We start from the raw sequence: 57,671 nt of genomic DNA, 5'->3' as shown, positions 1-57,671 counted from the left end.
GCTTCGGCTTTCAATCCCAGCAGGTCTGCGCCGACGCGTAGGTTCTCGCGAACGGACATTCGCATGAACAGTTGCCTGCCTTGGGGAACGTAGGCAAATCCGCTGCGGACACGATCCAGTGCCGATAATTTCTGGATCTCTCGACCATCGAATTTGATTGTCCCGGTGGCGGGAACCGAGCCGTAGATGGATCCCGCCAAGCTGGTCTTGCCCGCACCGTTCGGCCCGACGATCGCTGTCACTTCACCGGCGGGGGCGACAAGGGAGACTTCCCGGACGGCGACAGCGGATCCGTATCGAACTGTGACTTTGTCGAGTTCGAGCATGTCAGGCGCCTTCCTCGTATTCGGAACCGAAATAGACTTCTCGCATCGCGTCGCTGGCCAAGCACTCCTGCGGTGGTCCGTAGAACGCCACTGATCCGAAATTGAGCAGCACGATCTTGGTGGCGAGCGCCGCGATGAGATCGACGTTGTGATCGACCAGGACTACTCCCTTGCCCTGCGCGGCAATCGATCGCACGGCACCGGAGATGGCAGCGATGCCGTCGTGATCCGCACCGGCAAACGGTTCGTCCAACAGGAGGACTTCGGGTTCGGTCGCCATCGCCCGCGCCACCTCGACCAGACGCTGCGCGCCCAAACTGAGATCCCCGCAAGCACTCTCGACGTCGGTGACCGAGTATCGCGCAGCAATCTCTCGGGCCCGCTGTGCTGTCCGGTCCCAGTTCTCGAAAGGTCCTTTGATCGCCCACCACAGCGAGTGCAGCGGTGAGGTGATCTTGTGCCCGTACAGTCCCGGGATGATGTTGTCGACGGCATCGAGTTCCGCCGCGAGCTGCGGATGTTGAAACGTGCGCGAGAGCCCTTGCCGTGCACGGCGCTCCGACGGCCCCGTCAAGGCAGCACCCGCGAGCGCGACGGTTCCGGAATCTGCTTGCTGTGTGCCGAAGATGCAGTCCACCAGGGTGGTCTTGCCTGCCCCGTTCGGGCCGACCAGTCCGATCACCTCTCCCGGTCCGACGCTGAACGAGACATCGTCGACAGCGCGGACGCCGCCGTAGGACTTGTGGAGCCCGCTCACTTCGAGTAGCCGAGTCATCGATTGCCACGCTCCTTGTACAGACGGTTCATTCGACCCAGAACGTTCTGACTCCACCCGATCACCCCACCAGGCGCGACGATGAGGATCACCAGGACGGCTCCGGCAAGCAGGAGTTCGCCGCTTCCCTGGTACCCAGGCATGTTCAGCGTCACGATCACCACGATCAATGCACCGAGCGGAGCACCCCACGCCGAACCGCGACCGCCGATGATCGGCATGAAGATCGCAAGGAAAACAATACTGAGAGTGAAGGTTTCAGGAGTGACAGCCTGCACCGACACGGTGAAAAGCGATCCGCCGGTCGACGCGATCGCGGCACCGATCGCCAGCGCCACAACGGTCAGGTGCGCAGGATTGACGCCGGAAGACCGTGCGACATTACGATTGTCGCGGGCAGCTTGCAACATCAGCCCCCACACCGATTTCCGAAGTCGATCGACAGTGACCGCGATCAGACACACGAACAAGATCGCGAACACGACCAATGCGTAGCGCGGTGGCTCCCAGCCGAACATCGTCACAGTCTCGACGCCCGAGATCCCGGCCGACCCGCCGGTGAAACTCGGCCCGTCGATCAACCAGTGCTCGAAAGCGATACCGAACAACAAGGTCACCGCGGCAAGGTAGAAGCCGGAGAGTTTCTGCGTTGCCAAGCTGAGGAGTACTGCAACCGCTGCAGCGGCGAGGGCGCCGAGAATCCATCCCCACCACATCGACAACCCGGTCCGAACCGAGATCAGCGCAACGGCATACGCGCCGATCGCCGCATAAGCGCTGTACGCCATCGACAGTGATCCCGCGAGCACGAATGGCACGTACATGCCGAGTGCGATCAGCGAATACGTCGCAGCGAGGAACACCAGATCCTGCCGGTACAGACTCGGCCCCATCCACAGCAGCACGGCAGCAACCACGACCACGGTGATCAGCGCTTCTCGTGACAGGGCGAGCATCCTCGTCCGGGAACGGCCGGATGTAGTGGGCGGATTTGACGTCAGCGGACTGGTAGAAAGCGAGGCCATCAGACGCGAACCTTCCTCGAGAGCAAGCCTTCCGGACGGAAAGCGAAGAACACCAGGGCAATCAACAGAATCGCGGTTTGAGCAGCACTCGCACCGAAGTAGTACGGGGCGAATACCTGGACGACGCCCAACACCATTCCGCCGATCAGCGGAGCCCAACTTCGGCCGGTACCACCGATGACGAGTGCGATGAATGCCGTCAGCGTCCATGACAGACCGCTCGTGAACTGAACACCGGCCTTTGGAGCGAACAGAAGTCCGGCGACGGCGGCGATCACACCCGCGAGGGTGAACGCGATGAGGCGTACCCGATCCACCGGCAAGCCCAGGACGCGGGCGGCATCCGGACTGTCGCCGACGGCGCGTAGCAGACGGCCCGAGGTGGACCGGTTCAGCCACAGTCCGATACCGACGAAGATCACGGCAGTTCCGACGACGAGTACAACGGTCGAACTGTCGACGGTGGCACCGAGCACCGATATCGGATCGAAGTCGAAGATCTTCTGTCCGGGAAGTGGTGTTCGGCCGAAGACCGTGCCGGCGAGCTGCTGGATCCCGAACAGTACTGCGGTCACCGCCACCAACGCCGGTAGTTCCCCACGACCCGAACGCTTCTGAACCTGTTTGACCACAAGCTTTTCCGTCAGGATCGACAGCGCCACCGCTACCGCGATCCCCAGCGGCATGGCAATCCAGAGAGCGAGCCCGTAATTGATCGCGACCCAACTCGACGCCATGGCCGCAGCCATCGCGTACGGGCCCATCGCAAAGTTGAAGAAATCGGCGCCGACCACCACGAGATACATTCCGAGGGCTATCAGTGAGAAGAATGCACCGATCTCGATGGCTGCGAGCCACAGTTGTGCGTCTGTCATGTCAAGGCTCCTCGGTTATCCGCACGGGGGTTGGTAGGAATCCCACGGATGGGCCGGCTTGTTGTCCTCACCGAATTCGACGAGTACCAGGCCGCAGAGGCTGTCCGGAGCCAGGTGATCCTGCGAGGAGAACGACAGTGTCAATCCGTCCTGGCCGAAGCTGGCGGGAAGTGCCGAAACCTGTTGAAGAGCATCACGAACGGCCGTCCGATCTCGGTGGTCGCCGGCAATTTCGATTGCCTCGGCCAACATCATGACGGCGTCGTACGCCTGTGCGTCGTAGGCGGTCAGTTGATAATCAGGCCCCTTCACCGCCTGCACCTTGCGACGCAGTTCGGCGGTTCTCGGGTTGTTCTCACTGAGCGAGCCCATGTACACCATGCCGCTCAACGCCTTCGAGTCCGCCAAAGCCCAAGATGCGGGCTGGTTTCCGATGGAAGCGAGTGAGAAGCGTTGCGTCTGCGGGGTGATCTTCGACAAGGTGTTGTGCGCGAGGATTTCGAAGTGCCCGCCGATACTGGCGACCAGAATCGCGTCCGGTTCGGTTTCCGCGAGACGTGAGACCTGTGCGGTGATGTCCGCGGCATCGACCGGCGCCTTTTCGACGCCCGTCACTCTCGCGCACTTCTCGAGCGCCGGCCGCAGGGTCTTGATGATTCCGTCGATGGACGCACTCGCGTCACCGAGAATTCCCAGGGACTTGTACCCCATCTTCTCGAAAGCCCCGCAGTACACCTGGGCGTACTGCTTCAACGAGTTCGGAATCATGAACGAGAAGTCGTTGTCGGGCGCCGAGGCAAAGGCGTCGCTGAGAACGACCGGAGCTATCGCAGGAATCTTCGACTGCTGGAGAATCGACTTGGCCTGCAGCACCGACCCGCTGCCCGTGGCGAGGATGACCGCACTGGACCCGTGATCGACCAACTTCCGAATGATCGACGGGGTCTTGGTGGGACTGCTCTCGTCGTTCTCGACAACCAATTCGACTTGCTTACCGTTGATTCCGCCCGCCTGGTTGATCAGGTCGACGGTCATCCGCACCGTCTTGCCGGCGATCGTGCTGTACGACGCACCGGGCCCGGTGGAGTCCTCGTCCAAACCGATGACGATGGTGTCTTCGGGAATGACACCGGCAGATGCGCACGCGCTCGCCCCGAGGACCACTGCCGCGCAGACGGCGATCGCCTTTCCGAGTCTCACATCGAACTCCCGTCCAAACTGTGCTTGGTAAATCAAACAAGCGCTTGATTTACGAGTGTGGACAGAAGTATGCACTGGGTCACACTGATAGTCAAAATCCGAACTACACGCGCAGGAACTGCGGTGTTACGGCTTCTGCAGCTGCCGGATCGACGAGCTGAGTTCGCGAATGACGGACTTCAATTCGTCGACATCAGAGCGGAGTTCGGCAAGGTCCGAGTCGGGAGATTCGGTCTGCGCTTCCTTCTTCGCCGTGCGCCGCGCAATGCGTGCCACCGGCTCGCCGTCGACGGAACGTGCGGCAAAGCCGTCCAGGAAAACCGAAATCAGATTGCGCTGCAGATCTTCGGCCAATTCGGAAAGCTGCGGGCGATACTGCGCGACGGTGGACCAGACGGATTCACGCAGGAGACGGTGAAACTGTTCGGGATCGATGTCTTCCCGAAACTCCGCGTCGGCAATTCCGCGAGCGATAGCCGATCGCCAGTAGCTGTGTGCCTTCTGAACCAGGATGGTGATGGGCGCGTCCGCCGGTTGCGACGAAAGTATGGCTTCTCCCTGATAGACCTCCGTGGCATACGGGTGATCCACCGCCGAGGCAAAAGAGACCGACACCATCGTGGCCAGGCGATTTCGAGCCGAACCTTCCGGTTCGATCGAGTCCTCGTACCGGACGTTGAGATCTTCGAGGAACCGGACGACGATCTCGTTGGCTATCGCATCCTTGGAGTCGAAGTAGTGATAGAGGCTGCCGGAGAGGATCCCGACTTCGTCGGCGATGTCTCGCACCGTCGTCGCGGCGATCCCCCGCTCACTGAACAGCTTGGCCGCATGAGCGAGTATTTCGTCCCGTCGGGTCGAGCGCACGAGAAGATCCTTCCGACGTTCCGATCGTCAAGCGAGTGCTTGATCAATTTCTCGTCGATGCTAACACCGCACCCTCGCTGACCTGCGGTGTGAGGTCCTGGACACCCAATCGAAACACCGGACACACACTTGTCACCGACAGTCATTCCACCGCAACAACTTCCACCTACTCTGTGCACTCGACGAATACAGCGTTGTATACGCACTCCGGATACAGATCTGTCAGAGCCATTGTCTGCCAGAGCCATCGACACGAAAGGCCCGTACATGCGAACCTTCTCGAAGCGCACCCTTGCCGCGCCGGCCGCTCTCGCCGCGCTGGGCTTGGTTCTCACCGGCTGCGGAAGCAAGGCAACAGACACCGCATCGGGAGATTCGACGGCTACGTCGTGCGTCGACACCTCGGGGGACACGATCAAGGTCGGTTCCCTGAATTCACTCTCGGGCACCATGGCCATCAGTGAAGTGACGGTCCGCGACTCCATCTCGTTGGCGGTGCAGGAGATCAACGATTCCGGCGGTGTACTGGGTAAGAAGATCCAGATCGTCGCAGAGGACGGCGCGTCGGAGCCGACAGTGTTCGCCGAGAAGGCCGAGAAACTGATCAGCAGCGATTGCGTCGCAGCAGTTTTCGGTGGCTGGACCTCCTCGAGCCGCAAGGCCATGCTGCCCGTGTTCGAGGACAACAACTCTTTGCTCTACTACCCGGTCCAGTACGAGGGACTGGAAGATTCGAAGAACATCTTCTATACGGGCGCAACGACCAACCAGCAGATCATCCCGGCTCTGGATTACCTGAAGGAGAAGGGCGTCAAGTCGCTGTATCTGGTCGGCAGCGACTACGTGTTCCCTCAGACCGCCAACCGCATCATCAAGGCGTACGCGGCAGCGAACGGCATCGAGATCAAGGGCGAGGATTACACGCCTCTGGGTTCGACCGACTTCTCCACCATCGTGAACAAGGTCCGCACAGCCGACGCCGATGCCGTGTTCAACACACTCAACGGCGATTCCAACGTTGCGTTCTTCCGTGAATACTCAAATGTCGGCCTGAAGCCCGCCGACATGCCCGTCGTCTCCGTCTCCATTGCGGAGGAAGAGGTCGGTGGTATCGGAGTCCAGAACGTCGAAGGCCAGCTGACGGCGTGGAACTACTACCAGACCATCGACTCCCCCGAGAACAAGAAGTTCGTCGCGGCGTACAAGGCAAAGTTCGGCCAGGACAAGCCCACGTCCGATCCGATGGAAGCGGCATACACCTCCGTCTATCTCTGGAAGAACACCGTCGAGAAGGCCAACTCGTTTGCGGTCAAGGATATTCAGGACAACGCCGACGGTGTGACCTTCCAGGCGCCCGAAGGACTCGTCACCATCGACGGCGACAACCACCACATCACCAAGACTGCCCGGATCGGCGAAATCCGTTCCGACGGACTGATCTACACGGTCTGGGATTCGGGACAGCCGATCGAGCCGGATCCGTACCTGAAGAACTACCCCTGGGCTGAGGGGCTCGGTAGCTGATCGACAAAAGGCGGAATTGACGGAATCGACGAGTAGAGAGGTGGAGCGTCTGTCATGGATGTTGTGATCGGGCAGTTGTTCACGGGTTTGAGTATCGGATCGATTCTCCTGTTGGCAGCGTTGGGGTTGTCTCTCACGTTCGGGCAGATGGGTGTCATCAACATGGCACACGGCGAGTTCATCATGGCCGGCTCGTACACCGCATACGTAGTGCAGCAGGTGATCTCGAATGCAACGGGATCGTTGATCATTTCTCTGCTCGTCGGTTTCGTCGTCGGCGGACTGATGGGTGTTGTGCTCGAAGTGGTCCTGGTATCGCGGATGTACCACCGACCCCTCGACACCCTGTTGGTGACATTCGGCGTCGGATTGATCCTTCAGCAGTTGGCGCGCGACATCTTCGGCGCGCCGGCAGTCAATGTTTCGGCGCCGAGCTGGCTTTCGGGCGGGGTCGATATTTTCGGCGCCGTGGTGCCGAAAACCCGCATCTTCATTCTGGTGTTGGCGATCGCAGCAGTGATCGCACTTTCGGTCGCACTGAAGCAGTCGTCGATGGGTAGACGCATCCGGGCCGTCGTCCAAAATCGCGATCTGGCCGAGACGAGCGGAATCTCCTCTCGTCGTACGGACATCACGACCTTCTTCCTCGGTTCCGGGCTCGCCGGCGTCGCGGGTGTCGCGTTGACGCTCATCGGTTCCACCAGCCCGACCATCGGCCAGTCCTATCTGATCGACGCCTTCCTGGTTGTTGTCGTCGGCGGTCTCGGTCAGATGAAGGGAGCCGTGATCGCAGCCTTCGCCCTCGGCATCTTGAACTCGTTCATCGAGTACTCGACGACAGCGTCGATCGCGAAGGTGATCGTGTTCGTCATCATCGTCGTCTTCCTTCAAGTTCGGCCGCAGGGCCTGTTCGCAGTCAAGACGAGGAGCCTCGTATGAGCATCCTGAACAATTCCCGAATTCGGGTGTGGGGCGGTTTTGCACTCGCCGCCATCGTGCTGTTCGCCGTCGCTCCGGCTGTGCTCTCGGACTTCAGGCTGTCACTGTTGGCCAAGTTCCTGTGCTTCGCCATAGTCGCTGTCGGTATCGGTTTGGCTTGGGGCAGAGGCGGAATGCTCACGCTCGGCCAGGGGGTGTTCTTCGGGATCGGCGCATACGTGATGGCGATGCACCTCAAGATCGCCGATGCCGAACTCAAGGGTGACGCGGTCCCGGACTTCATGTCCATCGCCGGCAAGACCGAACTGCCGGGATACTGGCAACCGTTCGCCTCGCCATTCGTGGCGATCTTCGCCATCCTTTTCCTGCCGGCCGCTGTTGCCTTTCTCCTCGGACTCGGTGTGTTCAAGCGGAGAGTCAAGGGCGCGTACTTCGCGATCCTCTCGCAAGCACTCGCCGCGGCTTTCGCGATCCTCTTGATCGGCCAGCAGTCGATCGGTGGCAGCAACGGCCTCAACCGCTTTCGCACGTTCTTCGGTTTCAACCTCAACGATCCGGCGAACAAGCAGATGTTGTTCTTCATCGCCGCCGGAGTTCTTCTCGCATCGGTCGCTCTGATTCGCCAGCTGATGAACTCCCGATACGGCGAACTCCTCGTCGCCGTCCGTGATCAAGAGGAGCGAGTACGTTTCCTCGGATACGATCCGGCGAACATCAAACTGGTCGCCTACGTGACCGCGGCGTTCCTCGCCGGTATCGCCGGTGCGCTGTTCGTTCCGATCGTGGGCATCATCTCCCCCGCCGACGTCGGGATCGTTCCGTCAATCGCCTTTCTCATCGGGGTCGCGATCGGTGGCCGCGCAACGCTTCTGGGTCCGGTACTCGGTGCGATCGGCGTCGCGTGGGCGCAGTCGACATTCTCGGAGAAACTCCCTTCGGGATGGATCTACGCACAAGGGTTGATGTTCATCGTCGTGGTCGGGTTCTTCCCGGCAGGTGTGGCCGGATTGTTCGCCCTGATGCGCCACCGCAAGAAGCGTGAGACCCCGGCCGACCCGCCGGTCAAGGTCTCCCAACCCGAACCAGTGGAGGTGTCGTCATGACCAACACAACCGCCACCAGCGAACCCACACCGGCACTTGGTGGCAACGCCGGAATGTCGTCCGAGTACCTCGAAGTACGAAATCTTTCGGTCAGCTTCGACGGTTTCAAGGCCGTCGACGGCGTCGACTTGACCCTCATGCAGGGCGACCTGAGGTTTCTCATCGGCCCGAACGGGGCTGGAAAGACAACGTTGGTCGACGCCATCACCGGACTCGTTCCCGCGACGGGTTCCATCACGAAGTCCGGCGAGCAACTGCTCGGCAAGAAGGTTCACAAGATCGCCCGCCTCGGCGTCGGGCGAACCTTCCAGACGGCAAGCGTCTTCGAAGAGCTCTCGGTGCTGCAGAATCTCGACATCGCGGCCGGAGCCGGCCGATCACCGTGGAACCTGCTCAGAAAACGCAAAGGTGTGCTTCCCGAGATCGAAGAGGCGCTGGAGACAACCGGGTTGGAGCACCTCAGGGACACCGCCGCAGGCATTCTGGCGCACGGACAGAAGCAGTGGCTCGAAATCGGAATGTTGTTGGTACAGAACTGTTCCGTGCTCCTGCTCGACGAGCCCGTCGCAGGCATGAGCCTCGAGGAGCGCGAGGAGACCGGGAACCTTCTGCGGCGCATCGGCGGTGCGCGAACCGTCGTCGTAGTCGAGCACGACATGGACTTCATGCGATCCTTCGCCACGTCCGTCACAGTGCTCGCCGCTGGGAAAGTGCTTGCCGAAGGAACTGTGGCGGAGGTCCAAGCCGACCCCAAGGTGCAAGAGGTCTACCTCGGCACAGCCGCTGCCGGAACCGATCTCGGCGCCGACACCGAACCGACCCCGGAGGACTGAATCATGCTCGAGCTCGTCGACATCCGCGCCGGCTACGGACGCACCGAAGTGATCCACGGCGTATCCCTGCTGGTTCCCAGCGACGGAGTTGCGGCAGTCATGGGTCACAACGGTGCGGGTAAAACCACCTTGCTGCGCGCCGCCGTCGGTCTGATCAAACCTACACGGGGAAAGGTACTTCTGAACGGTGAGGACATCACCGGTCTACGGCCGAGCGCCCGCGTCGCTCGCGGACTTGCCTACGTACCCCAGGGCCAGCAGTCGTTCGGACAACTGACAACTGCCGAGAATCTTCGGGTGGTCGCCGACGGGCGCAAACGCGGAAAGGCACTCATCGCAGAGGCATTGGATCTGTTTCCCGCACTCACCACGCTCCTCGACCGTCGCGCGGGACTTCTCTCCGGTGGGCAGCGACAACAGCTTGCCATCGCTCGCGCCCTGATCACCGAGCCCAAGATCCTCATTCTGGACGAACCAACCGAGGGCATTCAGCCCAACGTGGTCGCCGAAATCGAAAGAACCGTCATGGAACTCACCGAGCGCGGCGATCTCGGTGTCCTCCTCGTAGAGCAGCACATCGGTTTCGCGCTCCAATCTGCTCAGCATTACAGCATTCTCGCGGCCGGACACGTGACCTCGACCGGTGAGGGCGGCACCACGTCCACCGAGGCGGTTCGTCGAGCGATGGCAATCTGACATGAGTGTGCGGCCGCCGCTGCGCGAACAGGTTTACCGGTCGATCCGAAACGATCTGATGTCCGGTCAGATCGCGCCCTCGGAACGACTGGGCGAGGAACGCCTGGCCCATCTCTACGGTGTCTCGCGAACACCGGTGCGCGAAGCGCTCGCGAAGTTGGAATCCGACGGGCTGGTCGAGCGCGACGAACACGGCCTCTTTCCGTACCGACCGCACCTCGACGAGTTGGGTGGCCTCTACGAGCTGCGCATACTCCTCGAGGTACACGGACTTCGGCGGGTACTCGACGGTGAGGCCCCCGCTCATGATCGAGACGCGCTCGGTTCCGAACTCGACAAGTGGTACGCATTTCTCAAACAGATGCCGGTACCGGACGCCGGTTTCGTGACGCTCGACGAGGAGTTCCACATCGCGCTCCTCGCCTCGTCCGGAAACCATGCGTTGGTCGACGCCTTGCAGGCCGTCAACTCGAAGCTGCGCCCCGTGCGGATGTTCGACTACCTGACTCCCGACCGTATGAAGGCCACCGTGGAGGAACATATCGCCGTCGTCGAGCTGGTTCTGGACGGCAAGATTCCGCAAGCGCACGAGGCACTGGTGTCGCACATCGACATCTCTCGTGCGGTTGTCCTCGACCGTGCTCGTCAGGCCCTCTCGTTGGCCGCCATGGCCAATGCCGTGCGTAACTGATCAGCGTCGTGTCGCTGACTTCAGGGTGAAGACTTCGGTGACGTGGTCTCTCGTCAGGGGGATCCTGAGGTACTCCCCCGGTGCGGTTGGCTTCGGGCCGAGTTCAGAACCGGGGACCGTACCCGTTGTGCCGTCCGAGCATTCGACTGCAACTTCGCTCGTGTAGTCCGCATCAGGCGCAACGTCGCAGGAGAGTCCGGTATCCGTGGTGAAGGCGGAGATGCTCGAATCGGCAGGGCCGTGGATCGCTGTCCCGATTGGATCTGCCGGAGCCGGTGTGCTCGTAATTGGTGTGGCTGTCGTTGTCGGGGTGATTGCAGCCACACTGGTAGTTACAGCCGCGCTGGTCGTTGTGGCCTCAGGGGCAGATGTTTTGGTGGGTTCACCCGTCGTAGGTTCAGGAGTCGTAGGTTCAGGAGTCGTAGGTTCAGGAGTCGTCGTTGCCGTAGTCGGCGTGGTCGTCACGGGAACAGCTGTCGGTGTTGCCGGTGCTGTCTGTGTCGGCCCCGCGGCTCGAGCCAACTGTCCGCCGGCGGCAAGACTCAGCGGCGTCGCCGGGGGTGAAGAATCAAGTCCGCACTGAGCGGCCGACAGATTGACGGATATGTTCGTCGATCCCAGGATCACTGTGACCAGCCCTTCGCCCAAGACCGACAACGCGATGGTTACGGCCTCAACTGTGAAGCTCACTGAAACAGTGGAGGACGCGACAAAAGGCGCAGAACTGGACGCCACTCGGGTACTGGTGACCTTGATGTTCGAGAAGCGCGCTTCTACCCGCGCGAGCAGTGGGACATTCGCCATCACGAATGTTGCACTAGTCGGCGACGTCGACGTGGCCGAACCGTTTGCGCCCACTGCCGGGATGGCAACTGTGGCGCCGCCGACTTTCACGGTTCCCGTCGGCTGATCTGTAGCAGCAGAAGTACTCGCACAGCGGGCGTTTGTCTTGACGCTCGTGCTCGTGATGGCGTCCGCCGGTATCAACGTGATCCCCAGTACCGAAACCAGATTCAATTGCAAACCCAATGTAGATGTAGTTTCCGCGTCCGCATCCGACCCAGCCGCCCCACATGGGGACGATGCCGATGCTCCTACGAGATACGCGGCGCACTGAACGGCACTACCCGTGCGGCTGAGCGCGGGCAGCCCCAGCAGCACACCGGAATTGTCCGCCAACGAAACCGTCCCCGTGGCCTTGCCCGGTGCCAGCTGAGTTTGCACGGTCGGATGTTCAACCAGCGAACCGCCGAGATTTCCTCCGAGAGTTATCAATCCGCCGGTCGCTGTTCCTATGCCCGACGTCGATCTGCCGTACCCACTCGTCGTCCATGAACCGGTGGAAATCGGGCCGGTAACGTACTCGGAGTCTGTCCACGCCGCTTCTGTCTCTCCGAGGAGTGGGTGAGACGAGAAACCAGAGCCCAAAACAACCGCAACTGCCAATACGATGACTGAAAACAGGTGGCGACGCTTCATTGTCTACCGCCGTCTGGCGGTAGAAGAACCTGAATGGGTTCGGTTTTCGGGTCGGCCGAGTCGGCATCATCGTCGTCATCGGTATTGCGCGGCCAGAATACCGCGACCACCAAAGCGGCCATGGTCAGCGTGATCGCCCCCAGAACAAGAGGATTCGAGAAGTAGACGATCACCCGCGCCAATCCCGGAACGTGCCAGAGCACCTTTCGGACCGTGGTGACCTCGTATACCGCGGGATCAGCCGAAGCGTTGGCATCACCCTTGAGATCGAGAATCGTGATGCCGTTGTCCTGGGTACGAGCGGAGACGACCCGGTGGGTCACCGGCAGTTCGGACACTCCCCGATCGACGGTGACGACGTCGCCCACCTCGACGGAATCTGCCGGTACTTCCCGCACAACTGCCAGAGATCCGGTTGGAATGGTCGGCGACATCGATCCGGTCTTGAACATGATCAGTGTGATGTCGAAAACGAAGGCACAGATCACCAAAGCGATACAGATGACCCCACCGACTGCAAGAACCTGAAGGATGCAGTCCCCGATGATCGTGGGGACCGAACGCTTCTTCGTCCGGGCATGTGTTGCCCGGGCATGTGTTGGCATTGCAGCTCCTTCAGGGTGTTGCACTGAACTGCCAAGTGGGAGTTGCCGTTTTACCGGTCAGCGCCGAGTTGCTCCAATTAGCCGAGGTTGCGGGCAGCGAAATCTCGAAGCACAGCGCCACCGCGGCGCCCGGGGACGCTCCACCGGTGGGTAGCGCGATGGCCCCGACTGCGGAACCAGTTGAGAGCGACGGAAACACCGTCGCACTTCCCACCACGAATTGTGGTGTTCCCGTGGAGAAGGCCGACGCATCACAGGTCGTCGACTTGACCACCCGATACCGCAGCGCCGACGCCAGAGTGGAGTCGCCGGCCACCGTGGCCGCCTGCAGAGTGACGGATGCTGCCGGCGAGACCGGCACTGTTCGAAGAGATATCGGGCCGTACGAGAACGCACCGGGGCGAATCAGGAGCGCCGAGGGCGTGTACGTGAAAACGCCAGGGGCACTGGATGAATGCGACGACCATCCGCCGCCGACGTTCGACTCGATTCCGAATGTTCCGGTGCGAAACGATGCATCGCCCATCGTGCTGTCCACCCAACTGGCCGCCACGGTGGTTGCACCGATACCCAGGACGAGTCCCGAGGCCGCCAGTGCGTACACCTGACGCATTCGCCGTGTGACCACGCAGGCGTCAGGGGGTGGACTGGCCGGTGAACTGCCAGAGCAAGCGCCCGGTGTTCTTGCCCGACACGATCGAAGGGTCGACTCCGGCAGGCAGCGTGACCGCGAAGCACAGTTCCACCGGCACGCCCGTGCCTAGCAAGGTGACATCCGAACCCGAACCTGCCGTCAAGGCCACCGGACTGGCTGTCGTGCCTACCCATGCTGTTCCTGCTCCAATTCCCGCTGCCGTGCAGGTCGTGGAGGGGACACCTCGATACACCGAGTACCGCAGGGCGGGTTTGAGGTCGGTATCACCGCCCGTTGCACCGAGTAGTTGTACCGTCGCGCCGGAAGTGCTGGCCGTGGGACCGATCCGAAGCGCTACCGGCGCGTATACCGTCGTTCCGGGTGAGAGTGCGTCGAATCCCGTGCTGAATTGGAAGTGGCCGGCGGAAGCGTCCACTTGATACTCACCCCAGGTCGTCAGTCCGTCGAAGCTGCCCTGGAGATTCCAACTTCCCGTCTTGAACTGCGCGTCGCCGAAAACGTTGTCTGTCCACGCCGCCAAGGTGACAGCGGCGCCGATACCGAGGACAAGTCCTCCGGCAAGTAATGCACGTACTTTGCGCTTGTTTACAGCCTTCCGATCAGTGGCCATGCTGGTCTCGATTCACTTGGAATGCGAAAGAACCTCCGATTCGGGAAATCTAGCCCCCAATTTCATCCGAAATATCCGAAATGACCGAAATCGAGACAAGGACTTCACGCCTTGTCCGCCTCGCCACCATCCGTGGGCGCTGACCAGGCGGAAATAGGAAAGCCGGCCAGATGGTTGCACCTTCCAACGACGTTTGCGTTCTATTCGCTGAGAAAGGCACCACATTCATGACCGTCCCACTTTCCATCCTCGATCTCGCCCACATCGGCGACAACGAAACCGCCAAAGACAGCTTCGACGCCAGCGTGACCTTGGCGCAGCGTGCCGAGGAGTGGGGTTACAAGCGAATCTGGTATGCCGAGCACCACAACATGGGTTCCATCGCGTCTTCGGCCACCAGCGTTCTGATCAGCCACGTCGCCGCGCACACCAGCAAAATCCGCCTCGGCGCCGGTGGAATCATGCTGCCCAACCACGCGCCGCTGACGATCGCCGAGCAGTTCGGCACCCTCGAGACTCTGCACCCGGGTCGCATCGATCTCGGTCTCGGTCGCGCGCCCGGTAGTGATCAGAAGACGATGCAGGCTTTGCGACGCGACCCGAGTTCTTCGGACAGCTTCCCGCAGGACGTACTCGAGCTTCAGGGCTACCTCGGCGACACTTCGCGCGTCCCCGGAATCAATGCCGTTCCCGGTAAGGGCACTCACGTTCCGCTCTACATTCTCGGATCGTCATTGTTCGGAGCCAAGCTCGCCGCGATGCTCGGCCTGCCGTATGCATTTGCCTCGCACTTCGCCCCCAACGCCCTGCGCGACGCCGTCGCGATCTATCGACGCGAGTTCAAGCCGTCGGAGCAGTTGGCGGAGCCGTACGTCATCGCGGGCGTCAACGTCATCGCCGCCGACACCCATGAGCAGGCTCAGCAGGACTTCCTCGCGGCCAAGCGTTCGCGCGTCAGCCTTCTTCTCGGACGCGGACGCAAGTTCACGGACGACGAAGCGGACATGCTGCTCGACTCCCCCGCGGGTCAGCAGGTTCTGCAGATGACCAAGTACAGCGCCATCGGCACGCCCACGGAGGTCCGCGCCTACCTCGACGAGTTCACCGAGCATGCACAGGCCGACGAGCTGATCACGGTGTCGACCGGCACCAACCGCGAGGCTTGGTTGCGCACGTTCGAACTCCTCGCCGACGTGAGCGATCTGGTACCCGCCTAAGCTGCCGGTATGGGCGATCCATCCCGTCGCGGGTTCATCTCGGCACTGGCAGTTCTACTTTCGACGGGTTGGGCCGCCAACCACTTTGCTTCGCTCATCCCGGTTCTCCGGGTGGACGAGGGCCTTTCGCATACCGTGCTCGACGGTGTTTTCGGTATCTACGCGCTCGGACTTCTACCCGGCCTGTTGACCGGTGGAGCACTGTCGGATCGCGTCGGCCGAGCTGTAGTCGTCCTGCCCGGAGCGCTCATAGCCTCGCTCGGAACCTTGATTCTTCTTCTCTGGCACGACGCGCCCGGGCTCATGGTCGGGCGCCTCGTTGTCGGTATCGGTGCCGGTCTGGCAATCGGCGCCGGTACCGCGTGGGCGGCTGACCTTCGCGGCAAGTCCGGAACCGTGATGGCTGGCGTAGTACTCACCTCGGGTTTTGCACTGGGACCACTGTTTTCGGGTCTGTTGGCACAATTTGCCGCCTTCCCACTCGCTACGCCCTTTGTCGTCTCGGCCGTCTTGTCGGTGGGTTCGGTTACCGCGGCAGCTGTGTGGAGTCGTACACCTGCTCCCACCAAAGCTGCAATGTTCACACAGATTCCCGACCGCGCAGAGCGGTCGGGAACCGGTGTGAAGGTCACACTGCTCTGGGCACTTCCGTTGGCGCCATGGGTGTTCGCCAGCGCAACAGTGTCTTTCGTGACCATGACGGCCAGGCTCGGGGACCGCTACTCAGGTCCTCTCCTTCCGGGTTTCGCGGCGGCGCTGACTCTGGGTGCTGGAATCCTGGTTCAAACCGCTGCGCGCCATCGCAATTGGGGTCCTCAGGCCGGCACGACAGGCGCCGCACTGGCGGCGCTCGGATACTGCCTGGTCGCCGTCGGCGGCGCACACCCCGCGTTCGGGTTGTTCATCGTCTGCGCGCTCATCCTCGGTACGGCCTACGGACTGTGTCTGCGTGAGGGACTGCTCGACCTCGAGTCGCTGGCTCCCCCGGCCTCGCGGGGCGCCCTGACCGGGATCTTCTACGTCGGCACCTATCTCGGATTCGGACTGCCGGTGCTACTGGTTGTCATCGAACCCACGATGGGTCCGTCGCTGCCGTTGGTGATCCTCGCCGCTGTTGCCGCCATCGTTGCCGTGGTCCGATTCCGTCGATTGCGGTCGACCCAGGCTTCCACGTCACATCCGCGTCTCGAAGCCGCATCGGTCTGAACACCCGTTCGGACGGAGTTGGCGGTACTTGCAGTCGCAGCTACCCGGCGGTGTTAGCGTCGGAGGACCAGAAGGTCACTGCGTAGGGACACAGCAATGGGCAAGAGCGAGGCGGGCAAGGCCGAATCGGCCAAGAGTAGTGCGGACGACCTGACGGGTCGGCGCATCCTGATCACCGGCGCTGCCCGCAATATCGGTTCTTCGCTGGCCAGACGCCTGTACGACCGTGGTGCGTCCGTGGGACTGCTCGGCCTCGAGCCTGAACTTCTCGAACAAGTCGCCACTTCCTGCGGCCGCGCGCCGTGGCAGTTGTGCGACGTCGCCGACCTCGAGCAGGTATCTCGCGGCGTCGACTACATCGCTCAGAAGCTGGGAGGCATCGACGTCGTCGTCGCCAATGCCGGGGTCGAGGCGAACTCGTCGATCCTCGGCGGCGACCCTGCGGACATGCGCCGCGCCGTCGAAGTCAACCTCATGGGCACGTACTACACCCTGCGCGCAGCCGGTCCGCACATCAGTCACGAAAACGGTTACGCCCTGGTGGTCGCCTCGGCTCACGGCGCCGCCAAGCATCCGTTTCGCGGACCGTTCGGTGCTTCGCGCGCCGGCGTCGAAGCCTTGGGTGACGCGTTGCGCTTGGAAATGAAACACCTCGGCACCAAGGTGGGCGTCGCGTATATCGGCGACATCGACACCGATACCACCGCACTGTCGTTCGACGGAGCACGCGGAACCCTCGCCAGCGCCGGCACCACGACCGTCGCTGACGCCGTCGACGCGTTCGAGCGCGGTATCGTCGGCCGGAGGTCACGCGTACACGCGCCCCGCCGCAGCGCCGCGGTTCGCCACATCGCGCAACGAGCTATAGACCTCCGTCCCTCTCACATCCGTGGAGTCGCATGAACCCCCGCATCCCGCCCGGCCGATTCAAGGACCTCGGTCCGATCAACTGGGGAATCTGGCGTGTCCTGTCGAAGGCTGCCGGAGCACCCGATGCGCATCTGTTCAGCACCTTGGGGCGCACGGGTGGACTCTTCCGCGGTTGGCTGCACTACTCCGGCTCACTCATGCCCGGCGGCAAGATCTCTCGCCACGACACCGAACTGATCATCCTGCGGGTCGCGCACCTGCGGGACTGCGGTTACGAGATGGATCACCACATCAGGCTCGGCCGCAAAGCCGGAATCGACGCAGAAGAACTGGCCCGAATCATCGAGGGCCCTGGCGCTTCCGAGTTGAGTCCGCGTCACCGTGCGATCTTGACTGCGGTCGACGAGTTGGTCACCACCAAGGACGTCACCGACGACACGTGGGGAACGCTCTCGCAGCATCTCGACGATCGTCGGTTGATCGAATTCACCTTGTTGGTCACTCAGTACGACGGCCTGGCCACCACGATCGGAACCTTGCGGGTTCAGCGCGACTTCTCCTGAAGTTCCGCGGCGGCCGTAACTCAGCTCTAACCCGAAGACATCTGGACGAAACACCTGATCAATAGCGTATACAGGTATGTCGACAGGGATGAATACGGCGCCGGAGCCACTGCGTGAGGTGGTCTACCGGGAACTACGCACCGAACTGGTCAACGGGACTATCGGGTTCGATCAGCGCCTGACGGAACCGAAACTCTCCACGCGTTTCGGCATTTCTCGCACACCAGTACGGGAAGCGTTGACGATGCTGTGCGCCGATGGACTCCTGCGCCGGGAAGAGTACGGGTTCTCCGCCGTGCGCCCGAGTATCCCGCGGATCCGAGATCTGTATGAACTCCGAATCACTCTGGAACTACAGGGAATTACCCGGGCGATCGCAGATCCGACGATCCGGCACGACCGAACAATCCTCGACGACGAATTGGTGCGGTGGCGTGCCCTGGCTCTCGATCCGCCCGCTCAGGAACCGGGGTTCGTCGAACTGGACGAGGAATTCCACGTCGCCGTACTGAGGGCGTCGGGAAACAATGAACTGGTCGCGTCGCTGCTGTCGGTGAATTCCCGTATCCGGCACGTTCGGATGTATGACTTCATGGTCAACGGCCGCATCGACACCTCGATCGCGGAGCACATTCGAATCCTCGAAGAACTACGTGCCGGCAATCTGCCCGAGGCCCGCACGCTTTTGCACCAGCACATCGGCGAGTCTCTCGACGTCGTCCTCGACCGGGTGACCCGCGCGATCACCGCGCTCTCACTCGCCAACATCACGGACTGATCGGAGCAGTACACACCATGACCATCGCAGCAGAAGTTTTCACCCCGACAGCCCGGGTCGAGCAGGCATTCCAGCGGATCGAGGAAGTAGATCGCCCCGAAGTCTGGATCACGTTGCGCCGCAAGGAAGATGTGCTTGCCGATGCCGCTTCGGTCGAAGCCAGAATCGCCGCGGGCGAGCATCTTCCTCTGGCTGGGCGTCTGGTCGCCGTCAAGGACAACGTCGACGTCGCCGGTCTGCCGACCACAGCGGCGTGCCCCGAATTCGCGTATTCGCCGGACGAAACCGCCAGTGCCGTTGCGCGGTTGATCGAGCACGGGGCTGTTGTTCTGGGGAAGACCAATCTGGACCAGTTCGCCACCGGACTGGTCGGAACGCGCAGTCCGTACGGAGCCGTTCGCTGCGCCTGGGACGAAGAGTTGATCTCGGGCGGTAGTAGCTCCGGATCCGCCGTCGCTGTCGCGCTGGGAATTGCAGACATCGGAATCGGCACCGACACTGCCGGTTCGGGCCGGGTGCCGGCAGCGTTCCACGGGATCTACGGACTCAAGCTCTCGCTCGGCGTCATCCCCGCCCACGGAGTAGTGCCCGCCTGCGTCGACTACGACGCTCTGACGGTATTTGCCGACGACCTCGAATCGGCAACCGCGGCAGCGGCAATCATGATCGGCCACGAACCTCGGGATCCCCGCAGCCGCGTCTGGCCTTCCGACGTTCGTCTCGCGGCGGCGCCGAATCCCCGCGTCGCCGTCCCCCGAATCGAGGATCTCGCTCAACTGAGCCCGTCGTATACAGCAGCATTTCAGGACACTGTGACAGCTCTGGTAGCCGGCGGCGCCGAGACCGAGACCGTCGACATATCCGGACTGCTCGACGCGGCCCGATTGCTCTACGACGGCGCCGTGGTGGCGCAGCGGTACGCCGCTGCCGGCGAGTTCCTCGAAACTCGTCCTGCCGGAGCAGATCCCGCGGTGTCCGACATCGTGCTCGGTGCGAAGCACCCCACCGGATACCAGCTAGTCGACGATCTCGATGCTCTCACCCGCGCCAAGGCTGCCGCCCGGGAACTCCTCGCCGGGTTCGACGCCCTACTGCTTCCCACCACCACCGAACACCCGACGATTGCCGCCGTGACCGAGGATCCGTTCGGAATCAACCGCCGGATGGGAACTTTCACCAACTTCTGCAACCTGCTCGACATGGCGGCCGTCGCGGCGCCCGGACACCGCACTGCCGAAGATCACCCGTTCGGCGTCATGTTCGTCGTACCCGCTTTCGACGACCAGATCGCCATCGACCTCGCTGCGCGACTCGGCGGTGCGCCTTCACCCACCCTCGTCGATACCGGAATCGACCTCGCAGTATTCGGCGCTCACCTGCGCGGGCAACCCCTCAACACACAGTTGGTCGACCTCGGCGCGCGGTACGTCGAAACCGTCACGACCTCGGATGCCTACCGGCTCTTCGCTCTCGACACGACGCCACCGAAGCCCGGCCTGGTACGCCGTGGCCCTGGACTCGGCGCACCGGTCGTCGGCGAGATCTTCCGAATCTCACCGGCCGGGCTGGGAACGTTCCTCGCCGCCTTGCCTGCACCGATGGCGCTCACGAGCGTCGAGTTATCCGACGGCAGAACGACAGTCGGTTTCAGCTGCACTCATGACGCCGTAAACGGCGCAGCTGACATCACCGACTACGGCGGTTGGGCCGCGTACCTCTCTCGCTGACAGTCACGGCTTGCAGATTCGAGTGACGGCCTCGCGCACCACTTCACGGCGGCGCGCGATCTCGTCGGCGTCGACGTTCTGGTTGTCGGCCACACCGGGGGCCACCACCCAGCCGAACACGAGGCCGAACAGCATCGTGATCAGGTCCTGGGGGTCCCAGTGCTTCGAGATGAGGCCGTCTTCTTGAGCCTTGCGGATCGTGGCCATTCGCGGAACCCAGCTGGAATGTTCCTCGGCCAGCTTCTTCATCCGTGGTGCCTCACCCTGCAATTGACCCCAGATCATCATCCGTTGAATCTGTGGTTTGCCGAGCATTGCGTCGAACAGTTCGACGGCATGCGCGGGCATGTCTTCACCGGTGAACTCGACGGATTCCATCGCCTGCTCGAAGTCGACGTCGAGCACCGCGTGGAACAACGCGACCTTGTCACCGAAATAGGCGTAGAGGCGCTCCTTACTGGCGTTTCCGTTCTTCGCAATCCGATCGATGCGCGCACCGGCAAGCCCGTAGGTGCCGAATTCTTCTTGCGCAGCGTCGAGGATTCGCTGTTTCGTCGCGGTCACGTCAGTGGGAGCCATAGTGATGATGGTAACCGAACGAACTATTTCGTTTGACTCACCCGAGAAGGCTGGAATACCTTTTTCCAATGACCACCACGTCCCACGTCGACGGCGGCACTCTGCCACCGATCCCGGCTGTCTCCGAGAATCCGAATCATCAACGTCGCTGGCTGGTGCTCTGCATCGTCGCGTTCGCTCAACTCATGGTGGTGCTCGACGGCACCATCGTCTCCATCGCCCTACCGGCAGCCCAGGAGGAACTGGGCATAAGCGACCTTGACCGCGCGTGGGTGGTCACGTCGTACGCCTTGGCGTTCGGTGCGCTGCTGCTCCTCGGCGGACGTATCGCGGACTACTGGGGCCGAAAGCGATCCTTCATCGTCGGCATGGCGGGCTTCGCGGTTGCCTCCGGCATCGGCGGCATCGCGCAGAGCGGTATCGAACTGTTCATCGCTCGCGCCGGCCAGGGCGTCTTCGCAGCACTGCTCGCGCCCGCCGCGCTGTCGATGCTCACCACCACCTTCATCGGAGAGAAGGAGCGCGCCAAGGCTTTTGCCGTCTACGGCGCGATCTCCGGCGGTGGCGCTGCTATCGGCCTTCTCCTCGGTGGAGTGCTGACGCAGTACGTCGACTGGCGCTGGTGCCTGCTCGTCAACATCCCGATCGCGCTGATCGCCATCGCTGCGGCCGTCCCGATCGTCAAGGAAACCAAAGCGCACGGCGACACGAGCTACGACCTTCCCGGCGCTGTCCTCATCGCCCTGGGGCTCGGCTCACTGGTCTACGGATTCACACGCGCCGAGCACGGCTGGGGTCAGGCGGACACTTTGCTGTTCATCGCACTGGGTCTGGTCTTCCTCGCGATCTTCGTGGTCGTCGAGAGCCGCAGCAAGAATCCGCTTCTACCGCTGAGCGTTCCGTGGCATCGTGATCGCGGCGCTGCTCTGATCGGCTCCATGCTGGTGGGCGCCGCCCTGCTCGGCGGCACGTTGTACCTGACGTTCTACCTGCAGATCGTGCTCGGATTCAGCCCGGTCATGGCCGGCGTCGGATCGCTGCCGATGGCATTTTTCATCGTCTTGGCGTCGACCATCGCAGCGCAGTTGTCCACCAAGATCGGCCCCAAGCCGCTCATGGTCGCCGGCCCGCTGGTGGCAGCGGTAGGACTGCTCATGCTGACCCAGATCGAGGTACACAGCTCCTACTGGACGCACGTGTTCCCCGGCCTCGCCATCTTCGGCTTCGGACTCGGTCTGCTGATGGTGCCGATGCAGAACCTCGCACTGATCGGTGTCCCCGACCACGACGCCGGCGCTGCCAGTGCCCTGGTCAACGCCACCCTGCAGATCGGCGGCGCACTCGGAACCGCACTGTTCACCACGATCTACGCTTCGGCAAAGTCGGCCTTCACCGCCGACAACGCGGCGCCGATCCCGCCGGAAGGCATTCCTGTCGACATGTCGAACGCGACCATCCCGACTGGTGACCAATTGGCGCTACTCCCCCAGCCGGTGCAGGACTTCGTCGCCTCGATGACGGACTACTTCTTCGGCGCCGAGGTATCCGGATACTCGGCCGCATTCGGTTGGGCGGCAATCCTGTTGGCGATCATCGCACCGGTAGTGCTGGTGCTGGTCCGCGCCAAGAAGGGTGATCTGCCCGCCGAGGGTGCAGTCCACATGGGGTAACCCCCTGTGCGCCTTTATTAACCGCCCGCGGTTAATAAAGGCGCACAGCAGGTCAGGCCTTCCTCAACACCTCAGTCACCGGAGTGCTGCTGCGGCCGATCAACTTCTGCAGGTCACCCGACTCGGTGTCCAATGCCCCCTTGGCAATTGCAGCATCGGAATCGGCGAGGATCTGCGCAACCGGTGCAGGCAGTCCGACGCTCTCGAGAATGCCTTCGTATGCCTGCTCGTCCACGAACTGGTACGCGACGGGCTTGCCGGCAAACTCGCTGATCTTCTCGGCCAATTCGGCATAGGTGAGCCTCTCGTCACCGCCCAACTCGTACACTGCACCTTCGTGACCATCGGTGGTCGCGACTACTGCTGCGGCGTCGGCGTAATCCGCACGCGCCGCAGCCGCGATCTTGCCTTCCGCTCCCGCACCGACCAGTGCGCCGCGTTCGATCACACCGGCAAGGTCGTTGGTGAAGTTCTCCCAGTACCAACCGTTGCGCAACAGCGCGAACGGAATACCGCTCCGAGTGAGCACGTCCTCGGTCGCCTTGTGCTCGGCAGCAAGCTTCATCGGCGTGTCCTGAGCATTCAAGATGCTCGTGTAGGCGATGAATCCGACGCCGGCAGCCTTCGCCGCGTCGATGATGTTGGTGTGTTGCGCGAGCCGTGACCCCACTTCACTTCCCGAGATCAGCACCAGCTTGTCGACGCCCGCCAATGCGGTTTCCAACGCCGAGGCATCGGCATAGTCCGCTTGACGTACAACTACTCCGCGGGCGGCGAGGCTTTCCGCCTTCTGTGGATTGCGGACCACTGCGACGATGTCGGACGCGGCGGTTCCCCGCTCGATCAACGACTCGACTACCAGTTGTCCGAGGTTTCCGGTTGCGCCGGTGACTGCAATGCTCATGCGAACTCCCGATCCAGGTTGAAGCGTAAATGCGTTCTCCAACCATCATGCACTTATTTTTCGTAAGTGCAACACGTCGAGTTAGCGCTATGGGATCGTGCAGTAGTAGCCTGGGTTCATGACCAGCACCGACTCACCTTCACGTGCTGCCCAGACCCCTGATCCGAATGCCGACGTCGTGGACCCAACGCTCGAGGCTGACGTCTTCGCTCGCGGGTGCAACTCTCGGGCGGCATTGCAGAATGCAACCGGACGCTGGGGCGCACTCGCGCTGGCGGCATTGAACGAGGGCCCGTACCGGTTCAGTGCACTGCGCCGACGCGTCGACGGAGTCAGCGAGCGCATGCTCTCACAGACCCTGCAAACACTCGAGCGGGATGGCCTCGTGCACCGTGAGGTACTCGAAACCATCCCGCCCAAAGTGGAATACAGCCTGACCGAACTCGGCGCCGACGTCGCCGCAAAGATCACGGCCCTGATCGAACTACTCGAATCGCAGGTGCCGAAAATCGTTGCGTCACAAGCGTCGTACGACGCCCGGAATCAGCTCAACTTGTCCGAGAGCTGAGCGATGAACTCGTCGAATGCGTAGGGAACGCTCAGCACCGTCGGAGCGGACGTAGCCATCGCGTAGTCCATTCCGACCAGACGAACCAGACGGCCGTTCGACACCGAGGTCATGTTCGCGAACGGACCGAAGGACATGAGCTTGTCCAGGTTGGTGCCGTCGGCGTCGACGAGAATGAAGACGTCGGCGTCGAGTGTGTCGATGGATTCCATGCCCACGGACACCGAACTGTCGCCGGAAGTGCACACTGCGTCGACACCGGGCGTGGTCTTCACCCCGAGCTGGCCGAGAAGACGGATCCGCGGGTCGGTGCCGCAGAAGACGATCAGGCCCTCGTCGGTGCGCATTGCATACGTTGCGGTTTTGCCCTGGAACTGTGGGTGATCAGCGGCCTGCTTCTCGAAGTACGCCCCGGTCTCGTCGATCAGCGTCTGAGCCTGCTCCGGCTGTCCGAGCGCTGCACCGATCATGCTCATCTGCTTGTCCCACGCCGTATCCCACGGCTGGTCGGGGAACGCGACGGTCGGCGCGATGTCACTGAGACGCTTGTACTCGCCCTCGTCGATGCCGGAGTAGACGGCGAGGATCACGTCGGGATCGAGCCCGAGGATCTGCTCGAACGGGATATCGGGATTGGTCGTCATGAGAACGGGCTTGGCACCGTTCAGACGCGAAGCGTCCCAGGGCAGGATGTTGTTCTCGATGCCGTCGCCGGAGAAGCTCTCCATGGCGACCGGAACCTTGTTCAGTGCGATCACCGCATCCTGGCCACTCCATCCGATGGTCACGATGCGCATAGGCTCCGCGTCGATCGTCGTCGAACCGTAGGCGTGGTCGACGGTCACGGGGAACGCCCCCGCCTCGGCGGCACCCGAAGCTTCGGCGTCCGATCCGGAGTCACCTGAGGTTCCACAGGCGGAGAGCGTCAGCGCGACGCAAGCCGCGAGCAGTACGGAACGAGTTTTCATGAGTGGTCCTTCGAAAGCCGAATGGTCGACTCGGGACGCTAATGCGTTGCGCGCCTACACCCCGACTCGAAGGCCTCAGATGGCGGTTTCGCAACACAACTCGACACAAAAGACGAAAAACCCCGTGTGCCTTTCCGGTAGTGCGAACTACCGAAAAGGCGCACGGGGCCGAAGGCCCTGCCGTCAGAAGTTGATCATGTGGCCTGCGAGGCCGTGGATCGCTTCCTGCAGTGCCTCACTGAGTGTGGGGTGGGTGTGGACGTTGCGTGCCAACTCGTTGACCGTGAGGTCCCACTTCTGGGCCAAGGTCAGCTCGGGCAGCAGTTCCGAAACGTCCGGTCCGATGAGGTGCCCGCCGAGCAGTTCGCCGTACTTCTTGTCGGCGATCAGCTTGACGAAACCGGTCGGGTCACCGAGACCGTGTGCCTTGCCGTTGGCAGCGAACGGGAAGTTCGCGACCTTGACGTCGTAGCCCTCGGCCTTGGCCTGCTCCTCGGTCAAACCGAACGAGGCGACCTGCGGCTGGCAGAACGTCGCACGCGGCATCATCCGGTAGTCACCGAGTGTCTGTGTCTCCGCGCCGCCGATGGTCTCGGCAGCGACGACAGCCTGAGCTTCTGCGACGTGCGCGAGCTGCAGTTTGGCGGTGACGTCACCGATGGCGAAGATGTGCGGGACGTTGGTGCGCATGTAGTCGTCGATCGCGATGGCGCCGCGATCGGTCAACGCGACCCCGGTGTTCTCGAGACCGAAGCCCTCCACGCGCGGTGCGAAGCCGACGGACTGCAGAACCTTGTCGACGACCACGGTCTCGATCTCGCCGGACTTGTTGTCCTTGATCGAGACGGTGACCTTGCTGCCGTCGTCGCTGATGGACTGCACAGCGGCACCGGTCTTGATGGTGACGCCGAGCTTCTTGTACTGCTTGGCGATTTCCTTCGAGACGTCGGCGTCCTCGTTGGGCAGTGCCCGATCGAGGAACTCGACGATCGTGACGTCGACGCCGTAGTTCTTGAGGACGTAACCGAACTCCATGCCGATCGCGCCGGCACCGACGATGAGGATCGAACCCGGAAGGTCACGGGTGAGGATCTGCTCTTCGTAGGTCACGACGTTCTCGCTCAGCGAGGTGCCGGGCAGCAGCTTGGTGTACGAACCGGTCGCGATGATCGCGTTGTCGAACGTGATCGTCTCGGTGCCACCCTTGCTCAGCTCCACGCTGATGGTGTTGGCGTCGACGAACGTGCCCTTGCCGTCGTACTCCGGGATCTTGTTCTTCTTCATCAAGAAGTGAATGCCCTTGACTCGCCCGTCCGCGACCTTGCGGCTGCGATCGAAAGCGGAGCCGAAATCGAAGGACACGTCTCCGGACATGCCGAACGTCTTCGCTTCTTTCGTGAAGATGTGCGCGAGTTCGGCGTTACGGAGAAGCGCCTTGGACGGAATGCAGCCGACATTCAGGCATACACCGCCCCAGTACTTCTGCTCGATGATGGCGGTGCTCAGGCCCAGTTGTGCCGCGCGGATAGCAGCGACGTACCCACCGGGGCCGGCTCCGAGGACAACGACGTCATAGTGTGAGGTCACGATTCACCAGGGTAGTCCTGCATCGTTTCGCTGTCCCCAGATGGTCGTATTACCCGTCGGTAGCCCACACTTCTCGGGCAACTCGGGCGAAATTTCCGCCGTACACGGCCTCGATCGACGGCTCGTCGAAGCCCCGCTCACGCAATACCTGATCAAGTGTCAGCACCTCCTCCGGAGGAGTCCACTGCAGTGGCCCCCACGCGGTGTACGCCTCGGAGAACGACGACGGGTTCTGCTCGATCTCTTCGCGGAAGTCGTCGGCGTCGAAGGAGAAGTCGGAGCCGATCCCGACATGATCGATGCCGACGAGTCCCACAGCCTCTTCGATGTGGTCGGCCATCGCGGACAGCCGAGCCTGGTCGTCATCCGGTCCGTTGACGCCGAGGAATATGCCGACGCCGTTGATCCCGATGACGCCGCCGGTCTCCGCACACGCCCTGGCCTGATCGTCGGTGATGTTGCGCGGATGCTCCCACAACCTTCGGAGATTCGAGTGGCTGTAGATCATTGCTCGCTGGGTGATAGCTGAGATGTCCAACCCCGTCTGTACCGAACAATGTGAGCCGTCGACCGTCATTCCGACGCGATTCATCTCGGCAACCAGGTCACGGCCGTATCCACTCAACCCCGTGTCCGCCAGGTCCAAGCAGCCACAGCCGGCAGCATTCATGTAGTTGTACGTCGGCAACATCGAGCGGACTCCGAGGTCGCAGAAGTACGAGACGTTGGCCAGGTCTCCCTCCAGCGGATTCGAGTCTTCCAGGTCGAAGGCCAGGGCGATTCCGCCGGACTCCTGAATCTCCACGACGCCGTCGACGCTGAAGACAGGGGTGATCTCCGGGAACTCGACCCGCGCCTGCCACGCGAAACTCTTGGCGATTGCCGTCGAGTCCGCGCGAGTCTGCGGCGAGTAACCGACGTTCACCGAAACGTAACTCCCCGCTGGGCGCTGATATCGGAGAAGATCTTCGACAGACGCGTTCGACTGCAGAGGTAGGCAACAATGTTGTTCCCATAGTGGATATGTCCGGTTCACTCACTAATCCCGTCGATGATCAGGGAAATTCACCTGAAACTGGTCGTACGTTCAGCAAATCACTGGTTCACTGGCGGATAACGCACCGATGCGGTAGAACTTACAAGACTCACACGCCCTGTACCTATCGACAGAGCATGTACCCAGCATGAATTCCCGTACGGGAACAGCAACAAAGGACCGTTCACTCCTGGGCGGATTCGAAGGAATTTTAGGTGGAGGTTTCTGAACGTATGCGTGCTCGCACTTTCAAGCGTGGCCGTCTGGTCGCCGCTGTAGCCGCAGTATCCGTGCTGCCGATGCTGATCAGCCCTGCAGTGTCGTCCGCAGGCGGAGATCCGTCGACCACCACGGCAACTGTTGCCAAGGCAAACACAACGGGTTCCAAGCTCTCGAGCCGCACGGACAACGGGCGCATCGCCACCATCAAGGTGTACTCCCCTTCCATGGAACGCGATATTCCGCTCGAGGTCATCCTCCCGGCAGACGGCAGCGAACCCCGCCCGACCCTCTACCTGCTCAACGGTGCAGGCGGCGGCGAAGACCGGGCGACGTGGCAGCGTCAGACCGACGTCAACGAGTTCTTCGCTGACAAGAACGTCAACGTCGTCACCCCGCTCGAAGGTGCATTCAGCTACTACACCGACTGGGTGAACGACGACCCGTCCCTCGGCCGTCAGAAGTGGCAGACGTTCCTGACCCAGGAACTCCCGCCCGTCATCGACGCCGAGTTCAACACCAACGGCGTCCAGTCGATCTCCGCGATCTCGATGACCGCGACCTCGGTCCTCAACCTCGCCATCGCAGCTCCGGGCCTCTACAAGGGCGTCGGTGCATACAGCGGATGCGCCGAGACGAGCACACCGGTCGGCCAGTCCTCCATCGAACTGGTTGTGGGCATGCGCGGCGACGCTGACGTGACCAACATGTGGGGCCCCCTCGACGGCCAGGGCTGGATCGACAACGACCCCGTCGTCAACGCCGAGAAGCTCCGCGGCACCGAGCTCTTCATCTCCACCGGCTCCGGACTCCCCGGCCCGCACGACACCCTGAACAACGAGGCGATCAACGGACAGGTCGGCACACTCGCCAACCAGGTGATCGTCGGCGGCGTCATCGAGGCAGCAGTCAACTACTGCACCCACAACCTCGCCTACCGCCTCAACGATCTCAAGATCCCGGCCACCTTCGACTTCAAGCCGACCGGCACCCACTCGTGGGGCTACTGGGAAGACGATCTCCACAACTCCTGGCCGATGCTCGCTCGTTCGATGGGCATCTGACCGAAATCGTTCCGACTCGACCCCGCTCCCTGCACTTCCGGGAGCGGGGTCGAGTGCTTGTCTGGGCCGATTCGGGGGTTAATTCGGGGGTTAATTCCGGGGCCAATTCAATTGTCAGGCAATCGAATCGCGTCACTTTCTGCGCCCGCTCTGCTTTACTGACACATAACAAAAAGTGAACCTGTTCCAGTAAGGGCTCACAGGCACTTCGATCCGTTCCGGATCCGAAGACATTCAGGTGGAGGATCCGAACGTATGCGTGCTCGAATTTTCAAGCGTGGCAGTGTGATCGCAGCTCTCGCAGTGGCCACGGTGCTGCCGATGCTGATCAGTCCGGCGACAGCTTCTGCGGGCGGTGACACGTCCGGATCGCACGTCGTGAGCAACACCAAGACCGGCGACCGCAAGGTCACCATCTCGGTCTTCTCCCCGGCGATGGATCGCAACATCCCGCTCGAGGTCATCCTCCCCGCAGACAACAGCGAACCCCGCCCGACGCTCTACCTGCTCAACGGTGCAGGCGGCGGCGAAGACTCGGCGACCTGGCAACGCAAGACCGACGTCATGAACTTCTTCCAGGACAAGAACGTCAACGTCGTCACTCCACTCGAAGGCGCGTTCAGCTATTACACCGACTGGGTGAACGACGATCCGGTTCTCGGTCGCCAGAAGTGGCAGACGTTCCTGACCAAGGAACTCCCGCCCGTCATCGACGCCGAGTTCAACACCAACAAGGTCCAGTCGATCTCCGCGATCTCCATGACCGCGACCTCGGTCCTCAACCTCGCCATCGCGGCTCCCGGCCTCTACAAGGGCGTCGGGGCGTACAGCGGATGCGCTGAGACCAGCACCCCCGTCGGTCAGAGTGCGATCGAACTTGTCACAGGTACCCGCGGTGGAGCTGACATCACCAACATGTGGGGCCCGCTCGACGGTCAGGGATGGAAGGACAACGATCCGGTCCTCAACGCCGAGAAGCTCCGCGGCACCGAACTCTACGTCTCCACCGGCTCGGGACTCCCCGGCCCACACGACACTCTCGCCAATCCCGCGATCAACGGTCAGGTCGGTGCGCTCGCCAACCAGGCAATCGTCGGCGGCGTCATCGAGGCAGCGGTCAACTACTGCACCCACAACCTCGCCTACCGCCTGAGCGACCTGAAGATCCCGGCCACCTTCGACTTCAAGCCGACCGGCACCCACTCGTGGGGCTACTGGCAGGACGATCTCCACAACTCCTGGCCGATGCTCGCTCACTCCCTGGGCGTCTGACCCGATTCGTTCTCACTCGACCCCGCTCCAGTGTTTCGGGAGCGGGGTCGAGTGCTGTCGGGAGCGAGCAGTAAGAATGGACGTATGACTTCCGATCAGCAGCCCACCACCGGCGACGACCCCTACCTCTGGCTCGAAGACGTGACCGGTGAGTCTGCACTCGATTGGGTCCGTCAGCACAATGCCGTGACCGAGGAGCAGCTCACCGACAACGAGCGCTTCGATCGACTACAGAGCGACGTGCGCGAGATCCTCGATACCGACGCGCGAATCCCCTACGTCCGCCGTCGAGGTGAGTTCCTCTACAACTTCTGGCGCGACAGCACCCACGTTCGCGGATTGTGGCGACGCACGACGTTCGATCAGTACGTCACCGACGACCCGGAATGGGACGTCCTGGTCGACCTCGACGCCCTGGCCGAGGCCGAGGGCGAGAACTGGGTCTGGAAGGGCACGCAACTTCTACGGCCACACCGCAACCGTGCATTGATCAGCCTCTCCCGCGGCGGGGCAGACGCGGCGGTCGTTCGCGAGTTCGACATCGACAAGCGCGAGTTCCTCGCTCCCGAGGGCGAGAATCCCGGCTTCTACCTTCCCGAGGCCAAGACCGACATCGACTGGATCGACATCGATACCGTCTACGTCGGAACGGATATCGGACCGGGGTCGCTCACCGATTCCGGATATCCCCGTCTGGCCCAGCGGTGGAAGCGCGGCACTCCCCTCTCCAGCGCCGAGACCGTCTACGAGGGCCAGGCCACGGACGTGGCGATCTCGGCTTCGCACGATCCGACGCCCGGATTCGAACGAGACTTCGTCACTCGCTCGGTCGATTTCTACAACTCTCAGCATTTCGAAGTTCGCCCCGACGGTGAACTGGTGCTCGTGGACGTCCCCGAGGACGCCGGGATCTCGATTCACCACGAGTGGTTGTTGATCCGCACCAAGTCCGTGTGGGCCGTCGAGGACACCGAATATCCGACCGGCGCACTGCTTGCCATCCGTTACGACGATTTCCTTGCCGGCTCACGAGCACTGACATCGATCTTCGAACCCGACGCACATTCCTCGCTCGAGCACTACACCTGGACACGCGATCATCTGATTCTGGTGGTCCTGACCGACGTGCGCACGACGCTGCGAATCCTGACGCCGGGCGAAAACGGCTGGGAGGATCGACCTTTCGAAGGGCTTCCAGAACTGACCAGTATCGAAATTCTCGACACCGACCCTGATGTCAGCAACGAGTACTTCGTCAATTCGAGTGGATACACCTCCCCTGCAACTCTTTTGCACGGCGTGATCGGCGAAACCGAACCCACTGCCCTCAAGCAGGCTCCCTCGTTCTTCGACGCCGAGGGCATCACCACGGAGCAGTTCTTCGCCACCTCTGCCGACGGCACCCAAGTTCCGTACTTCGTGGTGCGCAGTCCGCGTAGCGAGCCCGGCCCTACCCTGCTCTACGGGTACGGCGGATTCGAGATCTCGCTGACACCGTCGTACAGCGGTTCTCTGGGCCGTGCCTGGCTGACGCAGGGCGGAACCTATGTGGTTGCGAACATTCGTGGTGGCGGCGAGTACGGACCCGGTTGGCACACACAGGTTCTCAAGGCCGGGCGCCACAAGGTGCACGAAGACTTCGCTGCCGTCGCGAGAGACCTCGTCGATCGCGGAATCACGACCCCGGATCTTCTGGCAGCTCAGGGCGGTAGCAACGGTGGCCTGCTGATGGGCATCATGCTGACCAAGTACCCCGAGCTCTTCGGCGCCATCGTCTGTCAGGTCCCGCTGCTGGACATGCGCCGATTCCATCTCCTGCTGGCCGGCGCTTCGTGGATGGCCGAATACGGTGACCCCGATGTCCCGGAGGAGTGGGCATTCATCTCGGAGTACTCGCCGTATCAGAACATCGACGCCGCCGCGTCGTACCCACCGATCCTGATCGCGACGTCCACCCGCGACGACCGCGTCCACCCCGCGCATGCCCGCAAGATGGCCGCACGGCTGGAAGAGCTGGGCAAGCCGGTGCTGTATTTCGAGAACATCGAGGGTGGCCACGGCGGCGCCGCGGACAATGCTCAGCTGGCCTTCAAGACTGCGCTGACCTACGAGTTCCTCTGGCAGAAACTCGCCTGATCTTTCAGCGGTCGCGCAACCACGCGACGACGCGCTCGCTCACAGCGGTGGGATTGCGTATCCAACCGTTGTGACCGAGTGGTTCGTCGATGTGCGTCATCGTCACTTGGGCCCCGGAGAGCTTGTCCACCAGGTTCTTTGCCGACCGGCGTGGAGCGAGATCGTCCCCTTCGATCGTGATCGACAGAACCGGCAAGGTCAGGCGAGCGATCCGCTCCTCGTAGTCGATATCCGCACCGACGGGTTCCATGCGACCGGTCCTGGCGAACCGGGCCCAATCGGTGATCAGTACTTTCGACTGTCGACCGAAGCCGCCGACGTTGACCCGGTCTCCCGGCCAGAAGCCGGCAATGTTGGCTGTCACCGACATCGCGGACGAACCCAGATAGAGTCCGGGCGCACGGATTCCGGGGAATCCGCGGTGATACGGCGATCCGGAGGCAACCAGGATCAGTCCGCCGAGCCGGCCCCGAATCCTCGACGCGTACATCACCCCGATCTGGCCGCCCATGCTGTGCCCCATCAGAAATGGTGTGCTGGCCGGGAACCGCTCGCGCACTACCTCGAACGTCGCCGGACAATCGATCGAGACCAGTTCCTGATATCCGAAAGCACTCGACGCGCTCGGGCGCGGTTTGCTGTCACCTTGGCCGCGCAGTTCACCGATGGCCGCGTTGAAGCCGGCTTCGACCAGGGCCTGCGCCACCGGATCGTAGAACCCGGCGGGAACTCCGAGCCCGGGCAACATCACCACCACGGGTGCGTCGTCGTTCGGTCCGGGAAACAGACGGATCGGGGTCACGGTGCCGTCGGGGAGTTGGATCGGTACGGTCTCCATTCAACTCACACTAACCACCCACGCCGCGGATGGGCAGAGCACACGCGCCGACTATTCGAGGCTGCCCACGATCAGCGGATCCGGAGTACCCACGATCTCGTAATCCTTGTTGTCGTAATCGAACTGACTGAGCACGTGACGCATCGCGTTTATCCGCGCGCGTTTCTTGTCGTTGCTCTTGATGACGGTCCACGGAGCGGTGGCGGTATCGGTGAACCGGATCATCTCTTCCTTCGCCGCCGTGTACGCATCCCACTTGTCCAGAGAAGCGATGTCCATCGGCGAAAGCTTCCACTGCCGCACGGGATCGACCTGTCTGATCGCGAACCGCGTGCGCTGCTCCAGCGGTGAAACCGAGAACCAGAACTTGATCAAGCTGATGCCGTCGTCGACGAGCATCTGCTCGAACAACGGCACCTGGCGCAGAAATCGCTCATGCTCCTCGTCGGTGCAGAAACCCATGACCCGCTCGACCCCGGCCCGGTTGTACCAAGATCGATCGAACATCACCAGTTCCCCGGCGGCGGGAAGGTGCTGCACGTAGCGCTGGAAGTACCACTGCGTCGACTCGCGAGCCGACGGCTTCTCCAGCGCGACGACGCGAGCGCCACGAGGATTGAGGTGCTCCATGAATCGTTTGATCGTTCCGCCCTTACCGGCAGCGTCGCGTCCTTCGAACACGATGGCGTGCCGTGCGCCGGTTTCTTTCGACCAGTTCTGCAGCTTGAGGAGTTCGATCTGCAGCAGACGCTTGGACATTTCGTACTCGTCCCGAGGCATCCGTGCGTCGTACGGGTAGCCCTCCCGCCAGGTGTCGACCTCGAAACCGTCCGGCGACGTCAGCAGCACCGGATCGTCGTCGTCATTGTCGTCGACGGTGAAGGCGGCGGTGTCGGCCAGATCGACGGCGGTCGAGAGATCCGCGAAGGCGCTGAGGAACGGTCGGCGTTCTGCTAAATCGGTCACCGCCGACAAGGTAGTCTCCCGCAGCAACCGTTCGGTGAAGCTGGGATGAACTACCGGGGTATGACACGACGGGCTCAAAAGATCAGGGTGCAGATGGGGGTCGTCCCCGATGGTGCCTGATGCGATCTCGCTTCAGAATTGAAGCATGACATTCGAAAGCAACACACCTCGCCCCTTCACCCGTTCCAACGACAAGAAAATGTTCGCCGGAGTGTGCGGCGGAATTGCAGATTACTTCGGCGCCGACGTAAATCTTGTCCGTCTACTCGCCGTTATCGCGGCTATTTGCACGGGTGGAACCGCGGCTTTGGTATATCTCGCCGCCTGGATGCTCATGCCGTTAGGTTGAGAATTCCGGCACTTGACATGGCGAGAATTACGCGCCGACAAAAGGTATTTCGGGGCCTACGCGCCAACACGAGCAGGCCCCGAAATCGACAATCTACTTGGCGGCCTTCAACTCTCCACCGCTGAGCGCAGCGAGGGCCTCGAGACCCTTGACGGCCAGGCCACTGACGCTGCCCAACCAAGATGTTCAGTGGTTCACTTGGGACGAGCAAATGACGCCGATCAGAAAACTCAGGGAACGACAGGCGGCGTAAAGCTGAGGTGTCGAGAGATTATCGTTCGACCAACTCACGATTTTGGTCGGAAACTGCCTGCAGAAGCGCCGTGAACCCCACCCGCAATAATTCGATGTAGTGCTCGATATCCGGCATCGTCTCTCGCGAGACGATGACATTGAGCGTCAGAGAACCTCCACGCGCAGCAATGAGGAAGTGGCGCAGAATGTCTCCGTCGACCGGCGCCTGCCCGCCGAGAACTGCCACCGCCGGCGCACCTTCGAAGACATTGCCGTCGACCGATACCGGGACATTGCTGATCGTCGTGTTCTGAATGACCTTGTGCGAAGGGTCAAGCTTGTTGATCCGACGCGAGAGACCGGTGAGTCTGAGCAGAGCCGCGGGCGACGTTTCGATGCGTGTGCCGTATCGACGGACGGCTGGGTGCAAACTCCGCCCCTTTGCCATCAGCGCCGAATCCCTGATTCGTGTCAGCCGCTCGACCGGATCTTCGACGTCCGTGTGCAGATCGACCGTCAACAGCGCCAGTTGGTTGGCCGATTCCCATTCGGCGATCTGCCGCATCGATCGGGGAACCATCGCCGCCAACCCACTGCCTGATTTCTCGCCCTTCTCCGACAGGTATGCGTCGAGAGCGCCGGCGACGACGGTCAGGAAGATGTCGTTGACCGTCACGTCCGAAATGGCCGCTCGGATCGCTTTGATGTCTGCGCCGTCCAGCGTCAGGAAATCGATCGTGATGTCTCCGCCCAGCATGCCGTTGAATCGGGTCGGCAGGCGGTCGGCCGAGTACGTAGGCAGCTCTCCGGCCTCTTCCGCCTCCCGAACCGTCTCGGCCGCAACCTTTGTCACGGACAGACCCCGGCCGAAACGGATCGCCTGGCCGGGCAAACCCACGACCGTGCGCCCGATCAAATCCAGCGACGAAAGCCCCGAACCGGCACGCTTCGTCTCCGGCTTCGGCGGACCGGAGAACAGAAGGTTGGTCAGATCGCGGATCGCCAGACCGTCACCGGCCCCGTGGTGGGTCTTGAGCATGATCAGCGTCAGATTGCCCGGTAGCTCGTCGATCCCGTGCACTCCGGTCATGACGTGCAACTCCCAGGGCGGCCGGGACAAGTCCATCGGCTCACCGAGCGAGCGCCCGAGCAATTCACGAATCGGCGCCCACCCGGCAACCGGGGCACGATGGACGTGCACGTGATCATCGACGTCGAAATCGGCCGGGACCCAATAGGGATAGTCCAGATCCAGCGGAACTCGCTGGAGTCGACTCGTGAACAGTGGCCAGTATCCGAATCTTTCGGTGATCCACCGAACCGCGTCGTCGTGCGTCATCTCTGCGAGCGGATGGCCCGTCGTGTCGAAGAAGTAGGCGCAGACCATGTGGCTCAGATGTCCGCCGGACTCGTTGTAGACGAACTCCGCGTCTCGCGGCCCCATCTGAGATACCGCGGCTGGCAACGAGTTCCGAAAGATCATGCATGCCCCTCAATTCCGACGCTGAACGAATGTCCGAATTGTAGCGAGCTGACATGCCGATCCTCTGGGTTCTGCTCGGAATCGTTGGGTATCACCGGATCCAGCAATCGGAAAAGGTGCCTGTGATTCCGAGCGATCAGGAGGCAACCTCTTGGTTAGGTGAATCCGCAATCTGCATCGCGGCTGCCGCTGCCAAGTCATGGAAACTTGCCTCCCCCGCACGAGCAAAAGCCCGGCCCACCGAATGGTGGCCCGGGCTCTAGGAGCTAGGTGGAGATGGACTCAGAAGTCCATGCCGCCCATGCCGCCGGTCGGATCGCCTGCAGGCGCTCCGGCCTTCTCGGGCTTGTCAGCGACAACGGCTTCGGTCGTCAGGAACAGAGCCGCGATGGACGCTGCGTTCTGCAGTGCCGAGCGGGTGACCTTGACCGGGTCGTTGATGCCTGCAGCGAGCAGGTCGCCGTACTCGTTGGTCGCAGCGTTGAGGCCGTGACCTGCGGGCAGGTTGGAGACCTTGTCCGCAACAACGCCGGGCTCGAGGCCTGCGTTGAATGCGATCTGCTTGAGCGGAGCGGACAGTGCAACGCGAACGATGTTCGCGCCGGTTGCCTCGTCACCTTCGAGCTTGAGGTCGTCCAGTGCGGGAGCTGCCTGGAGAAGTGCAACGCCACCACCGGCGACGATGCCCTCTTCGACGGCTGCCTTTGCGTTACGCACTGCATCTTCGATGCGGTGCTTGCGCTCCTTGAGCTCGACCTCGGTAGCAGCGCCGGCCTTGATGACTGCAACGCCGCCGGCCAGCTTGGCCAGACGTTCCTGCAGCTTCTCACGGTCGTAATCCGAGTCGCTGTTCTCGATCTCGGCGCGGATCTGGCTGACACGACCGGCGATTGCGTCGGCGTCGCCGGCACCCTCGACGATGGTGGTCTCGTCCTTGGTGATGACGACCTTGCGTGCCTGGCCGAGGAGCTCGAGGCCTGCGGTCTCCAAGGAGAGTCCGACCTCTTCGCTGATGACCTCGCCACCGGTGAGGATGGCGATGTCGGCGAGCTGAGCCTTACGACGGTCACCGAAGCCGGGAGCCTTGACGGCAACAGACTTGAAGGTGCCACGGATCTTGTTGACCACGAGGGTGGAGAGAGCTTCGCCCTCGACGTCCTCGGCGATGATCAGGAGCGGCTTGCCGGACTGGATGACCTTCTCCAGCAGGGGCAGCAGATCCTTGACCGTGGAGATCTTGGAGCTGACGAGCAGGATGTACGCGTCTTCGAGGACGGCTTCCTGACGCTCTGCATCGGTGGCGAAGTACGCCGAGATGTAGCCCTTGTCGAAGCGCATGCCCTCGGTGAGTTCGAGCTGCAGGCCGAAGGTGTTGGACTCCTCGACCGTGATGACGCCTTCCTTGCCGACCTTGTCCATAGCCTCGGCGATGAGCTCACCGATGGACGGGTCGCCGGCGGAAATACCGGCGGTAGCAGCGATCTGCTCCTTGGTGTCGATCTCCTTGGCGGTCTCGAGCAGGCGAACTGTGACAGCCTCGACAGCCTTCTCGATGCCGCGCTTGAGGCCGAGCGGGTTCGCGCCGGCTGCGACGTTGCGCAGACCTTCACGGACCAGAGCCTGTGCGAGAACGGTAGCGGTGGTGGTGCCGTCGCCAGCGACGTCGTCAGTCTTCTTGGCGACCTCCTTGACGAGCTCGGCGCCGATCTTCTCGTACGGGTCGTCGAGTTCGATCTCCTTGGCGATGGAAACACCATCGTTGGTGATCGTGGGGGCGCCCCACTTCTTTTCGAGAACGACGTTGCGACCCTTGGGGCCCAACGTCACCTTGACAGCGTCGGCGAGGGCGTTGAGGCCTCGCTCGAGGCCACGACGTGCCTCTTCGTCGAACGCGATGATCTTTGCCATTGCGAAGTGATCCTCCGGATAGGGGGTGACACACAAGGTGACCGCTCGTCGGGTCACCTCATCGGCACAAGGCGACCGTTTGACCGGTCACCTCATTACACGGGCGACCGATTTGCCTGGTCACCCATCTACGCCTGTGGTCTAGTCAGTGCCCGCGACGGACGACCGGGGGTGTCTATGGTTCCCGGTCTCACTGCCTCGACCTGGCACTCACGGTTCGCGAGTGCCAACTGCATTTTTAGCACTCGAGCGTGCCGAGTGCAAGGTTGAGCCTCAGCCCGCGATGCAGAACTGTCCGTTACTCAAATTGACCGCAAACGAGAGCACTCCGACGCAGTCGACGCCATTGGCATCGGCTGTAGCGCCCGCTCCGTAACCAGCGATGGCGAAGGTGACATTTCCGTCAGCCGCCCCGGCCCGCGCGATACCGCCGCCGAGTGCAAATGCCTGCGCCTGACCGTTACCGCGAGAAGCCCCCAGCGCGGTTCCGAAGCCGTTGGCATATGAATTTGAGTAGCCGTTGTCGGCGGCGACGCTCACAGCGGTACCGCTCTCGGCGGCACCGGCCTGCGAACGGCCGGCTCCGACGGACTGCGCGCCGCAGCTCGCGGTCTCGGAGACCTGGATGTCATTGGCCGACGGCGGCGAGACACACGTGACGGGGGCTGCCGAAGCAGCTCCCGCACCGGTCAGCGCCAGCCCGGCGGCGAGCCCCATACCTACAGTCATCACAGCCCCTGTTCTCGCCAGGCGGCCCCCCAACCGACTACTGGAAATTCCGCTGACTCGAGAGGATGAGCGGCGGAACCAGACTGACGAGATCAAGGGCATAGAAACTCCTTCGTGGAACAAGTTCATTGGATTCGGGCGCGAGAGTACCCGCTCGAGTGAAGTCCGTCACCCCCGCCTGGTCAAGCCTCGAGGACGACCCCGAGAAGGGCCGGAAGATCCGCGACCGAATCGATGACGTGGTCGGGCTTCTGAACCGAGAGGTCGAGCACTGTTTGCCGAAACTTGCCTGTGCGCACCAGAACTCCGGTCAGGCCGACCCGCTGTGAGGAGAGGACGTCCCCGATCAGATCGTCGCCGACCATCACCGTCGCCTCAGGTTCGACATGCATCAGCTCCGTGGCTGTAAGGAACCCCGTGAGAGACGGTTTACCCACCGCGGCGATATTTACACCCGCCACTTCCTCGAAGCCGGGCAAGTACGTTCCGGTGTCGATTCGAAGGCCACCTGACGTCTCCCACATCATCCCGCGGTGCATCGCGACGACGGGCACTCCGGCGAGCAGTAGTTCGAGCACTCTGCTCAGCGCCTCGTGGGTGAACTCCGGGCCGGCGCCGCCGAGAATCACGACCTCGGGATCGGCGTCGTCGAATTCGATTCCCTCGAGATCGGCGGACACGTCACCGTGATTGAGTACCCACGCCCTCGCGTCCGGGTACGTCGCCCGCACGTACTCCCCCGTGAGCCTGGCGGCAGTAACTATCTGGCTCGCCTCCACCTCGATACCGGCGTCGCACAACCCCTGCGCGATGAGTGTCGAACTGCGCGAGGTGGTGTTGGTCAGAAACCCACAGGCCAATCCGCGCCGCCGAACTTCGCGTACTGCTTCCCCTGCTCCCTCGATCGGCTGCCAGGACGTGAGCAGGACTCCGTCGATATCGAACAGAACACCTTCGATGTCGGCCATTGCACCAGCCTATATTCGCCATCGAGGTCCTGCCGAGGCGTCGAAACCCGAAATCCGTCGATCGCTCAGTAGGCTCGCACCCATGGACCTGCGCGACGACGACCTCTTCTCCGTCGCCGGTTCTCTGGCCGAATTGCTCGGCGCTCCCGTCACGATCGAGGACGAGAACTCGACGGTTCTCGCGTACTCCGGCGGCGAGCAGGCCGTGGACGAAGCTCGCATCGGCACGATCCTCGGTCGGCAGGTACCCAGCCGATTCCGCCAATTACTCTCCGATGCAGGAGTATTCGATCGGCTTCACCGAGAGAGCGATCCCATCTACGTCGACCTCGAAGACCCCTCGATCACGCCGCGACTGGTTATCGCAGTTCGCGAGAACGATCACCCCGTCGGCTCGATCTGGGTCGCACTGGCCGGATCACCGACGCCCACACAGGAATCGATACTTCGTTCCGCGGTATCTGTCGTGGCCGGGAGAATCGCCTCGGAGCGTGACCGGGTCGACAGCACACGCCGTCGCCAATCCCAGCGCGTCCAAGCATTGATCGGCGGTGGCGAACCCGCATTCCGCGCCGCAGACGACTTGCGGTTGGCAGGCCCGCTCACCGTCGTCGCCGTCGGAACCGTCGCGGGACCACTGCCGGCGGGGTTGGTCGCCTCCTTGAGCTTGTACCTGGACACTCTGGCCGTCGACGCCGTGATCGCACAGTTGATCGACTCGACGTACCTTGTTGTCGCCGCTGACGAAGCGAACGCCCGCCGACTGTTGGAGGACTTCCTCAGCCGCGCCCGCACACGAGCACAACTTGCCGTTGCGGTGGGCCGCACCGTGAAATCAGCCAGCGAATGCCATTTGTCACGCGCCGACGCCGACCATGTTCTGGGCGCGCTGCGACACAACCGGTCCGGCGGGATTGTCGCGGGTATGAACGACACCTTGGCGTCGGTACTGGCCTTACATGTTGCCGACATCTTCGACGGACTGAGCACCGCCACACCTATGCACGCCCTGGAAGGGTACGACCGTCGACATGGAAGCGAACTCGTCGCAACGGCCCACACCTTCCTCGACAAGGGCGGTGATGTCGCGAGTTCTTCCGCAGCATTGCATGTTCACCCCAACACTCTCCGCAATCGATTACGCCGCTGCAAGGAGATGTGCGGGGTTGACCTGAGCGACGCGGACACTCGACTGATCCTGATGCTTCAGTTCAAACTACGAAGTTCCTGAGCCGGCGAAGAAGGTATCGGAGCATCTCCCGTGCCGCTCCACTTTGGGAGGTATTCGACAAAATATCACCCAAAAGTATTAACGACCAGTCCGCCAAAAGTCATAATTACCGGCCACGATTCCCAAAACCCAGCAATTCGGCAATCATCAATCTTGCAATCTGGTTAGCGTTCCGCAAGATCTTCCTCTCACGGCCCAAATAGGCCATTTTGGTTGCCTGACCAGCATAAATGAAACACGTTTCAGTTTGGTTCTACAAATTCCTAGTCAAAGTGGACTTGCTCGAGCTAACCTCATTCTCGTCACGCCACATAAGACCCCGAACGCCACACGGATCTCTTAGCAGAACGATCGCAAGGGTCCGTGCACTAGTCGAACCTGCTCTTTGTGGAATGCAACAAGCATGCGCCGATGTACAAAAAGTCTTCCAGATCTATCGAAAGGATGGAACTTCATATGATCGCAATGTTCCTTCAAGCAACGGCTGCGTTGTTCACCGGATTACTGGACAATGTATGGAGCGGATCCCTAGTGCCCGGCATCGAGGGCGCCACCGGCTCGCTAGCCGGATTAATCGAGACCGGCTCATCGCAACCCTGATCCATTTCAGAACATCACCCAACGACAGGAGTAAACGATGGATCTAGGATCGATGGTGCCTTACCTCAAGGAACCGATAATTTTGCAGATCATTTCATTGCTCGTATACAGAGGCTCCATGGCGTCAGTCGACTTCGACTGGCAACCCCCACTCGGCTGACTTCAACAGAATTTCCTACCGTGATAAAAATCTACCGCAAGGAGCGTTAGCATAGTGGATACAGCAAGTATCATCGACGCAGTCACGAGCATTGATTCGCAATCATTGCTTCCCCCGTTCGTTTATGTGCAGGCAATAGTCGACGGCATCTTCAAGTCTATCTCCGCAGCCATCAACCTAATGGCTAGCGGTTCTGCAGGTATTGGTGGAAGCATTCAGACCGCCCTCGGCTCGACCGTTGCCCCGTAGTCGGGAGAGGAGACAATAATGTTCGATCTTTCAATGAGCTATCTGTCGGATCTGGTGGGATTTGGCTCAATCGACCTAGTAGGTACGTTCGCGAAGTATCTCAACACCCTGTCCGCGTACACGCCGACGCCGCTCTAAGGAAAGGTGATTTACAATGCTGCAAAGATATATCACCAGTTTGATCGCCTGGGCTACTGGGACCATAGAGTTGACCGGCCTGGGAAGTACCATTCTGCAGAAGTAAATTCTCTGGTGCAACTTCTCTACTCTGAACTTCGATGATCCCCGAGGCTCCAATTCGCCTCGGGGGTCATTTCGCGTTCCAAGCACGAGAGTTTTCCAGGCACGAGAGTTCCGGGCCACGAGAGTTCCGGGGCACGGACACTTTGATCCGGCACCCGCCACGTGAGGAGTTCGACATGAGACTGCCCAACCTGCTGGATGCGGCTGTCACACAGGTGAATCCGCGAGACGCGGACTTCGTCTACAACGAGTCCGCCGGCCACCTGAAGCATCTGGTCGGCGTGTACTTCTTCGAAACATCTCAGCACCCAGCCGCAGAATTCACGCAGGCGCAAGCCGTCGATTGGGTCACCGCCAGGCTCGGACACAATCGCATGTTCACCCACCGAATCCAGCACACGCCACTGGGACTCGGCCATCCGTACTGGGTTCCAGACCCCAACCTGGATGTGGGCGACCACGTGCGGGTCAACGCGATTTCCGAGCCGGGTTGGGCACCATTTCAAGAAATGCTCAGCGCCCTGCTGACCTCGAGAATGGATCTCAGCCGCCCACCGTGGGAACTGCACTTTTTCACGGGGATCGAGGGGCTTGACGCTCTACCCGGCAGGCTGACGGCGGTTGTGCTCAAGTCTCATCACAGCGCGGCCGACGGAATCGCGATCCGAATGCTGGGTGAAGCCATATTTTCGGATGCGCAACGGCCGAGGAAATCAGCACCTGCAATACGGTTCCTACGGGGACGTCTCTTCACGCGATCAGCGCTGAGTTTCCCCGGCCAACTTATCCAGTTCGCCAAGAGCATTCCGGGCAATCGGGCTGCTGCCCGTGCGGTAGTCGAGGCGAAGAGTGCTGGAGAATGGGACGAGTGCATCTACGAAAGTACTAGCACCCGCTTCAACTGCAAGGTAAGCGGGTCGGCATTGGTGGAGCCGATCATCCTCGCAGGCAACGAGGTTCGGCATGTGAAGAACGCAGTCCCCGGAGCGACTGTCAACGACGTCCTTCTGGCTGTGGTCGGTTGCGCGATGGCGCGATACCTTACCGAGAAGAGCGAAGCGCCTCGAGGTTCTCTGTTCGCGATGGTTCCGCGGTCCATGCGCAAGCAAGAGGAGTGGGAGTCCGCAAACCAATTGGTGAATCTGTCCGTGAACATGCACACCACGATCACGGATCCGCTGAAGAGACTCGCTCTCATCGCAGAGTCTGCACGCTCGGAGAAGGCCCGTACGTCCCACACAGCGGTCCGGCGGATGAGCACAGTGTTGGAGACCCTACCCGCTCCGATAGCGCGGTTGATGGCATATTCACGTCACCATGACGACTACAGCCCGGATGGGCCGCGGTATCAGCACACGATGGTGAGTAACATTCCGCTCTCGGTCAACGGACTGACCCTGAACGGGGCAACTGGCACTGCCGTACTCGCTAATCAAGCACCGGTCGACGGTGACGGGCTGCGGCACTTCATGGTAGCTGCGAGTGGCGGCAACCTAACGCTCAACGTTATTGCAGACGCCGCAACGATGCCAGATCTAGGCCACTACCTGGAGTTGCTTCGCGCGAGTTTCGAGGAACTGAAGGAAGCCGCAAAGACGCGTGAGCTCGAGAGCAACTCGACCGTCATCGCATCCTGATCCCTTATTCACCAAGACATTACGATCCCGGCCTACCACTGCGGTAGGTCGGGATTCTTGTCGAGCGGGTAATTCTGCACGTAACTCGCATCCACATGGTCTGGAAGCGCCTCCCGGCACACACTTCTGGCACTCACGCACAAGACTACGCAAAACAGCGCTGCCTGAGTGGGGTGTCAGGCAGCGCTGCTAATCACCGGGGTCCGGATTGACTATGGATGCAGAACGCCCGCACCCGAATTCAGTGCCGGGTAACTACCGGTCGCACCCACCGCATTGGCGGGAATGCATGAGGTCGGCGCACTGACTGTCCCGAAGATAGGCACTGACGCCTTCGATGTGAAACGGAAGTAATTCGCCGAGAAGTTATACATCTGGGCCGCGGTGCCCTGAGTGTCGAACTTCACGTCCAACGCACTGTTCCGAGTTTGGAAACTAATCTTCGGAAGCTGGTATGTCACGCCTACGCCGACATCCGCACCGTCCACGATCAGTTGCGATCCGGTATCGGTGAGAGTGACCGTGCCTGTGTAGCCCGAACCGGAACCGGCCACCAGTGCGGCCGATCCTGCGACGAACGTCGCTGGGTCATAGCGGTAGACAAGCCTGACGTCATCAATGCCGAGGAATGTGACACCCGAGACGCCAGAACTGCTGGGTGTCGTCGCTGAACCGGGCTGAAGGGTGTATGAATTTACCCCGGGCGTGGCATTCACAGTGACGTGGTTAGCCGTGACCGAGGTTGGAACTACCTGATCCACGGTCTGCCCAACACTTACAGCGCGGCACGCCTGGTTATAGCTCGTCACCGTCGTACCTGCAGTTGCCGACGCCGGTGCAACTGCTGCGAATACCATGCCCGCCGAAGCAGTTACTACTGCTAGAGCGGCCACCGTACGTTTTGCCGTTGAAACATGCATATCTTCTACTCCTCATTCCCTTTCGGGATCGGTTTATAGCGTTGATAGCACTTCCTGCCAAAACGCAGTTCGAGCAAAGTTGAACTACTGCATTGACAGCCTCCGCATCACCGGAAGTTTCGCTGCGAAGGGGAAGTCTTTGAGGCCGTGCGCAGCACGATAGGATTTGTTCACTACCGATGCACGACCGAAATCTTGACAACGGAGATTAGCGATACGACATCACCCGGGAATCATGTCTCGATTCCGAAAAAGATGACGTCCGACCGTGAGAAACCACCTCCAATCAGCTGGTTTGGTAGCACCAATTCCACTGGATGCTCACACCGAGCGGTAAGTTGGAACAGCTGATCGACGATTGAAAGCCATTCACGATTTGCCGCTTATGTGATGACCGTCACCATACCTCAATTACTAGAACTTGTAACAGTTTTTGAAAGAAATCTCTCGACAACTTGAAACGGCGACCCCACTTACATCGAGGATTTGCACGCGACTAATACCAAGGAACTAACATTCAGCGAAACATTAATACTAAAGTATTAACAACGCAGCTCATTCCAGAGATGGTTAATACTTTAGTATTAATTCAAAAGTTCCAGTGCATTCACGAATCGACTCACTGTGATTCGCTTCCCAAGCGAGGGCTGTGCACTCGCACAACGCATTCCCCGAAGCTGTGGCCGAACGGCCAGTCCTTTTGCCACCCCTGCGATTCATGCTTGAGAGAAGAGCCGGATGTGACCGGCGTCTCGGTTCGAGCAGAGTCTGTAGAAGGAGTGCGTCATGGGAACTCGTCAAAGCCCCGATCGTGTGGTCGTGGTCGGTGCGGGTGTTGTCGGATTGTCGACGGCCTGGTTCTTGCAGGAACGTGGAGTCGAGGTCACCGTCGTCGATCGCGACGGCGTCGCGGCCGACGCGAGCTGGGGCAACGCCGGTTGGCTGGCCCCCGCATTGACGCTTCCGCTGCCCGAACCCGCAGTGCTCCAATACGGCTTGCGCGCGATGCTCAGCCCGTCGTCACCGGTGTACGTGCCACTGACCACCGACCTGAAGCTGATTCGGTTCCTGGTCGGGTTCGCGCGCCACTGCACTCCGTCGAAGTGGCAGGAAGCGATGTCGGTCTACACCGAGGTCAACCGAACAGCCTTGGGCGCGTATGACGAACTCGCCGACGGTGGCGTCAAAGAGCTGACCCGCCTGGCCGATCCTTTCCTCGCCGCGTTTGCATCCGAGAAGGACCGACAGACTTTGGTGGACGAGTTCCATCACGTCGAGGCCGCGGGCGGCGAGGTCGACTTCGACCTCCTCGACTACGACGCGATTCATTCGCTCGAGCCTTCACTCGGCCAGGGTGTGAAAGCCGGTTTGCGCCTGCGCAATCAGCGTTTCATCGATCCCCCGTTGTTCGTGAACTCGTTGGCGGACGCGGTTCGTGAACGCGGTGGAGAAATCGTCAGCGGTTTCGACGTCACGCAGATCGACGATCGGGTCGGCGGAGTCACTGTTCGCAGTGCACACGGTGATTCACGCGACGGTGACTCCGTAGTCATCTCGAGCGGTGCCCGCTTGAACAAGCTCGCAGCACCGTTCGGTGTGCGCAAACTGGTGCAGGCCGGACGCGGATACAGCTTCAGCGTCAAGCCCGAGCACCTCCCCAAGAACCCTGTGTATTTCCCCACCCAGCGCGTCGCATGCACTCCGTTGCACGATCGCTTCCGAGTGGCCGGAATGATGGAATTCCGCAGCCCTGACGCGCCGCTGGATCCGCGCCGCGTGCAGGCGATCATCGATGCGGCCAAGCCGATGCTCAGCGGCATCGACTGGACTGCGCGGGAAGAGGAATGGGTGGGATCACGACCGTGCACTACCGACGGCTTGCCGTTGATCGGAGCCACGCGCTCGCCGCGCGTGCACGTCGCCGGTGGCCACGGGATGTGGGGAATCGCTCTGGGTCCGTTGACGGGAAAGATGGTGGCCGACTCGATGACCGGTGCTCAGACGCCGACCGTCATGAGTCACTTCGATCCGCTGCGCTGACAGCCGGTTTCACCCACTTGTAGTACGCGCCCGTCAGCAGAACCAGCCATCCGGCGCCGACGAGCAGCGCAACTCGGGTATCGGCGATGACGCCGAGCAACACGATGACAAAAGCCAGGAACACGATCGCGAAGATCTGACCGTACGGCCACAGCGGCACTGGAAACTTCAGTGCCGCTGTTTCGTCTGCACTCATCTGAGCGCGGGAACGGAACTGCGAGAGCAGGATCATGATCCAGACGAAAATGGTGGCGAAGGTCGCCAGCGAGGCGATGACGAGGAACACCTGGTCCGGGATCAGGTAGTTGAGCACTACTCCCACCAACAGGGCAACGGTCATGATGACAACGGTCATCCACGGAACACCGTTGGCGGAGACTCTCTTCATCACCTGCGGGGCCTGGCCGGCATGCGACATTCCGAACATCATGCGACCCGCACCGAAAACGTCGCTGTTGATGGCTGACAGGGCTGCGGTGATGACGACGATGTTGAGGATCGATGCGGCCGTTCCCAATCCGAGGTTCTCGAAGATCTGGACGAACGGGCTGTTGTCGGAGTTGATGGTCTGCCACGGAATGATCGCCATGATGACGGCGAGGGTGCAGATGTAGAAGAGAATGATGCGCACCGGGACCGTGTTGACGGCTTTCCTGATGGTCTGCGCCGGATCCTCGGCTTCGCCCGCGGTGATACCGATGATCTCGGTGCCACCGAACGCGAACATGACGATCGCGAAACACGCGACGAATCCGCCGAAGCCCGTCGCGAAGAACTCGCCGTCCGACCAGAGGTGGCTGATTCCGGCATCGGTGTCGTGAACGCCGAATCCGAACACGATGATCGCGATGCCGCCGGCGATCATCGCGATGATGGCGGTGATCTTCACGAGCGTGAACCAGAATTCCAGTTCGCCGAACACCTTGACGCTCAACAGGTTTATCGCGCCGATGAAGAAGACGACAGCCAGAACCCAGATCCATCTCGGTACGTCCGGGAACCAGAACTGCATGTACAGGCCGAAGGCGGTGACGTCGGCGAGGCACACGATCACCATCTCGAACGTGTACGTCCACCCGGTCATGAAACCGGCGAGTGGTCCGAGGTGCTTGTTCGCGTACTCGCTGAACGAACCGGAAACCGGGTTACGGACCGCCATCTCGCCGAGCGCTCGCAACACCAGGTAGACCGCGATACCGCCGATCAGGTAGGCCAGGAGCACCGACGGGCCGGCTCGTTTGATGGCCTCGGCGCTGCCGTAGAACAGTCCGGTTCCGATGGCTGATCCGAGGGCGATGAAGCGGATATGGCGCGCTGTCAGCCCTCGCTTGAGGCCATCCTGCGTCGCGGCGTCGCTGTTCACTTCTCGGTACTCCAGTCGGATGGATCGTCATACGTGCGCGAACCATTGTCCGCTACCACCGCGCGTGTTCCCGCACGACCCTGTTGGACGGCCGTACAGTGACCTGACACACATGGTCCATTGACGGATCGCTTACGATCGACAAAAGTGTTTGTAACTTTACGTAGCATCAACTCGACTGGAGAGACTGTGTCCAACACCCTCGAAGCAAGCATCGACATCGACGCATCACCGCAGGACGTGTGGGCAATCGTCGCCGACCTGCAGCGCATGGGCGAATGGAGCCCCCAGTGCAAGGTGATGAAGGTAATCGGCGGGACCGTGCGTGAGGGCGCCAAGACGATCAACGTCAACCGCAAGGGCCTGCTGGTCTGGCCGACGTCGTCGAAGGTCGTTCGCTTCGAGCCCAACAAGTCGGTGGCGTTCCGCATCGCGGAGAACCGCACGATCTGGTCCTACGAACTCGAGCCGACCGCTACCGGCACCAAAGTGACCGAGCGTCGCGAGGCTCCCACCGGAACGTCGAAGGTCTCGCAGTTCCTCGTCAAGACCGTCCTGGGCGGAAACGCCGACTTCGAGGTCGAGCTCGTTGAAGGCATGAATGCCACCTTGAAGCGTGTGAAGAGCGAGGCCGAGGCGGCTGCACGCACCTCTGCTTGACCCTCGACCTGGTCGAGGCATCAGGATCCGTTCCATGGATCCCGTGATGACACAGATAGCGCAGGCACAAGAATTGGCGAGCTCCGGCGATCGAGCCGGGGCTCGCTCTGCGTTCGAGAAGGTGTGGGAAGAGATCAGCGCCGCCCCCGATGCGCTCCACATCGTCTCCCTCGCGCACTACATGGCCGACGTTCAAGACGACCCGGCTCAGGAGCTCTGCTGGGACCTGCGCGCCCTCGACGCTGCCGATTCGTTGACCGACGCGCGAGCCCAGGAACACCACGCATCGCTGCAGGTCGCCGGTTTCTATCCATCGCTGCACCTCAACCTGGCTGCCGACTACCGCAAACTCGGACGCGACACCGAGGCCGTCGAGCATCTGACGAAGGCCGAGGCGTCGGTCGGCACACTCGCCGACGACGGTTACGGCCGGATGATCAGGGGCGCTATCGAGCGACTGCGGGCAGAATTGATCCGTGACCACTAGTTCCGCCCTCTTGACGATCGGCGAGATGTCCAGGGCGTCGGCGCTCCCGATCAGCGCGCTGCGGTTCTACGACAAGGAAGGCGTGCTCGTCCCGCATTCCGTCGATCCGCACACCGGTTACCGCTGGTACACCGACGACCAACTCCGCGACGCACGCGTGATCGCCGGTATGCGGCGCGTCGGTGTTCCGATCCGCGACATGATGGCCGTCCTGACCGGACCGGAACCCCATTCGTGCCTCGACGCCCATCTGCGCAACCTCGAGGACGGTCTCGCCGACGCCCGGGCCGAACTGGGACGAATCCACCGCCTGATCGACGCGCTACCTATCTCCGGCGGCGTGGACATCGACTCGTGGGATCTACGACGCGCACTCGACGCCGTGCTGTTCGCCGTGAACGAGGAATCGGAGTTCCCGATACTTCGCGGCGTCCACCTCGACATTCACGACGGCGTCGCTGCGTTTGTCACCACTGATCAGTTCCGGCTCGCGGTCGCCGAGGTGACAGTTCACTCCGCTCTGACGGTGTCCGCTGTCGTTCCCGTCACCTTCGCGCGATTGTTGCGCGACGTCGCCGGCGTCGTGACGCTGACTTTCTCCGCGCGCACGGTGACTGCGTCGTATCCGGGAGGTGAGGTGTCCAGCCCCCTGATCGAGGACGGAGAGTTCCCCGATCACCGAATCCTGCGCGAGCACCACAACGCCGTCGAACTGAGCGGCGACCACCTTGCCGCCCTGCTCAACGGCACCGAGGACAGTGCCGTCGTCAGCGTCGGCGAAGACGGTGGTGCCCGGGTGGATCCGGGCGGAACGGATCCCCGTGAGAAGTTCCGAGTACTGGTCGACCGGCAGCGACTGCGCGACGCCGCCGCAGCCCAACCGGGGCGGCAACTGGTGATCCGAGTAAGCGGTGCGACGCTCCCGCTGGCGATACGCACCGGCGACTGTGTCGGGTACTACTCGTACTTGATGCCACTACAGCCTGTAGGAGAGAAGGCGTTCACGTAATCTATGGATGCTCTACCACCCCGTACTGTCAGTGCGACCAGCAGAAGACCTACCGAGTAGTTAGAGGAGCCTGTGGCACGCCGACCCACACCCCCCGGAACCCCGCAACCCACCGGGATCGGACATATCGTCGATCTGGTTCGCCATGCGATTCCGCCACTTCATCCCGCCGGCCTGCCGTTCGTGCTGGCCCCGCTGGGAGTTGCAGCTCTGGGCCGCAACCGTAAGTGGGTGCGCCGAGCCGGTCTGACCACCGCCGCCGCATGCGCCACGTTCTTCCGTCACCCGCACCGGGTGCCGCCCAACCGCATCGGCGTCGTCGTCGCACCCGCCGACGGCGAGGTGGCGTTGGTCGACAACGCCGTTCCGCCCGCCGAGCTCAATCTCGGAAGCGAGCCGCGCCCGCGCGTCAGCATCTTCCTGTCGGTTCTCGACGTGCATGTCCAGCGCAGCCCTGTCGGTGGAACGGTCAAAGAGGTCGTTCACCAGGCAGGCAAGTTCCTCTCCGCAGATCTCGCCGACGCCAGCGAGGTCAACGAGCGCAACAGCATGCTGATCGAAACCGCCGATGGTCACGACGTTGCGGTTGTCCAGATCGCGGGACTGCTTGCACGCCGCATCGTCTGCTACGCCGGTGTCGGTGACGTCCTGCCGATCGGCGACACGTACGGACTGATCCGTTTCGGCTCACGCGTCGACACCTATTTCCCCGCCGGAACCACACTCCTGGTCGAGCCGGGACAACGCACGATCGGTGCTGAAACCGTTATCGCGCAACTGCCGTGAAGACGCCGAAGATGAAGTCAGCCGTGAAGAAGCCGGGAGCAGCCCAACCCGGCGCGAAGATGCCCAAACGCACCCAGGCGGTGCGGTTGCTGCCGTCCGTCATCACCATCCTGGCGCTGTGCGCCGGGCTGTCCGCCGTCAAATTCGCTCTCGACGGACAACCCGGTACCTCGCTCGCGATGATCGGCGCCGCTGCCGTCCTCGATTCACTCGACGGCCGCATCGCGCGACTGCTCGACGCCACCAGCAAGATCGGCGCCGAACTCGACTCACTGGCCGACTCCATCTCCTTCGGCGTCGCCCCGGCCCTGGTCCTGTACGTGACCTTGCTGGACGGCACCAGCATCGGCTGGATCATCGCGTTGATCTACGCGGTCAGCATCGTGTTGCGACTCGCACGTTTCAACACTCTGCTCGACGACGACGACGTCCCCGCGTACGCACGTGAGTACTTCGTCGGCGTTCCGGCTCCGGCCGGCGCACTCATCGCCCTCACTCCCCTGGCCGCGACGGCTCAGTGGGGTGACGGCTGGTGGTCTTCGCACTTCGTCGTCATCGTGTGGACGCTCTTCTCGGCTGCACTGATCGTCAGCCGCATCCCGACGCTGGCGATGAAGTCGGTATCCGTGCCGCCGCACATGGCGGCCGGCCTGCTCGTCCTGGTGACGTTGGCTGCAGCCGCACTCATCACCTACCCGTACATCCTGCTGATCGTTCTCATCGCGATCTACCTGGTGCACATCCCGTTTGCCGTGCACTCGAAGCGGTGGGTGGCAGCACGTCCCGAAACCTGGGACATCAAGCCTTCCGAACGCCGCGCGATCCGACGCCAACCCAACGTCGGTGGCCGCCGCTCGGCCGCTCGTCTCGGATTGCGGCGACCCCGCTAGTCCACGACGTACTCTCGAGAGGTGACTTCGCCGGAACTCGCCCTCACCGTTCGACTCAACACCTCTGCCGCCGACCTACGCCGCGGGGTCGTGCGCTTGCACCCCGAAGCGTTGGCGGCGTTGGGCATCCGCGAATGGGATGCCATCGCACTCATGGGAGCCCGCGGCACCGCGACCGTCGCGGGCCGTGCGCCCACCGGAACCCCGGCAGGCACGATCCTTCTCGACGACGTCACCATGTCGAACGTCGGCCTGACCGAGAACTCTTCCGTCGTGGTCGGTCCGGTGACGGTGTACGGAGCGCGATCCGTCTCCGTCACCGGCTCGTCCATGGCGACAAATTCGATCAGCTCGACGGTTCTGCGACAAGCCCTTCTGGGCAAGGTCGTCAGCGTCGGCGACACGGTCTCGCTCCTCCCCCGCGATCTCGGTCCGGGTACGAGCACTTCCGAAGCCACCCAAGCGCTTTCCCGTACCTTCGGCGTCGCGTGGACATCCGAACTGCTCACCGTCACGGCCGTCGAACCTGCCGGTGGTCCGGTCAGCGTCCAGCCGAATTCGGCAGTCAACTGGGGTTCCGGCTCGGCGGGCACACTGACACCGAGTGCGCTTGTTTCCAGTCCGGCCGCCGTCGCGATCGAGCCTGCACCGTCGGTTCCGCTGGATCACCTCGTCGGCGCGCAAGCGCAGGCAGCCAAGCTGACCGAGTGGCTCGGCCTGGCACTCGACGAACCAGAACTGCTCCGTACGCTCGGCGCCTCACCGCACCTCGGCGTCCTCATCACGGGCCCCGCCGGCGTAGGCAAAGCCACGTTGGCCCGCTCGGTCCTGTCCTCGCGCAAACTGGTCGAACTCGACGGCCCGGGAGTCGGTGCCACCGAGGCGAATACCCGCCTGCAGCGAATCGTCGACGCCGTTGCTGCCGTGCGCGGCGGTGGCGTACTGCTGATCAGTGACATCGACGCTCTGCTTCCGGCCACCGCGGAACCGGTGTCCGCACTGATCCTCGAACAACTGCGCAGCGCCGTCGCAACCCCGGGCGTGGCATTCGTCGCGACCTCCGCCCATCCGGAGACCGTCGACGCGCGCCTTCGCGGCCAGGATCTCTGCGATCGAGAACTCGCACTTACCCTGCCGGACGGCGCAACTCGAAAGGCATTGCTCGAACTCCTGCTCCGCCGCGTGCCCACCGGAACCCTCGAACTCGACGCCATCGCCTCGCGCGCACCCGGATTCGTGGTCGCCGACCTCGCGGCGCTCTGCCGTGAAGCTGCCTTGCGAGCGGCGACAAGGGCGTCCAAATCCGGTGATTCTCCGGAGATCACGCAGGAAGATCTTGTCGGTGCCCTCGAAGTGATTCGGCCACTGTCTCGTTCGAGTACCGAAGAACTGTCGATCGGCAGCGTCACCCTCGACGACGTCGGCGACATGGTCGAAACCAAACAGGCGCTCACCGAGGCGGTGTTGTGGCCGCTGCAGCACCCCGACTCCTTCGCGCGCCTCGGTGTCGACCCACCCCGCGGCGTGCTCCTCTACGGCCCTCCTGGCTGCGGCAAGACGTATCTCGTTCGTGCCCTTGCCAGCTCGGGGCACCTCAGCGTTCATGCCGTGAAAGGCGCAGAGCTGATGGACAAGTGGGTCGGCGCCTCCGAAAAGGCCGTAAGAGAGTTGTTCCAGCGCGCACGCGATTCGGCGCCGTCGTTGATCTTCCTCGACGAAATCGACGCCCTTGCCCCGCGTCGTGGTCAAAGTTCCGACTCCGGGGTGTCGGATCGCGTCGTAGCCGCGTTGCTGACCGAACTCGACGGCGTCGAACCGCTACGCGACGTCGTGGTGTTGGGCGCCACCAACCGACCGGATCTGATCGACCCGGCTCTTCTGCGCCCCGGCAGACTCGAACGTCTCGTATTCGTACCGCCGCCGGATGCGGAGGCCCGCAAAGCGATTCTGCGTGCTTCCGGCAAGTCGGTACCGCTCGCCGAAGATGTCGATTTGGACATTCTGGCCGTCGATCTCGAGGGATACTCGGCAGCAGACTGCTCGGCTCTCCTGCGTGAGGCTGCACTCGCCGCCATGCGTCGGAGCATGGACGCGGCCGACGTGACGGCCGCGGACGTGGCAACCGCCCGTGAGAAGGTACGTCCCTCACTCGATCCCGAGCAGGTGGCACACCTACAGGCGTACGCGGACAACCGATAAGGACTGACCATGGCTGCTGATCTGGTTCTGTACGGCGACATCGTGACCATGCACGAGGAAGCACCACGCGCCCCGGCGCTCGCCGTGACGGGCGGCCGGATCACGGCCGTCGGCGCGCGCACGGACGTCGAGGAACTGGTGGGGCCGGATACCCGCGTCGTCGACGTCGGAGGCGCCGCTGTTCTGCCGGGGTTCATCGAGCCGCACGGTCACCCCCTGGAAGAAGCCATCGTGCTCGGGCCTGACGTCGTCGACATCCGGCCTGTCACGATCACCGAGGCGGATGCCGTAGTTGCTGCCGTCGTCGACACTGTTCGTTCGCGAGGTGCTGCCGGCGCTTCTCTGAACGGTTGGGACCCGTTGCTGCAGAAGGGCCTACCCGATCCGACCATCGACTGGCTGGACTCCGTAGCGCCGGAGTACCCCCTCGTGATCATGCACAACTCGGGACACGTCGCGTATTTCAACACGGCGGCAGCAGTGCAGGCCGGCATCACCCGCGATACCCCCGATCCGATCGGCGGATCGTACGGCCACGACGCGACGGGCGCACTCGACGGAGCCGCGTACGAAATGCCTGCGGTGTTCGCAGTCGCGGGCCACGCAGTCACCATCGGTGACGACTTCCCCGCACTGGTGGCGGCCGAATGCGCCCGGCTGAACGCCGCGGGAATCACCACCATCGCCGAATTGTCGTTCGACCCCAAGATGCGGCCCGCCCTGGCAGCGATAGCCGACGCCGGACTCCTCACCACCCGCCTGCGGCTCTACGAGATGTCCAACGACGCGCGCACTACCGAGGCGTCACCGGGCGACGGAAACGACCTGGTGCGCCAGATCGGCATCAAGGTCTGGTCCGACGGTTCACCGTGGGTCGGTAACATCGCCACCAGCTTCCCGTATCTCGATACCGAAGCCACCCGCGCGCTCGGGATCGCCTGCACGCACGGGCACGCCAACTACACCGGCGAACAGATCCACGACATCAGTTCCGCTTACTTCGCCAAGGGGTGGCAGATGGCGTGCCACGCCCACGGCGACGACGCGATCACCATGGTTCTCGACGCGTGGGAGCAGCTTCTGAAGGAGCACCCCCGGCCCGATCACCGGTTGCGCCTCGAACATGTCGGCGCGATGCGTCCGGATCAGTTCGCCCGCGCAGCGGAACTGGGCGTCACGGTCAGCATCTTCATCGACCACCTGCACTACTGGGGTGACGTTCTGGTGGATGACCTGTTCGGCCCCGAATACGGATCCGTCTGGGCCGCAGCAGGTTCTGCGCTGGCAGCCGGGCAACGGTTCACCTTCCACAACGACGGACCCGTCACCCCCGCCAATCCGCTACGAAACATGCAGGACGCCGTCACCAGGCTTTCGCCCAGCGGCCGCGTCGTGGCACCCCAGGAACGGATCCCCGTGGACGCCGCCGTGCGCGCCCATACGGCCAACGCCGCGTGGCAGCTGTTCAGCGAAGATCACATCGGGTCCATCTTTCCCGGTGCCTACGCGGATCTTGTTGTGCTGTCGGCAAATCCCCTCGACGTCGAGCCGGCCGAGCTGGCCGACATCACGGTGCTCGCCACCATCCTGGAGGGTCGGACGGTGTACGGAGACCTGAGCGAGATCGGCTGATCGGTCGCCGCGGACAAGACTGTTGCCCTCCCTGCTCGAGTTCCAAGGATCGTTGCGAAACCGGAGACGGCGCAGGTGGTCTCAGGGTTCAGTGCGGATGTCGTCAACGACCTGAGCAATCGCATGTTTCGCCCAGGCCGTGATCTGCTCGTTCGTGTCGCGGTAGCACGGCAAGGCAACCAATGCAATCGACAGAGCCCATGCGCGGCCACGCGTCCAAGTTCCCTCGTCCACGTCAACATGAAGCCGGAATGTATGCCGAGTGCTCGGCGTCAGCAGAGTCCATGCAATGAGGCAGTCGATTGCCGGGTCTCCGAGAGCGAGTCCACCCCAATCGATCACGGCCGAAAGGCTGCGGTCGCTCACCAGGATGTTTCCCGGGTGCAGATCCGAGTGCATCCACACCGCTGGGCCTGCGTAGTCGATGACGTGGCGCGCCTTTTCCCACGCCGCCTCCGTCAGCGCTCCGTTCAGCAGGTCGCCACACGCTGCAATACTCGCTCGAGTCGCTGAATCTCGTCGCTCAATCGGATCGGCCCGGTAGGAATGCAGCGATCCCTGTGGGCGCAATCCGAGTGTGTCGATCCGACGTAGACTGTTCACGAAGTCTGCGAGTTGGATGGCCAGGTGGTCATCGACCATGCCGGGCACAGGGTTTCGCCCTGGCACCCACGGGTGCACCGACCATTGCCACGGGTATCCGAAGGCCGCCTCACCCACACCTACCGGAACGGGCACGGGGACCGGCAGGTGTGGAGCCAGATGCGGCACCAACTGTTGCTCCTTTGTGATTCCCTCTGCCGCACCTGGGGTGCGGGGCATACGGATTACGAGTGAATCGCCTACTCGGATCATGACGTTGTCGGTGCCGATCGACTCGACCAAGCGCAACGGCAGATTGGCCCACTGTGGCATCTGACTCGAGAGCAATCGCCGCACCAACGCAACATCGATGTCTGGTTCCTCCATGTGCAACTTCCGAATCTGCATGACATGAGCAGCATCACCGACCGCGACACATCCAGACCTCCTTCGCCGTGACTGCCGCAGATCGAATGAACATCCGAAAAGTCCCAAAAATCGGAATTGTCGAAAATTATTGCATAGGAACAGTTTTCGAGATACAAGTCTTGTGTTCGAAACTTTGTTCGATTAGACTTTTAGCATGGACAGTCGGGAAGCATGGCAACTGGATAGCGAGGACCTCAAGGGTGAGGTTCTGGATCTGGTGCGTGTCCGGCACGAGTTGCAGTCGCGGGTGGGGTTGTTGATCGTGGAGATGTTTTCCCGTGAGGTTCTCGGCGGGAAGGGGTTTCGGGCGATCGCTCAGTGGGTGCACGGGTCGACGAATCTGGAGATCGGTGAGTGCAGTCTGCTGGTCGGGTTGGCGCGGTTGCTGATGCTCGAACCCGTGGTGGGCGATGCGTTTCACCGCGGTGACGTGGATGCGTTGAAAGCCCGTCAGGTGGCATCGTTTTGTCAGCATCCGCCGAAGAACATGACGCCGGCGGATGTGGACAAGG

54 protein-coding genes (2 of these 54 running past the window's edge) are annotated in these 57,671 nt (G+C 62.0%); 31 read left to right on the top strand and 23 right to left on the bottom strand.

What is annotated here, in order from left to right:
* From YH3_RS09615 to YH3_RS09590, 6 genes are all read right to left on the bottom strand, one after another.
* On the bottom strand, positions 1–326 hold the beginning of the coding sequence (locus tag YH3_RS09615; protein ID WP_064443300.1) for an ABC transporter ATP-binding protein. It extends 379 nt beyond the left edge of the window; only the first 326 of its 705 coding nucleotides appear in the window; its start codon is at positions 324–326; the stop codon falls past the left edge of the window.
* 1 nt (position 327) lies between these two features.
* Positions 328–1,101: an ABC transporter ATP-binding protein gene (locus YH3_RS09610; RefSeq protein WP_064443299.1), complete on the bottom strand. Its 774-nt coding sequence runs from the start codon at positions 1,099–1,101 to the stop codon at positions 328–330.
* Positions 1,098–2,126 carry a branched-chain amino acid ABC transporter permease gene (locus tag YH3_RS09605; RefSeq protein ID WP_047268869.1) on the bottom strand — a complete coding sequence of 343 codons (1,029 nt, stop codon included), beginning with the start codon at positions 2,124–2,126 and terminating at the stop codon, positions 1,098–1,100. The genes YH3_RS09610 and YH3_RS09605 overlap by 4 nt, the downstream gene beginning before the upstream one ends.
* Positions 2,126–3,001, bottom strand: coding sequence for a branched-chain amino acid ABC transporter permease (locus YH3_RS09600; protein ID WP_020906730.1), 876 nt, complete (start codon positions 2,999–3,001; stop codon positions 2,126–2,128). Before YH3_RS09600 ends, YH3_RS09605 begins: the two co-directional genes overlap by 1 nt.
* 15 nt (positions 3,002–3,016) lie before the next feature.
* Positions 3,017–4,201 carry an ABC transporter substrate-binding protein gene (locus tag YH3_RS09595; protein ID WP_007735389.1) on the bottom strand — a complete coding sequence of 395 codons (1,185 nt, stop codon included), beginning with the start codon at positions 4,199–4,201 and terminating at the stop codon, positions 3,017–3,019.
* Positions 4,202–4,327: 126 nt separating this feature from the next.
* Entirely contained in the window at positions 4,328–5,068 is a 741-nt protein-coding gene (locus YH3_RS09590; protein WP_003941474.1) for a TetR/AcrR family transcriptional regulator, read from the bottom strand.
* A 267-nt stretch (positions 5,069–5,335) separates the two neighbouring features.
* Between YH3_RS09590 and urtA the strand changes: the two genes are divergently transcribed.
* From urtA to YH3_RS09550, 8 genes are all read left to right on the top strand, one after another.
* Positions 5,336–6,592 carry an urea ABC transporter substrate-binding protein gene (gene urtA / locus YH3_RS09585; RefSeq protein WP_007735391.1) on the top strand — a complete coding sequence of 419 codons (1,257 nt, stop codon included), beginning with the start codon at positions 5,336–5,338 and terminating at the stop codon, positions 6,590–6,592.
* 54 nt (positions 6,593–6,646) lie between these two features.
* A complete protein-coding gene (gene urtB, locus YH3_RS09580; protein WP_003941514.1) occupies positions 6,647–7,531 on the top strand; it encodes an urea ABC transporter permease subunit UrtB in 885 nt (294 codons plus the stop codon).
* Positions 7,528–8,634: an urea ABC transporter permease subunit UrtC gene (gene urtC, locus YH3_RS09575; protein ID WP_007735392.1), complete on the top strand. Its 1,107-nt coding sequence runs from the start codon at positions 7,528–7,530 to the stop codon at positions 8,632–8,634. The genes urtB and urtC overlap by 4 nt, the downstream gene beginning before the upstream one ends.
* Positions 8,631–9,467: an urea ABC transporter ATP-binding protein UrtD gene (gene urtD / locus YH3_RS09570; protein ID WP_003941545.1), complete on the top strand. Its 837-nt coding sequence runs from the start codon at positions 8,631–8,633 to the stop codon at positions 9,465–9,467. Before urtC ends, urtD begins: the two co-directional genes overlap by 4 nt.
* Before the next feature lie 3 nt (positions 9,468–9,470).
* Positions 9,471–10,163, top strand: a complete 693-nt coding sequence (urtE, locus tag YH3_RS09565; RefSeq protein ID WP_003941544.1) for an urea ABC transporter ATP-binding subunit UrtE — start codon at positions 9,471–9,473, stop codon at positions 10,161–10,163.
* A gap of 1 nt (position 10,164) precedes the next feature.
* A complete protein-coding gene (locus YH3_RS09560) occupies positions 10,165–10,854 on the top strand; it encodes a GntR family transcriptional regulator (protein ID WP_042923309.1) in 690 nt (229 codons plus the stop codon).
* Between the two features lie 205 nt (positions 10,855–11,059).
* Complete coding sequence (locus tag YH3_RS36015) at positions 11,060–11,437, top strand: hypothetical protein (RefSeq protein ID WP_007735397.1); 378 nt, start codon at positions 11,060–11,062, stop codon at positions 11,435–11,437.
* A 45-nt stretch (positions 11,438–11,482) separates the two neighbouring features.
* Entirely contained in the window at positions 11,483–11,764 is a 282-nt protein-coding gene (locus tag YH3_RS09550; RefSeq protein ID WP_143173038.1) for a hypothetical protein, read from the top strand.
* Between the two features lie 565 nt (positions 11,765–12,329).
* On the opposite strand, the gene YH3_RS09545 is transcribed toward YH3_RS09550, so the two are convergent.
* From YH3_RS09545 to YH3_RS09535, 3 genes are read right to left on the bottom strand one after another with little or no spacing between them, the layout of a single operon-like run.
* On the bottom strand, positions 12,330–12,938 hold the full coding sequence (locus tag YH3_RS09545; protein ID WP_054827776.1) for a signal peptidase I: 609 nt from the start codon (positions 12,936–12,938) through the stop codon (positions 12,330–12,332).
* 10 nt (positions 12,939–12,948) lie between these two features.
* On the bottom strand, positions 12,949–13,566 hold the full coding sequence (locus YH3_RS09540; RefSeq protein ID WP_230359616.1) for a hypothetical protein: 618 nt from the start codon (positions 13,564–13,566) through the stop codon (positions 12,949–12,951).
* Positions 13,567–13,573: 7 nt separating this feature from the next.
* On the bottom strand, positions 13,574–14,203 hold the full coding sequence (locus YH3_RS09535) for a SipW-dependent-type signal peptide-containing protein (RefSeq protein WP_007735401.1): 630 nt from the start codon (positions 14,201–14,203) through the stop codon (positions 13,574–13,576).
* Between the two features lie 227 nt (positions 14,204–14,430).
* Between YH3_RS09535 and YH3_RS09530 the strand changes: the two genes are divergently transcribed.
* The 6 genes from YH3_RS09530 to atzF all read left to right on the top strand — a co-directional run bounded on the left by YH3_RS09530 (position 14,431) and on the right by atzF (position 20,564).
* Positions 14,431–15,420: an LLM class flavin-dependent oxidoreductase gene (locus YH3_RS09530; RefSeq protein WP_064443505.1), complete on the top strand. Its 990-nt coding sequence runs from the start codon at positions 14,431–14,433 to the stop codon at positions 15,418–15,420.
* 9 nt (positions 15,421–15,429) lie between these two features.
* Positions 15,430–16,626, top strand: a complete 1,197-nt coding sequence (locus YH3_RS09525; RefSeq protein ID WP_064443298.1) for an MFS transporter — start codon at positions 15,430–15,432, stop codon at positions 16,624–16,626.
* A 96-nt stretch (positions 16,627–16,722) separates the two neighbouring features.
* The gene (locus YH3_RS09520) at positions 16,723–17,529 is read left to right on the top strand and encodes an SDR family NAD(P)-dependent oxidoreductase (RefSeq protein WP_064443297.1); all 807 of its coding nucleotides are present in this window, start codon (positions 16,723–16,725) and stop codon (positions 17,527–17,529) included.
* Complete coding sequence (locus tag YH3_RS09515) at positions 17,526–18,059, top strand: carboxymuconolactone decarboxylase family protein (RefSeq protein ID WP_003941526.1); 534 nt, start codon at positions 17,526–17,528, stop codon at positions 18,057–18,059. The genes YH3_RS09520 and YH3_RS09515 overlap by 4 nt, the downstream gene beginning before the upstream one ends.
* Positions 18,060–18,135: 76 nt before the next feature.
* Positions 18,136–18,837 carry a GntR family transcriptional regulator gene (locus YH3_RS09510; protein ID WP_019744458.1) on the top strand — a complete coding sequence of 234 codons (702 nt, stop codon included), beginning with the start codon at positions 18,136–18,138 and terminating at the stop codon, positions 18,835–18,837.
* A 17-nt stretch (positions 18,838–18,854) separates the two neighbouring features.
* A complete protein-coding gene (gene atzF, locus YH3_RS09505) occupies positions 18,855–20,564 on the top strand; it encodes an allophanate hydrolase (protein WP_064443296.1) in 1,710 nt (569 codons plus the stop codon).
* A 3-nt stretch (positions 20,565–20,567) separates the two neighbouring features.
* Here atzF and YH3_RS09500 read toward each other — a convergent pair whose 3' ends face one another.
* Positions 20,568–21,143 (bottom strand): TetR family transcriptional regulator, encoded by a 576-nt coding sequence (locus tag YH3_RS09500; RefSeq protein ID WP_003941498.1) that lies wholly within the window; start codon positions 21,141–21,143, stop codon positions 20,568–20,570.
* Positions 21,144–21,211: 68 nt separating this feature from the next.
* On the opposite strand from YH3_RS09500, the gene YH3_RS09495 reads away from it, so the two are divergent.
* Positions 21,212–22,813 (top strand): MFS transporter, encoded by a 1,602-nt coding sequence (locus tag YH3_RS09495; protein ID WP_003941517.1) that lies wholly within the window; start codon positions 21,212–21,214, stop codon positions 22,811–22,813.
* 52 nt (positions 22,814–22,865) lie between these two features.
* On the opposite strand, the gene YH3_RS09490 is transcribed toward YH3_RS09495, so the two are convergent.
* Entirely contained in the window at positions 22,866–23,717 is an 852-nt protein-coding gene (locus tag YH3_RS09490) for an SDR family oxidoreductase (RefSeq protein WP_054186868.1), read from the bottom strand.
* Positions 23,718–23,835: 118 nt separating this feature from the next.
* On the opposite strand from YH3_RS09490, the gene YH3_RS09485 reads away from it, so the two are divergent.
* Complete coding sequence (locus YH3_RS09485) at positions 23,836–24,285, top strand: helix-turn-helix domain-containing protein (RefSeq protein ID WP_007735410.1); 450 nt, start codon at positions 23,836–23,838, stop codon at positions 24,283–24,285.
* Here the strand turns inward: YH3_RS09485 and YH3_RS09480 are convergent.
* From YH3_RS09480 to YH3_RS09470, 3 genes are all read right to left on the bottom strand, one after another.
* Positions 24,261–25,253, bottom strand: coding sequence for an iron-siderophore ABC transporter substrate-binding protein (locus YH3_RS09480; RefSeq protein ID WP_007735411.1), 993 nt, complete (start codon positions 25,251–25,253; stop codon positions 24,261–24,263). The genes YH3_RS09485 and YH3_RS09480 overlap by 25 nt on opposite strands.
* A 183-nt stretch (positions 25,254–25,436) precedes the next feature.
* On the bottom strand, positions 25,437–26,840 hold the full coding sequence (gene lpdA / locus YH3_RS09475; protein WP_003941477.1) for a dihydrolipoyl dehydrogenase: 1,404 nt from the start codon (positions 26,838–26,840) through the stop codon (positions 25,437–25,439).
* A 49-nt stretch (positions 26,841–26,889) separates the two neighbouring features.
* Positions 26,890–27,876 carry a dipeptidase gene (locus tag YH3_RS09470; protein WP_039973363.1) on the bottom strand — a complete coding sequence of 329 codons (987 nt, stop codon included), beginning with the start codon at positions 27,874–27,876 and terminating at the stop codon, positions 26,890–26,892.
* A gap of 233 nt (positions 27,877–28,109) precedes the next feature.
* On the opposite strand from YH3_RS09470, the gene YH3_RS09465 reads away from it, so the two are divergent.
* The 3 genes from YH3_RS09465 to YH3_RS09455 all read left to right on the top strand — a co-directional run bounded on the left by YH3_RS09465 (position 28,110) and on the right by YH3_RS09455 (position 32,567).
* Positions 28,110–29,159 (top strand): alpha/beta hydrolase family protein, encoded by a 1,050-nt coding sequence (locus YH3_RS09465; protein WP_007733735.1) that lies wholly within the window; start codon positions 28,110–28,112, stop codon positions 29,157–29,159.
* Between the two features lie 255 nt (positions 29,160–29,414).
* A complete protein-coding gene (locus tag YH3_RS09460; RefSeq protein WP_007733734.1) occupies positions 29,415–30,431 on the top strand; it encodes an alpha/beta hydrolase family protein in 1,017 nt (338 codons plus the stop codon).
* 84 nt (positions 30,432–30,515) lie between these two features.
* Entirely contained in the window at positions 30,516–32,567 is a 2,052-nt protein-coding gene (locus YH3_RS09455; protein WP_047268841.1) for a prolyl oligopeptidase family protein, read from the top strand.
* Positions 32,568–32,571: 4 nt separating this feature from the next.
* Here YH3_RS09455 and YH3_RS09450 read toward each other — a convergent pair whose 3' ends face one another.
* Positions 32,572–33,405 carry an alpha/beta fold hydrolase gene (locus tag YH3_RS09450; RefSeq protein WP_042450422.1) on the bottom strand — a complete coding sequence of 278 codons (834 nt, stop codon included), beginning with the start codon at positions 33,403–33,405 and terminating at the stop codon, positions 32,572–32,574.
* Between the two features lie 51 nt (positions 33,406–33,456).
* Positions 33,457–34,371 carry a polyphosphate kinase 2 gene (ppk2, locus tag YH3_RS09445; protein ID WP_007733731.1) on the bottom strand — a complete coding sequence of 305 codons (915 nt, stop codon included), beginning with the start codon at positions 34,369–34,371 and terminating at the stop codon, positions 33,457–33,459.
* 145 nt (positions 34,372–34,516) lie between these two features.
* Here ppk2 and YH3_RS09440 point away from each other — a divergent pair, with 145 nt between their 5' ends.
* Positions 34,517–34,720 (top strand): PspC domain-containing protein, encoded by a 204-nt coding sequence (locus YH3_RS09440; RefSeq protein ID WP_003941534.1) that lies wholly within the window; start codon positions 34,517–34,519, stop codon positions 34,718–34,720.
* Between the two features lie 271 nt (positions 34,721–34,991).
* Here the strand turns inward: YH3_RS09440 and YH3_RS09435 are convergent, their stop codons facing one another.
* From YH3_RS09435 to YH3_RS09415, 4 genes are all read right to left on the bottom strand, one after another.
* A complete protein-coding gene (locus YH3_RS09435) occupies positions 34,992–36,437 on the bottom strand; it encodes a wax ester/triacylglycerol synthase domain-containing protein (RefSeq protein WP_064443295.1) in 1,446 nt (481 codons plus the stop codon).
* 282 nt (positions 36,438–36,719) lie between these two features.
* Positions 36,720–38,345, bottom strand: coding sequence for a chaperonin GroEL (gene groL, locus YH3_RS09425; protein ID WP_064443293.1), 1,626 nt, complete (start codon positions 38,343–38,345; stop codon positions 36,720–36,722).
* A 273-nt stretch (positions 38,346–38,618) separates the two neighbouring features.
* Entirely contained in the window at positions 38,619–39,176 is a 558-nt protein-coding gene (locus tag YH3_RS09420; protein WP_019744475.1) for a DUF6764 family protein, read from the bottom strand.
* An 80-nt stretch (positions 39,177–39,256) separates the two neighbouring features.
* Complete coding sequence (locus tag YH3_RS09415; RefSeq protein WP_064443292.1) at positions 39,257–40,042, bottom strand: HAD-IIA family hydrolase; 786 nt, start codon at positions 40,040–40,042, stop codon at positions 39,257–39,259.
* 82 nt (positions 40,043–40,124) lie between these two features.
* Here YH3_RS09415 and YH3_RS09410 point away from each other — a divergent pair, with 82 nt between their 5' ends.
* On the top strand, positions 40,125–41,273 hold the full coding sequence (locus tag YH3_RS09410; protein ID WP_064443504.1) for a CdaR family transcriptional regulator: 1,149 nt from the start codon (positions 40,125–40,127) through the stop codon (positions 41,271–41,273).
* 1,428 nt (positions 41,274–42,701) lie between these two features.
* Positions 42,702–44,162: a wax ester/triacylglycerol synthase domain-containing protein gene (locus YH3_RS09405; RefSeq protein WP_064443291.1), complete on the top strand. Its 1,461-nt coding sequence runs from the start codon at positions 42,702–42,704 to the stop codon at positions 44,160–44,162.
* A 212-nt stretch (positions 44,163–44,374) separates the two neighbouring features.
* Here YH3_RS09405 and YH3_RS09400 read toward each other — a convergent pair whose 3' ends face one another.
* Positions 44,375–44,878, bottom strand: a complete 504-nt coding sequence (locus tag YH3_RS09400; protein ID WP_042450431.1) for a hypothetical protein — start codon at positions 44,876–44,878, stop codon at positions 44,375–44,377.
* Positions 44,879–45,868: 990 nt separating this feature from the next.
* Here YH3_RS09400 and YH3_RS09395 point away from each other — a divergent pair.
* The gene (locus tag YH3_RS09395; RefSeq protein ID WP_042926583.1) at positions 45,869–47,122 is read left to right on the top strand and encodes an FAD-binding oxidoreductase; all 1,254 of its coding nucleotides are present in this window, start codon (positions 45,869–45,871) and stop codon (positions 47,120–47,122) included.
* Here the strand turns inward: YH3_RS09395 and YH3_RS09390 are convergent.
* Positions 47,094–48,485 carry an amino acid permease gene (locus YH3_RS09390; RefSeq protein ID WP_064443290.1) on the bottom strand — a complete coding sequence of 464 codons (1,392 nt, stop codon included), beginning with the start codon at positions 48,483–48,485 and terminating at the stop codon, positions 47,094–47,096. The two genes, YH3_RS09395 and YH3_RS09390, sit on opposite strands and share 29 nt — an antisense overlap.
* A 189-nt stretch (positions 48,486–48,674) precedes the next feature.
* On the opposite strand from YH3_RS09390, the gene YH3_RS09385 reads away from it, so the two are divergent.
* From YH3_RS09385 to YH3_RS09355, 7 genes are all read left to right on the top strand, one after another.
* Positions 48,675–49,145, top strand: coding sequence for an SRPBCC family protein (locus tag YH3_RS09385; RefSeq protein ID WP_003941500.1), 471 nt, complete (start codon positions 48,675–48,677; stop codon positions 49,143–49,145).
* A gap of 34 nt (positions 49,146–49,179) precedes the next feature.
* Positions 49,180–49,632 carry a hypothetical protein gene (locus tag YH3_RS09380; RefSeq protein ID WP_003941524.1) on the top strand — a complete coding sequence of 151 codons (453 nt, stop codon included), beginning with the start codon at positions 49,180–49,182 and terminating at the stop codon, positions 49,630–49,632.
* Complete coding sequence (locus YH3_RS09375; RefSeq protein WP_042450437.1) at positions 49,622–50,641, top strand: MerR family DNA-binding transcriptional regulator; 1,020 nt, start codon at positions 49,622–49,624, stop codon at positions 50,639–50,641. The genes YH3_RS09380 and YH3_RS09375 overlap by 11 nt, the downstream gene beginning before the upstream one ends.
* A gap of 72 nt (positions 50,642–50,713) precedes the next feature.
* The gene (locus tag YH3_RS09370; RefSeq protein WP_003941540.1) at positions 50,714–51,427 is read left to right on the top strand and encodes a phosphatidylserine decarboxylase; all 714 of its coding nucleotides are present in this window, start codon (positions 50,714–50,716) and stop codon (positions 51,425–51,427) included.
* A 59-nt stretch (positions 51,428–51,486) separates the two neighbouring features.
* The gene (locus YH3_RS09365; RefSeq protein ID WP_029254795.1) at positions 51,487–52,317 is read left to right on the top strand and encodes a phosphatidylcholine/phosphatidylserine synthase; all 831 of its coding nucleotides are present in this window, start codon (positions 51,487–51,489) and stop codon (positions 52,315–52,317) included.
* A gap of 21 nt (positions 52,318–52,338) precedes the next feature.
* Positions 52,339–54,516 carry an AAA family ATPase gene (locus YH3_RS09360; protein WP_003941536.1) on the top strand — a complete coding sequence of 726 codons (2,178 nt, stop codon included), beginning with the start codon at positions 52,339–52,341 and terminating at the stop codon, positions 54,514–54,516.
* A gap of 9 nt (positions 54,517–54,525) precedes the next feature.
* Entirely contained in the window at positions 54,526–56,148 is a 1,623-nt protein-coding gene (locus YH3_RS09355; RefSeq protein WP_064443289.1) for an amidohydrolase, read from the top strand.
* A gap of 81 nt (positions 56,149–56,229) precedes the next feature.
* Here the strand turns inward: YH3_RS09355 and YH3_RS09350 are convergent, their stop codons facing one another.
* Positions 56,230–57,117 (bottom strand): aminoglycoside phosphotransferase family protein, encoded by an 888-nt coding sequence (locus tag YH3_RS09350; RefSeq protein WP_193777153.1) that lies wholly within the window; start codon positions 57,115–57,117, stop codon positions 56,230–56,232.
* A 196-nt stretch (positions 57,118–57,313) separates the two neighbouring features.
* On the opposite strand from YH3_RS09350, the gene YH3_RS09345 reads away from it, so the two are divergent.
* On the top strand, positions 57,314–57,671 hold the beginning of the coding sequence (locus YH3_RS09345) for an HNH endonuclease signature motif containing protein (RefSeq protein ID WP_064443287.1). 881 nt of this gene lie beyond the right edge of the window; the window shows 358 of its 1,239 coding nt (coding positions 1–358); its start codon is at positions 57,314–57,316; the stop codon falls past the right edge of the window.

Source organism: Rhodococcus sp. YH3-3, assembly GCF_001653035.1.
Taxonomy (GTDB): Bacteria; Actinomycetota; Actinomycetes; order Mycobacteriales; family Mycobacteriaceae; genus Rhodococcus_F; species Rhodococcus_F qingshengii.
This window is presented reverse-complemented; position numbering and strand designations above follow the sequence as displayed.

What these genes read in the sequence shown, in the direction of transcription:
- YH3_RS09610 (WP_064443299.1), bottom strand. Translation starts at nt 1,101, where the DNA reads ATGACTCGGCTACTCGAAGTGAGCGGGCTCCACAAGTCCTACGGCGGC.
- YH3_RS09605 (WP_047268869.1), bottom strand. Translation starts at nt 2,126, where the DNA reads ATGGCCTCGCTTTCTACCAGTCCGCTGACGTCAAATCCGCCCACTACA.
- YH3_RS09600 (WP_020906730.1), bottom strand. Translation starts at nt 3,001, where the DNA reads ATGACAGACGCACAACTGTGGCTCGCAGCCATCGAGATCGGTGCATTC.
- urtA (WP_007735391.1), top strand. Translation starts at nt 5,336, where the DNA reads ATGCGAACCTTCTCGAAGCGCACCCTTGCCGCGCCGGCCGCTCTCGCC.
- urtB (WP_003941514.1), top strand. Translation starts at nt 6,647, where the DNA reads ATGGATGTTGTGATCGGGCAGTTGTTCACGGGTTTGAGTATCGGATCG.
- urtC (WP_007735392.1), top strand. Translation starts at nt 7,528, where the DNA reads ATGAGCATCCTGAACAATTCCCGAATTCGGGTGTGGGGCGGTTTTGCA.
- urtD (WP_003941545.1), top strand. Translation starts at nt 8,631, where the DNA reads ATGACCAACACAACCGCCACCAGCGAACCCACACCGGCACTTGGTGGC.
- urtE (WP_003941544.1), top strand. Translation starts at nt 9,471, where the DNA reads ATGCTCGAGCTCGTCGACATCCGCGCCGGCTACGGACGCACCGAAGTG.
- YH3_RS09560 (WP_042923309.1), top strand. Translation starts at nt 10,165, where the DNA reads ATGAGTGTGCGGCCGCCGCTGCGCGAACAGGTTTACCGGTCGATCCGA.
- YH3_RS09545 (WP_054827776.1), bottom strand. Translation starts at nt 12,938, where the DNA reads ATGCCAACACATGCCCGGGCAACACATGCCCGGACGAAGAAGCGTTCG.
- YH3_RS09535 (WP_007735401.1), bottom strand. Translation starts at nt 14,203, where the DNA reads ATGGCCACTGATCGGAAGGCTGTAAACAAGCGCAAAGTACGTGCATTA.
- YH3_RS09530 (WP_064443505.1), top strand. Translation starts at nt 14,431, where the DNA reads ATGACCGTCCCACTTTCCATCCTCGATCTCGCCCACATCGGCGACAAC.
- YH3_RS09525 (WP_064443298.1), top strand. Translation starts at nt 15,430, where the DNA reads ATGGGCGATCCATCCCGTCGCGGGTTCATCTCGGCACTGGCAGTTCTA.
- YH3_RS09520 (WP_064443297.1), top strand. Translation starts at nt 16,723, where the DNA reads ATGGGCAAGAGCGAGGCGGGCAAGGCCGAATCGGCCAAGAGTAGTGCG.
- YH3_RS09515 (WP_003941526.1), top strand. Translation starts at nt 17,526, where the DNA reads ATGAACCCCCGCATCCCGCCCGGCCGATTCAAGGACCTCGGTCCGATC.
- YH3_RS09510 (WP_019744458.1), top strand. Translation starts at nt 18,136, where the DNA reads ATGTCGACAGGGATGAATACGGCGCCGGAGCCACTGCGTGAGGTGGTC.
- atzF (WP_064443296.1), top strand. Translation starts at nt 18,855, where the DNA reads ATGACCATCGCAGCAGAAGTTTTCACCCCGACAGCCCGGGTCGAGCAG.
- YH3_RS09500 (WP_003941498.1), bottom strand. Translation starts at nt 21,143, where the DNA reads ATGGCTCCCACTGACGTGACCGCGACGAAACAGCGAATCCTCGACGCT.
- YH3_RS09495 (WP_003941517.1), top strand. Translation starts at nt 21,212, where the DNA reads ATGACCACCACGTCCCACGTCGACGGCGGCACTCTGCCACCGATCCCG.
- YH3_RS09490 (WP_054186868.1), bottom strand. Translation starts at nt 23,717, where the DNA reads ATGAGCATTGCAGTCACCGGCGCAACCGGAAACCTCGGACAACTGGTA.
- YH3_RS09485 (WP_007735410.1), top strand. Translation starts at nt 23,836, where the DNA reads ATGACCAGCACCGACTCACCTTCACGTGCTGCCCAGACCCCTGATCCG.
- YH3_RS09480 (WP_007735411.1), bottom strand. Translation starts at nt 25,253, where the DNA reads ATGAAAACTCGTTCCGTACTGCTCGCGGCTTGCGTCGCGCTGACGCTC.
- YH3_RS09465 (WP_007733735.1), top strand. Translation starts at nt 28,110, where the DNA reads ATGCGTGCTCGCACTTTCAAGCGTGGCCGTCTGGTCGCCGCTGTAGCC.
- YH3_RS09460 (WP_007733734.1), top strand. Translation starts at nt 29,415, where the DNA reads ATGCGTGCTCGAATTTTCAAGCGTGGCAGTGTGATCGCAGCTCTCGCA.
- YH3_RS09455 (WP_047268841.1), top strand. Translation starts at nt 30,516, where the DNA reads ATGACTTCCGATCAGCAGCCCACCACCGGCGACGACCCCTACCTCTGG.
- YH3_RS09450 (WP_042450422.1), bottom strand. Translation starts at nt 33,405, where the DNA reads ATGGAGACCGTACCGATCCAACTCCCCGACGGCACCGTGACCCCGATC.
- YH3_RS09440 (WP_003941534.1), top strand. Translation starts at nt 34,517, where the DNA reads ATGACATTCGAAAGCAACACACCTCGCCCCTTCACCCGTTCCAACGAC.
- YH3_RS09435 (WP_064443295.1), bottom strand. Translation starts at nt 36,437, where the DNA reads ATGATCTTTCGGAACTCGTTGCCAGCCGCGGTATCTCAGATGGGGCCG.
- groL (WP_064443293.1), bottom strand. Translation starts at nt 38,345, where the DNA reads ATGGCAAAGATCATCGCGTTCGACGAAGAGGCACGTCGTGGCCTCGAG.
- YH3_RS09420 (WP_019744475.1), bottom strand. Translation starts at nt 39,176, where the DNA reads ATGCCCTTGATCTCGTCAGTCTGGTTCCGCCGCTCATCCTCTCGAGTC.
- YH3_RS09415 (WP_064443292.1), bottom strand. Translation starts at nt 40,042, where the DNA reads ATGGCCGACATCGAAGGTGTTCTGTTCGATATCGACGGAGTCCTGCTC.
- YH3_RS09410 (WP_064443504.1), top strand. Translation starts at nt 40,125, where the DNA reads ATGGACCTGCGCGACGACGACCTCTTCTCCGTCGCCGGTTCTCTGGCC.
- YH3_RS09405 (WP_064443291.1), top strand. Translation starts at nt 42,702, where the DNA reads ATGAGACTGCCCAACCTGCTGGATGCGGCTGTCACACAGGTGAATCCG.
- YH3_RS09395 (WP_042926583.1), top strand. Translation starts at nt 45,869, where the DNA reads ATGGGAACTCGTCAAAGCCCCGATCGTGTGGTCGTGGTCGGTGCGGGT.
- YH3_RS09380 (WP_003941524.1), top strand. Translation starts at nt 49,180, where the DNA reads ATGGATCCCGTGATGACACAGATAGCGCAGGCACAAGAATTGGCGAGC.
- YH3_RS09365 (WP_029254795.1), top strand. Translation starts at nt 51,487, where the DNA reads ATGCCCAAACGCACCCAGGCGGTGCGGTTGCTGCCGTCCGTCATCACC.
- YH3_RS09355 (WP_064443289.1), top strand. Translation starts at nt 54,526, where the DNA reads ATGGCTGCTGATCTGGTTCTGTACGGCGACATCGTGACCATGCACGAG.
- YH3_RS09350 (WP_193777153.1), bottom strand. Translation starts at nt 57,117, where the DNA reads ATGGAGGAACCAGACATCGATGTTGCGTTGGTGCGGCGATTGCTCTCG.